The organism is Paludibacter sp. 221 (genome assembly GCF_010501035.1).
In the GTDB taxonomy this organism is placed as follows: Bacteria; Bacteroidota; Bacteroidia; order Bacteroidales; family Paludibacteraceae; genus QVMH01.
In genome coordinates, this window is the sequence record NZ_QVMH01000003.1 from 1 (window position 1) to 57,671 (window position 57,671).

The 57,671-nt window shown below is 39.8% G+C and carries 38 protein-coding genes, 2 tRNA genes and 3 rRNA genes (1 of these 43 running past the window's edge); 19 read left to right on the forward strand and 24 right to left on the reverse strand.

Annotated elements, in window-relative coordinates:
• Positions 1-21 precede the first annotated feature (21 nt).
• The 5 genes from rrf to D0T49_RS01025 all read right to left on the reverse strand — a co-directional run bounded on the left by rrf (position 22) and on the right by D0T49_RS01025 (position 5,508).
• Positions 22-132 (reverse strand): 5S ribosomal RNA (rrf, locus tag D0T49_RS01005).
• A 181-nt stretch (positions 133-313) separates the two neighbouring features.
• Positions 314-3,206, reverse strand: a 23S ribosomal RNA gene (locus D0T49_RS01010).
• Between the two features lie 345 nt (positions 3,207-3,551).
• Positions 3,552-3,629 (reverse strand) — tRNA-Ala (locus D0T49_RS01015).
• A gap of 47 nt (positions 3,630-3,676) precedes the next feature.
• Positions 3,677-3,750, reverse strand: a tRNA-Ile gene (locus D0T49_RS01020).
• 231 nt (positions 3,751-3,981) lie between these two features.
• A 16S ribosomal RNA gene (locus D0T49_RS01025) occupies positions 3,982-5,508 on the reverse strand.
• The 16S, 23S and 5S rRNA genes sit together here with 2 tRNA genes alongside, the layout of an rRNA operon.
• A gap of 894 nt (positions 5,509-6,402) precedes the next feature.
• Between D0T49_RS01025 and D0T49_RS01030 the strand changes: the two genes are divergently transcribed.
• On the forward strand, positions 6,403-7,164 hold the full coding sequence (locus D0T49_RS01030; protein WP_163628731.1) for a DUF3108 domain-containing protein: 762 nt from the start codon (positions 6,403-6,405) through the stop codon (positions 7,162-7,164).
• Positions 7,165-7,554: 390 nt separating this feature from the next.
• Entirely contained in the window at positions 7,555-8,973 is a 1,419-nt protein-coding gene (gene ahcY, locus D0T49_RS01035; RefSeq protein ID WP_163628732.1) for an adenosylhomocysteinase, read from the forward strand.
• Between the two features lie 122 nt (positions 8,974-9,095).
• On the opposite strand, the gene D0T49_RS01040 is transcribed toward ahcY, so the two are convergent.
• The 11 genes from D0T49_RS01040 to D0T49_RS01090 all read right to left on the reverse strand — a co-directional run bounded on the left by D0T49_RS01040 (position 9,096) and on the right by D0T49_RS01090 (position 18,995).
• Positions 9,096-9,752 (reverse strand): carbohydrate-binding family 9-like protein, encoded by a 657-nt coding sequence (locus D0T49_RS01040; protein WP_163628733.1) that lies wholly within the window; start codon positions 9,750-9,752, stop codon positions 9,096-9,098.
• A 156-nt stretch (positions 9,753-9,908) separates the two neighbouring features.
• Positions 9,909-10,934 carry a glycosyltransferase family 2 protein gene (locus D0T49_RS01045; protein ID WP_163628734.1) on the reverse strand — a complete coding sequence of 342 codons (1,026 nt, stop codon included), beginning with the start codon at positions 10,932-10,934 and terminating at the stop codon, positions 9,909-9,911.
• Between the two features lie 33 nt (positions 10,935-10,967).
• A complete protein-coding gene (locus D0T49_RS01050; RefSeq protein WP_163628735.1) occupies positions 10,968-11,831 on the reverse strand; it encodes a lysophospholipid acyltransferase family protein in 864 nt (287 codons plus the stop codon).
• Positions 11,832-12,029: 198 nt separating this feature from the next.
• Positions 12,030-12,233, reverse strand: coding sequence for a hypothetical protein (locus tag D0T49_RS01055; RefSeq protein WP_163628736.1), 204 nt, complete (start codon positions 12,231-12,233; stop codon positions 12,030-12,032).
• 91 nt (positions 12,234-12,324) lie between these two features.
• Positions 12,325-13,593: an NADH:ubiquinone reductase (Na(+)-transporting) subunit F gene (gene nqrF, locus D0T49_RS01060; protein WP_370519556.1), complete on the reverse strand. Its 1,269-nt coding sequence runs from the start codon at positions 13,591-13,593 to the stop codon at positions 12,325-12,327.
• 129 nt (positions 13,594-13,722) lie between these two features.
• A complete protein-coding gene (nqrE, locus tag D0T49_RS01065; protein WP_163628737.1) occupies positions 13,723-14,349 on the reverse strand; it encodes an NADH:ubiquinone reductase (Na(+)-transporting) subunit E in 627 nt (208 codons plus the stop codon).
• Between the two features lie 106 nt (positions 14,350-14,455).
• Complete coding sequence (locus D0T49_RS01070) at positions 14,456-15,088, reverse strand: NADH:ubiquinone reductase (Na(+)-transporting) subunit D (RefSeq protein ID WP_163628738.1); 633 nt, start codon at positions 15,086-15,088, stop codon at positions 14,456-14,458.
• Entirely contained in the window at positions 15,088-15,807 is a 720-nt protein-coding gene (nqrC, locus tag D0T49_RS01075; protein WP_163628739.1) for an NADH:ubiquinone reductase (Na(+)-transporting) subunit C, read from the reverse strand. Before nqrC ends, D0T49_RS01070 begins: the two co-directional genes overlap by 1 nt.
• An 80-nt stretch (positions 15,808-15,887) precedes the next feature.
• A complete protein-coding gene (locus tag D0T49_RS01080) occupies positions 15,888-17,120 on the reverse strand; it encodes an NADH:ubiquinone reductase (Na(+)-transporting) subunit B (RefSeq protein ID WP_163628740.1) in 1,233 nt (410 codons plus the stop codon).
• 55 nt (positions 17,121-17,175) lie between these two features.
• Positions 17,176-17,526, reverse strand: coding sequence for a four helix bundle protein (locus tag D0T49_RS01085; RefSeq protein ID WP_163628741.1), 351 nt, complete (start codon positions 17,524-17,526; stop codon positions 17,176-17,178).
• 86 nt (positions 17,527-17,612) lie between these two features.
• On the reverse strand, positions 17,613-18,995 hold the full coding sequence (locus D0T49_RS01090) for a Na(+)-translocating NADH-quinone reductase subunit A (RefSeq protein WP_163628742.1): 1,383 nt from the start codon (positions 18,993-18,995) through the stop codon (positions 17,613-17,615).
• 644 nt (positions 18,996-19,639) lie between these two features.
• Between D0T49_RS01090 and D0T49_RS01095 the strand changes: the two genes are divergently transcribed.
• Positions 19,640-20,860 carry an MFS transporter gene (locus D0T49_RS01095; protein WP_163628743.1) on the forward strand — a complete coding sequence of 407 codons (1,221 nt, stop codon included), beginning with the start codon at positions 19,640-19,642 and terminating at the stop codon, positions 20,858-20,860.
• Positions 20,861-20,932: 72 nt separating this feature from the next.
• Here the strand turns inward: D0T49_RS01095 and D0T49_RS01100 are convergent, their stop codons facing one another.
• From D0T49_RS01100 to D0T49_RS01110, 3 genes are all read right to left on the reverse strand, one after another.
• Positions 20,933-21,664 (reverse strand): acyl-[acyl-carrier-protein] thioesterase, encoded by a 732-nt coding sequence (locus D0T49_RS01100; RefSeq protein ID WP_163628744.1) that lies wholly within the window; start codon positions 21,662-21,664, stop codon positions 20,933-20,935.
• A gap of 86 nt (positions 21,665-21,750) precedes the next feature.
• Positions 21,751-22,764, reverse strand: coding sequence for a 2-oxoacid:ferredoxin oxidoreductase subunit beta (locus D0T49_RS01105; RefSeq protein WP_163628745.1), 1,014 nt, complete (start codon positions 22,762-22,764; stop codon positions 21,751-21,753).
• A 4-nt stretch (positions 22,765-22,768) separates the two neighbouring features.
• The gene (locus D0T49_RS01110; RefSeq protein ID WP_163628746.1) at positions 22,769-24,613 is read right to left on the reverse strand and encodes a 2-oxoacid:acceptor oxidoreductase subunit alpha; all 1,845 of its coding nucleotides are present in this window, start codon (positions 24,611-24,613) and stop codon (positions 22,769-22,771) included.
• Between the two features lie 346 nt (positions 24,614-24,959).
• On the opposite strand from D0T49_RS01110, the gene D0T49_RS01115 reads away from it, so the two are divergent.
• Positions 24,960-25,487 (forward strand): hypothetical protein, encoded by a 528-nt coding sequence (locus D0T49_RS01115; protein ID WP_163628747.1) that lies wholly within the window; start codon positions 24,960-24,962, stop codon positions 25,485-25,487.
• 68 nt (positions 25,488-25,555) lie between these two features.
• On the opposite strand, the gene D0T49_RS01120 is transcribed toward D0T49_RS01115, so the two are convergent.
• The 5 genes from D0T49_RS01120 to folP form a co-directional block, all read right to left on the reverse strand.
• Complete coding sequence (locus tag D0T49_RS01120; RefSeq protein ID WP_163628748.1) at positions 25,556-26,134, reverse strand: DNA-3-methyladenine glycosylase I; 579 nt, start codon at positions 26,132-26,134, stop codon at positions 25,556-25,558.
• Positions 26,135-26,188: 54 nt separating this feature from the next.
• Positions 26,189-27,292 (reverse strand): methylmalonyl Co-A mutase-associated GTPase MeaB, encoded by a 1,104-nt coding sequence (meaB, locus tag D0T49_RS01125; RefSeq protein ID WP_163628749.1) that lies wholly within the window; start codon positions 27,290-27,292, stop codon positions 26,189-26,191.
• Positions 27,293-27,392: 100 nt separating this feature from the next.
• Entirely contained in the window at positions 27,393-27,899 is a 507-nt protein-coding gene (locus D0T49_RS01130) for a DUF1573 domain-containing protein (RefSeq protein ID WP_163628750.1), read from the reverse strand.
• A gap of 216 nt (positions 27,900-28,115) precedes the next feature.
• Complete coding sequence (gene cdaA / locus D0T49_RS01135) at positions 28,116-28,901, reverse strand: diadenylate cyclase CdaA (RefSeq protein ID WP_163628751.1); 786 nt, start codon at positions 28,899-28,901, stop codon at positions 28,116-28,118.
• Positions 28,902-29,023: 122 nt separating this feature from the next.
• On the reverse strand, positions 29,024-29,857 hold the full coding sequence (gene folP / locus D0T49_RS01140) for a dihydropteroate synthase (protein WP_163628752.1): 834 nt from the start codon (positions 29,855-29,857) through the stop codon (positions 29,024-29,026).
• 525 nt (positions 29,858-30,382) lie between these two features.
• On the opposite strand from folP, the gene D0T49_RS01145 reads away from it, so the two are divergent.
• From D0T49_RS01145 to D0T49_RS01215, 15 genes are all read left to right on the forward strand, one after another.
• Positions 30,383-31,723, forward strand: a complete 1,341-nt coding sequence (locus tag D0T49_RS01145) for an SUMF1/EgtB/PvdO family nonheme iron enzyme (protein ID WP_370519559.1) — start codon at positions 30,383-30,385, stop codon at positions 31,721-31,723.
• Between the two features lie 137 nt (positions 31,724-31,860).
• Positions 31,861-33,258, forward strand: a complete 1,398-nt coding sequence (asnS, locus tag D0T49_RS01150; protein WP_163628754.1) for an asparagine--tRNA ligase — start codon at positions 31,861-31,863, stop codon at positions 33,256-33,258.
• Between the two features lie 172 nt (positions 33,259-33,430).
• Positions 33,431-33,961 carry a hypothetical protein gene (locus D0T49_RS01155; RefSeq protein WP_163628755.1) on the forward strand — a complete coding sequence of 177 codons (531 nt, stop codon included), beginning with the start codon at positions 33,431-33,433 and terminating at the stop codon, positions 33,959-33,961.
• A gap of 17 nt (positions 33,962-33,978) precedes the next feature.
• The gene (locus tag D0T49_RS01160) at positions 33,979-34,941 is read left to right on the forward strand and encodes a hypothetical protein (protein WP_163628756.1); all 963 of its coding nucleotides are present in this window, start codon (positions 33,979-33,981) and stop codon (positions 34,939-34,941) included.
• 493 nt (positions 34,942-35,434) lie between these two features.
• Positions 35,435-39,931 carry a hypothetical protein gene (locus D0T49_RS01165; protein WP_163628757.1) on the forward strand — a complete coding sequence of 1,499 codons (4,497 nt, stop codon included), beginning with the start codon at positions 35,435-35,437 and terminating at the stop codon, positions 39,929-39,931.
• Positions 39,932-40,137: 206 nt separating this feature from the next.
• A complete protein-coding gene (locus tag D0T49_RS01170; RefSeq protein ID WP_163628758.1) occupies positions 40,138-46,893 on the forward strand; it encodes a T9SS type A sorting domain-containing protein in 6,756 nt (2,251 codons plus the stop codon).
• Between the two features lie 80 nt (positions 46,894-46,973).
• A complete protein-coding gene (locus D0T49_RS01175; RefSeq protein ID WP_163628759.1) occupies positions 46,974-49,823 on the forward strand; it encodes a fibronectin type III domain-containing protein in 2,850 nt (949 codons plus the stop codon).
• Between the two features lie 24 nt (positions 49,824-49,847).
• Entirely contained in the window at positions 49,848-51,029 is a 1,182-nt protein-coding gene (locus tag D0T49_RS01180; protein ID WP_163628760.1) for a hypothetical protein, read from the forward strand.
• Positions 51,030-51,330: 301 nt separating this feature from the next.
• Positions 51,331-51,609, forward strand: coding sequence for a hypothetical protein (locus tag D0T49_RS01185; protein ID WP_163628761.1), 279 nt, complete (start codon positions 51,331-51,333; stop codon positions 51,607-51,609).
• 22 nt (positions 51,610-51,631) lie between these two features.
• The gene (locus D0T49_RS01190; protein WP_163628762.1) at positions 51,632-52,615 is read left to right on the forward strand and encodes a hypothetical protein; all 984 of its coding nucleotides are present in this window, start codon (positions 51,632-51,634) and stop codon (positions 52,613-52,615) included.
• A gap of 11 nt (positions 52,616-52,626) precedes the next feature.
• On the forward strand, positions 52,627-54,924 hold the full coding sequence (locus D0T49_RS01195) for a hypothetical protein (RefSeq protein WP_163628763.1): 2,298 nt from the start codon (positions 52,627-52,629) through the stop codon (positions 54,922-54,924).
• Positions 54,921-55,460, forward strand: a complete 540-nt coding sequence (locus tag D0T49_RS01200; RefSeq protein ID WP_163628764.1) for a hypothetical protein — start codon at positions 54,921-54,923, stop codon at positions 55,458-55,460. Before D0T49_RS01195 ends, D0T49_RS01200 begins: the two co-directional genes overlap by 4 nt.
• A 19-nt stretch (positions 55,461-55,479) precedes the next feature.
• Positions 55,480-56,112 carry a hypothetical protein gene (locus D0T49_RS01205; protein ID WP_163628765.1) on the forward strand — a complete coding sequence of 211 codons (633 nt, stop codon included), beginning with the start codon at positions 55,480-55,482 and terminating at the stop codon, positions 56,110-56,112.
• Between the two features lie 166 nt (positions 56,113-56,278).
• A complete protein-coding gene (locus D0T49_RS01210; protein ID WP_163628766.1) occupies positions 56,279-57,229 on the forward strand; it encodes an FISUMP domain-containing protein in 951 nt (316 codons plus the stop codon).
• Between the two features lie 69 nt (positions 57,230-57,298).
• A protein-coding gene (locus D0T49_RS01215; protein WP_163628767.1) for a hypothetical protein crosses the window boundary here: on the forward strand, positions 57,299-57,671 show its 5' portion. The gene runs 536 nt beyond the window's last position; only the first 373 of its 909 coding nucleotides appear in the window; it begins with the start codon at positions 57,299-57,301; its stop codon lies beyond the right edge, outside the window.

Below are 57,671 nucleotides of genomic sequence, written 5' to 3' on the forward strand. Positions count from 1 at the left end.
TCTGAAGGAGTTTTCATTTAAAAATGGCGGCGACCTACTCTCCCACATAATTGCAGTACCATCGGCGCTGTCAGGCTTAACTTCTCTGTTCGGAATGGGAAGAGGTGGAACCCTGACGCTATAACCACCTAAAATAAGTTATTAGTTACAAGTTACAAGTTACAAGTTACAAGTAATTATATTTTATCTTTACTTGTAGCTGGCAGCTAGTCACTACTAACTGGTTATGACTATCGGCAAAAAGAGAAAAAGCTGTGAAGAAACTACTAACTATTAGCTATTAACTACTAGCCCTATCAAATACAATAAGGCACTAAAAAAGCATTTCGGGCGATTAGTATTACTCGGCTCTACATCTCTGTTGTACACCTGTAACCTATCAACGTTGTCATCTACAACGACCCTCATGGATATCTTATCTTGAAGATGGCTTCGTGCTTAGATGCTTTCAGCACTTATCCAAACCGAACGTGGCTACCGGGCAATGCTCCTGGCGAAACAACCCGTCGACCAGAGGTTCGTCCAACACGGTCCTCTCGTACTAGTGTCAGACCTCCGCAAATATCCTACGCCCACAATAGATAGAGACCGAACTGTCTCACGACGTTCTGAACCCAGCTCGCGTGCCACTTTAATGGGCGAACAGCCCAACCCTTGGGACCTTCTCCAGCCCCAGGATGTGACGAGCCGACATCGAGGTGCCAAACCATTCCGTCGATATGAGCTCTTGGGAATGATCAGCCTGTTATCCCCGGAGTACCTTTTATCCTTTGAGCGATGGCCCTTCCATACGGAACCACCGGATCACTATGCCCTAGTTTCCTACCTGATCGACTTGTTGGTCTCTCAGTCAAGCGCGCTTATACCATTATACTCTACGACCGGTTACCAATCGGCCTGAGCGCACCTTTGGAAGCCTCCGTTACACTTTTGGAGGCGACCACCCCAGTCAAACTACCCACCATACAGTGTCCTCGCATCCGCGAGTTAGGACCCAAACAACAGAAGGGCCGTATTTCAAGGATGGCTCCACGAACACTGGCGTGCCCGCTTCAAAGCCTCCGGCCTATCCTACACATCTGTTGCCCAGATACAATGTAAAGTTGCAGTAAAGGTTCACGGGGTCTTTTCGTCCCATTGCGGGTAATCGGCATCTTCACCGATACTACAATTTCACCGAGCTCACAGCTGAGACAGTGAGAAGATCGTTACACCATTCGTGCAGGTCGGAACTTACCCGACAAGGAATTTCGCTACCTTAGGACCGTTATAGTTACGGCCGCCGTTTACTGGGGCTTCAATTCAATGCTTCGAGTTACCTCTAACATCTCCTCTTAACCTTCCAGCACCGGGCAGGTGTCAGGCCTTATACTTCTTCTTACGAATTTGCAAAGCCCTATGTTTTTGATAAACAGTCGCCTTCTCCATTTCTCTGCGGCCTCCCACTCAACATGGGTAGGCGTCCCTTCTCCCTAAGTTACGGGACTATTTTGCCTAATTCCTTAGCTGTGAATCACTCGAGCGCCTTAGTATTCTCTACGCGACCACCTGTGTCGGTTTATGGTACGGGTACTCATAAGATTAAGTTTAGCGGATTTTCTTGGGAGTCTGATTACATCCATATCCGATTGTACAAGTACTCTCGGTACTATCAGGTTCGACTCTAAAAGCGGATTTGCCTACTTTTATCAACGTCTACACCCTTCAACGTGCTATTCCGTCAGCACGCAGGACTTTCACTACTCCGTCCCCACATCACTCTTATAAGTAGTACCGGAATATTAACCGGTTCTTCCATCGGCTTCGCCTGTCGGCTATACCTTAGGCCCCGACTAACCCTGATCCGATTAGCGTTGATCAGGAATCCTTAGTCTTTCGGCGGAGGTGTTTCTCGCACCTCTTATCGTTACTTATACCTACATTTGCTTTTCCAGACGCTCCAGAGTAAGTTATCTTACGCCTTCGACGCCGACTGGAATGCTCCCCTACCGATATATACATATCCCATAGCTTCGGTAATACGCTTAATGCCCGATTATTATCCATGCCAAACCGCTCGACTAGTGAGCTGTTACGCACTCTTTAAATGAATGGCTGCTTCCAAGCCAACATCCTAGCTGTCGCTGCAGTTCGACTTCGTTAATTCAACTTAGCGTATATTTGGGGACCTTAGCTGATGGTCTGGGTTCTTTCCCTCTCGGACATGGACCTTAGCACCCATGCCCTCACTGCGTGTAAGCATTTATAAGCATTCGGAGTTTATCAGGACTTGATAGGCGGTGAAACCCTCGCATCCAATCAGTCGCTCTACCTCTTATAAACTCAATACACACGCTGCACCTAAATGCATTTCGGGGAGTACGAGCTATCTCCAAGTTTGATTAGCCTTTCACCCCTACCCTCAAGTCATCCGAAGACTTTTCAACGTCAACCGGTTCGGTCCTTCAGTTGGTGTTACCCAACCTTCAACCTGCTCAAGGGTAGATCACTTGGTTTCGCGTCTACTCCTACTAACTATGGCGCCCTGTTAAGACTCGCTTTCGCTTCGGCTGCGCACCTGAAGTGCTTAACCTTGCTAGTAAGAGTAACTCGTAGGTTCATTATGCAAAAGGCACGCCGTCACAGCACGAAGCTGCTCCGACCGCTTGTAGGCAGACGGGTTCAGGGTCTATTTCACTCCTCTGTTCGAGGTTCTTTTCACCTTTCCCTCACGGTACTGGTTCACTATCGGTCTTCGGGGAGTATTTAGCCTTACCGGATGGTCCCGGCAGATTCACACAGGATTTCTCGTGTCCCGCGCTACTCAGGATACTGCTATCAATATAAAATCGTACTTATACGGGGCTATCACCCTCTTTGGCATTACTTTCCAGAAAGCTTCTAATTGAATTTTATATCGAATGTCGCAGTCCTACAACCCCATATGTGCATTGCTACAGATATGGTTTGGGCTAATCCGCGTTCGCTCGCCACTACTTGCGGAATCACTTTTGTTTTCTCTTCCTCCTGGTACTTAGATGTTTCAGTTCCCAGGGTTTGCTCACTACATGGTAGTGTGACTGGCCTTCAGCCAGCCGGGTTGCCCCATTCGGAAATCCAGGGATTAAGGGATATTTGCTCCTACTCCTGGCTTATCGCAGCTTGTCACGTCCTTCATCGCCTCCCGAAGCCAAGGCATCCACCGTCTGCCCTTCTCTTGCTTCTTTATTTTTTTTGAAGTTGAAAGGTCAAAGTGTAAAGGTTAAAGTATTGCTACTTTTCACTTGCTACTTTTTACTTTCTACTTGTTGTCTTGCTCTATTGTATTTAATATTGCAGTTGCTTTACTACTTTTTTCTCTTTTTCCAATATGTCAAAGATCTTCTTTCCAATTGTTAATTTCTAATGTTCAATTATTATTGGAACCGTGATTTTTCCGGGGTTCAATCCGTCAAATCGTCTTTTCAGTGTTTTTTGTTCTTCTTTTTACTGCACCTACTCGTTTGTAAGTGTGTTTTTCTCCGTCTTGTAATCTTGTTTGCTTGTATACTGCAAACTTGTTTACTTACTTTTGGTGGAGAATAAGGGACTCGAACCCTTGACCCCCTGCGTGCAAGGCAGGTGCTCTAAGCCAACTGAGCTAATCCCCCGTGGTTTTAATTATTAATTTATAATTATTAATTAATAATTGTTGTTGTAGTCCCAGGCAGAGTTGAACTGCCGACCTCTACATTATCAGTGTAGCGCTCTAACCAACTGAGCTATAGGACTGGCTGTTGTCAATGACAATTATTAATGATTAATGTTTAATGATTAATTATTATTTTCATTGAGTTCTACCCTCTTTTCGCTTACTAACTAATAATTAATCATTAATAATTAGCATTTGATGCTGGGCTTTGTATCATTTTTTTAATCAAACAACGTGGCAGTATAAAGAAAGGAGCTCTTTTTGGACATAATACCTTTACTTATAATCAAGGTTATAATCTATCGCTCCAGAAAGGAGGTGTTCCAGCCGCACCTTCCGGTACGGCTACCTTGTTACGACTTAGCCCCAGTCACCAGTTTTACCCTAGGACGCTCCTTGCGGTTACGTACTTTAGGTACCCCCGGCTTCCATGGCTTGACGGGCGGTGTGTACAAGGCCCGGGAACGTATTCACCGCGCCGTGGCTGATGCGCGATTACTAGCGAATCCAGCTTCATGGAGTCGAGTTGCAGACTCCAATCCGAACTGAGAAGGGTTTTTAGAGATTAGCATCCTGTCGCCAGGTAGCTGCCCGTTGTACCCTCCATTGTAACACGTGTGTCGCCCCGGACGTAAGGGCCGTGCTGATTTGACGTCATCCCCACCTTCCTCACACCTTACGGTGGCAGTCTCACTAGAGTCCTCAGCATCACCTGTTAGCAACTAATGATAGGGGTTGCGCTCGTTATGGCACTTAAGCCGACACCTCACGGCACGAGCTGACGACAACCATGCAGCACCTACACTATCGCCATTGCTGGAAGTCTAATCTCTTAGACGGTCGATAGCATTTCAAGCCCGGGTAAGGTTCCTCGCGTATCATCGAATTAAACCACATGTTCCTCCGCTTGTGCGGGCCCCCGTCAATTCCTTTGAGTTTCATTCTTGCGAACGTACTCCCCAGGTGGAATACTTAACGCTTTCGCTGTACCGCTTACTGTGTATCGCAAACAGTTAGTATTCATCGTTTACTGCGTGGACTACCAGGGTATCTAATCCTGTTTGATACCCACGCTTTCGTGCCTCAGCGTCAGTTACAGTCCAGCAGGCTGCCTTCGCAATTGGGGTTCTGTGTAATATCTAAGCATTTCACCGCTACACTACACATTCCGCCTGCCTCTACTGCACTCAAGAACACCAGTTTCAACGGCAATTTTACAGTTAAGCTGCAAACTTTCACCACTGACTTGATATCCCGCCTACGCACCCTTTAAACCCAATAAATCCGGATAACGCTTGCATCCTCCGTATTACCGCGGCTGCTGGCACGGAGTTAGCCGATGCTTATTCGTAAAGTACATACAAAATCTTACACGTAAGACGTTTTATTCCTTCACAAAAGAAGTTTACAACCCATAGGGCAGTCATCCTTCACGCGACTTGGCTGGTTCAGACTTGCGTCCATTGACCAATATTCCTCACTGCTGCCTCCCGTAGGAGTCTGGTCCGTGTCTCAGTACCAGTGTGGGGGACCTTCCTCTCAGAACCCCTAATGATCGTTGCCTTGGTGGGCCGTTACCCCGCCAACTAGCTAATCATGCGCATGCTCATCTGTAAGCCATAAATGTTTAACTGTTCTTCCATGCGAAAAAACAGTGTTATGCGGTATTAGTCCGGATTTCTCCGGGTTATTCCCCACTTACAGGTAGATTGCATACGTGTTACGCACCCGTGCGCCGGTCGCCGGCGGTCTATTGCTAAACCCCGCTGCCCCTCGACTTGCATGTGTTAGGCCTGTCGCTAGCGTTCATCCTGAGCCAGGATCAAACTCTTCGTTGTATCTTTTTATTTTTTTAGCTCAAGATTATATCGTAATTATAGGTTTTTTGACGGTATTATAAAAAAAACTTTTACCTTTCCTTATACTACATTTGTTGTTCAATTTTATTCAAAGATCTTCTTGTGCAGTGGGAAAAATTCCCGGACTTGCTCGCGCAAATACTCTGCTTTATATGTGATACATAAAGCGGCTAAACTTTATATGTCGTGTTGTGCTTGTTTGCCAAACCGGTGCTACCGGCTGCTTTTTCTCGGAAGGAACGCGCTTGTCCTAACCGCTTTTGGCGTGTGCTATTTTTTATTTAGCGAAACGGATTGCAAAGGTAAACCTTTTTTTTATCCTACCAAAATTTTTTGAAACTTTTTTTGAACTTTCTTAAAACTCGTTTGTTTTAAACTATTCGGCTGTTTAAACTGAACAACCCTTCGTTCTCTAAGCGGGTGCAAAAATAGAAACTCTTTTTTTATTATACAAATTATTTTTACCCTTTTTTGTGCTGTAAAACACTTTTTTTTCAAAACAACTGAAAACAAGAGAGTTATAATCCGGTTCTTTTCATCACCCGTGCTTTAACGTCCTAAAGCGGGTGCAAAGATAGAAAATGTTTGGTTATAAAAAAATGATTTCTTTAAAATAATTCAGGGGTAAAAAACGGAATAAGTAAGAAACTGCTGATTGACAAACAATTATTGTACAAATATTTTTTTAAGAATATCCTAAACTTTTAAAAGTTTTGTTTGTTTGTAATGAAAGCTATCTTAATTTGTGATATAAAACTCCTGCAATTCCGGTAATAATTGATTGCATACATAAGGTTTAAATAAATTAAATGTTTATTATTGTGGTCTAACTTTTGTATTATTGCAGGGATTTTATTGTTTTTATTTGTTCTTATGACGAGAAAGAGAAATACATTATTGCTTATAATAGTACTTATAACTACTACTGTGTTTGCAAACGAGCCTGTTTTTAAACAGGGAGAAACGCTTAAGTATAAAATAAGGTATGGTTTTATTAATGCCGGTTATGCTAATTTTGAAACAAAAAAGGGTGAAATCGATAGCACTCCGGTATTTCACTCGATAGTGACTGCCAAAACTACCGGATTTATCGACCAACTGTATAAGCTCCATGATATATACGAAAGTTATCATGATATTGATAGCGGACTACCGTATTTATCGGTAATGAACCTCAGCGAAGGGAAATACAGATATTATAATGAAACAAGGTTTTTCCAGAACGAGCTATATGCATCCAGCAACAAGACTGATACGCTGATAAATTTAGAAAAAGAAACTTTCGATATCGTTTCTGTTGTTTACTATTTCAGAAGGATGAATTGGGATAACTTGTCGCCCGACGAGGTGATAGAACTTCCCGTCCTGTATCGCAACACACACTTCCCCATGTATGTGGTATATAAAGGAAAGGAAGATATTACGATTAACAAAAACACGTATCGCTGCCACAAGTTTTCTCCAATCATGGATACGGAAAGTATTTTTCAGAAAAAGGAAGACATGATAATATGGTTTAGCGACGATAAAAATAAAATTCCTGTTGGCATCAAATTCAATTTATTAGTAGGTGCCTACCGTGTGGAACTGGAAGAATATGAAAACCTGCTTCATCCGTTTGACGCAAAGCTATAAATCCTCCCCATATAATCTCCCCCCATGTAAGCGAGGGCTATAAATTCTAATTAAATTATTCAAATACATACGTGCCGCAGGCACGCTACTTTATTTATAATTGTAGCGTACCTACGAATGCTAATAATAAGCAAGCTCAAAAAAAGAGTTTAACTGCCGGAAGATTTTAAAATCATCTTACTCTCGGTTGTTTACTAAACGAACAAGGTGGAGCTTTGCTGAATGATATTACTAAAGTTTAAAAAGAGACGAATATTCAGAGATTTTTGTCCTTTATATATATAAGGTAAAAATCCACAACTCGCAACATGGTTTTGCCTTAGTCGAAAAACTTTTTCGGCTTAGGATAAAAAGTTATACTTTTGCACTTCATATTCAAATAAAAAATTCATGAATTCAAATGTATTTAGTAATCTGCCATACAAAGTGGCTGATATGTCGCTTGCGGAGTTCGGGCGTAAAGAGATAGAACTTGCCGAAAAAGAGATGCCCGGCTTAATGGCATTAAGAGAAAAATACGGAAAAGAGAAGCCTCTTAAAGGCGCACGCATCATGGGCTCGCTGCATATGACCATACAAACGGCTGTACTTATTGAAACGTTAGTGGAACTGGGGGCACAAGTGCGTTGGTGTAGTTGTAATATTTATTCGACCCAAGACCATGCTGCTGCGGCTATTGCTGCAACTGGTGTTCCGGTTTTTGCTTGGAAAGGCGAAACATTAGAGGAATATTGGTGGTGTACGCTTCAGGCATTGACTTTTGACGGGCATAAAGGACCAACTGTAATTGTAGATGATGGCGGTGATGCTACCATGATGATACACGTGGGTGTTGAAGCCGAAAAAGATTCCTCGGTATTGAACAAAGCTACGGATGGCGAAGATGAACAAGAGTTATATAATATATTGAAGAAGGTACTTAAAGAAGATAATGGCATCTGGACAAGAATGGCTACTGAAATAAAAGGTGTTTCGGAAGAAACTACAACAGGTGTTCACCGCTTGTACCAAATGATGGAGCAAGGTAAACTTCTATTTCCTGCATTCAATGTGAACGATTCGGTTACTAAATCGAAATTCGACAATCTTTATGGTTGCCGCGAGTCTCTTGCCGATGGTATTAAGCGCGCTACCGACATTATGCTGGCAGGAAAAGTGGTGGTTGTGTGCGGTTATGGCGACGTAGGAAAAGGGTGTGCAAGGTCGATGCGTGCATATGGGGCACGGGTGTTGGTTACCGAGATTGACCCTATCTGTGCACTTCAAGCAGCAATGGAGGGATTTGAAGTGTGTACTGTAGAGGATGCGCTACCCGAAGGAAACCTGTATGTTACCACCACCGGAAACCGTGACATTATCCGTATCGAACATATGGAAAAAATGAAAGACGGAGCTATTGTATGCAACATCGGGCATTTTGACAATGAGATACAGGTGGACAAATTAAAACGATTCCCCGCTATACAACACGTTAATATAAAATCGCAGGTTGATAAATACATTTTCCCTGATGGACACAGTATTTTACTGTTGGCCGACGGCCGATTGGTAAACTTGGGCTGTGCCACCGGGCACCCTTCATTCGTGATGAGCAATTCTTTTACCAACCAGACTTTAGCTCAAATCGAACTTTATACAAAAGCATATGAAGTGGGTGTATATCGTTTGCCCAAACATCTGGACGAAGAAGTTGCCCGTTTACACTTGGAACAACTGGGGGTTAAACTCACAAAGTTAACACCGGAACAAGCCGCTTATATCGGTGTAACTCAAGATGGGCCATATAAACCGGAACATTACAGATACTAAACAGCAGTTACAAGAAATTAGTTACGAGTTACAAGTATTGTTCGCTGAAATTAAATTCTTATCAAATACTTACCAAAACAAAAAAACTTTCGATTTTACTCGAAAGTTTTTTTGTTTTATACTTATTTCTTTAAAATCAGTTTTCCAAAAAATTCAGGTCTGTGAAAATCGGGCGATTCCGTGTTTATAGGAGACCAACTGAGATAGTGAGGTGATTCTGTACCGTCGGCACATTTATAAAAGTTACCCATGAAATAGTCCGACATGTTTCCTTCTTCAACACCCAGCAATGAAAATGGAATTTTAACCACCAAGTCCCATGTAAACATCCCTTCCATTTCTTTAAAAGCACGACGTCCTAAAGAGGAATGTCTTTTAATCAGTTGCATTTCTTCCGCCGACAATGGACGGACATCAGCATCCCTACCCTTACGCCTTGTTGCCAAACAAGTTCCGATACAATTAAATTCAAAATTCATATAGTAATCATCTCCCGGCTTCATGCAGAAAAATTCTACACAGCTATCCTCGTACACAGGCTCTTGGTCTTCTGTATATATTGCCCTAAGCATGCTGCCATGTACATTAAATTTAATGTACAAAGCGGTTTGCGAATAAGCTACGGAAAAAGTTGTTATCGGCCGGTAACTGAATAACTTTGGCCAATTCAGTATATCAACGGCTTCCCGCTTTCCTTCATTGTCCAAAACTTCTCCAACCCCACCTTCTATGCTAACACTGTCGAGAGAGGGAATATATGGAATTTCAACCTGTTTCATGTAAATAACCTTCCTTTGCTTAATTCTATTAATATGCAATATTACCTATTTTATTTGATAAAATAAAGATAAAGGCTCTTAATAATAAAAAATCTTTACTTATCTTCCGGTTTTAGCTTGATTATATAACTAAAACCCAAGAAAACCGCCTCTACTTTATTTTCGCCACAGTTTATTATAAGTATTCTTACCCTTGAAGTAATACTGCAACACTATGCTTCGGGGCAAAATTTCAGGGATATTCAGCACTGCCGAGTGTTGAATATTCTCCCTTCTTTTATCATCATATTTTCCACGCAGCTTTTTATAATGCCTCCGAGCCACAAAAATCTTAAAGGCATTTGCAATACGCCCTGTCAGAAACAAGTGAAGTGCTGCCAGATAATCAAAAAAATAACGGATAAACATTGTTTTCCTCAGCGAGTTCTCCGGCAGGTTTTTATACAGCATCAACAGGTTGTTCCGGTAATTCAAATAAGTTTTATAAGGGCTTTCGGTGCTTAGCGTCCCCCCGCCTACATGATATACTTTACTTTGAGGAATACAAACGATACGTTGTCCACGGCTTCGCAAACGCCAGCAAAGGTCTATTTCCTCCATGTGTGCGAAAAAACTGCCATCAAAACCATCCGTATCCCAAAATTTTCCCGCACGAATCATAAAACAAGCTCCTGTAGCCCAAAATATATCTATTATATCATCGTATTGCCCCTCGTCCTTTTCGATGGTACGCAAAACGCGCCCACGACAAAAAGGCATCCCTAAAGAATCTATAAACCCACCTGCAGCACCGGCATATTCAAAATTTTCTTTATCCTGATACGAGCAAATTTTAGGCTGGCAAGCCGCCACGTCCTCGTTTTTATCCATATACTCGACCAAAGGATGCAACCAGCCTTTGGCAACCTCAACATCCGAGTTCAACAACAAGAAATATTCTGCATCTTCTACACGGAATAATGCTTTGTTGTACCCTTCGGCATAACCATAGTTCTGATCCAAGGTAATGACATTCACTGTAGGAAAATCTTTTTCCAATACGGATAAAGAATCATCTGTCGATCCATTATCGGCAACAAAAATTTCAACACCCTCTATCTTGGTATTCTTTATCAAAACCGGCAAAAACTGCTTCAAATACTGAGCACCATTCCAGTTTAATATAACTATGGCTACTTTCATCTGATAAAAACTTTTAATTCAATTCTTTTTTCTTTACTTTCTTTTGTGTTTCCAGCGCTTATGAGTCCACAACCAATATTCAGGAGCTTTTCTTATCGCATCCTCCAGCATCCGGGTATATATTTCGGTTATCTCAAACTCTTTCATTTTCGTAGGCTCTACAGCTATGGGAACAACCTCGCACTTATAATAGCCCCGTTTCACTCGCGTTACCGACACATACACTACCGGATAATCAAATTTTTTAGCCAGTTGCTCCGTTCCTGTAATCACAGGTGTATCCTGATTCAGGAAATTCACCCGGTGATGAATGTTGTTGGGAGAAGGGGTTTGGTCCGAAAGCATCCCGAACATGCACAGCTTCGATTCATTTCGCAGCCGTACCATTGCACGCAAAGTTTCATTTTTTTCTATGTTTTTTGCCCCGAAGCGTACCCGAAGCGAATACATAAAACGGTCGAAATTCTTGCTTTTCAGCCTGCGGTACACCTGATACACCGGCTTATCCGGATAAAACATCGAAAAACTCGATGTCCATTCCCAATTACCATAGTGCGAGGTCATCAGCATTACACTCTTCCCTTTGGCATACTGCTCTGCCATAAACTCTCCGTTAATATACACCATGCGCCGGTTCATCTGCTTCTTGCTCATGTGCATAAGTTTGAGAGTCTCTACAAACAAATCGCAAAAATAACGGTAAAAACGACGTTCGATTTTGCGCCTTTCTTTCTCACTTTTCTCCGGAAACGAATTTCTCAAATTCGTACGGGTAACCTTTTTGCGGTAGCCAACTATATAATATAGTATCAAAAAACAAAAATCGGACAACAGGTACAACACACGCAACGGAAACAATGTGATGACCCAAGCAAAAGCATAAAATATATAGTACATATTTTTATTTCTTTGTGCAAAATTTAGACAAGCTATAAGCTACAAAGTTACTAAAATAGTTTATTCTAAGGTTTCGATATTCAATTTACTTCAAATATTTATAATCATTATCATTCAGTCTCTCCCCCCTGAATAAAAAAATCGGCGGGTGACTTTGAGTTACCCGCCGATTCTTATTAATAAAATCACGCTATAATCTTATTTCGTAGCTTTCTTTGCATCTTTCTCAGCCTTTTTTGCGGCTTTTTCCATTTCTTTTCCGGTTTTTTTAATTCCTTTTTCCAAATCCTTGCCAGTTTGTTCTATAGCATCTTTGGCCTTTTCGGCCGATGTTTTTTGTTTGCACGACCCGAATGACACCAACATTCCGCCAACGAGCAACACTAAAAATACTTTTTTCATATCCGTTATCATTTAAAATTGTTAAACAAATCAGGATGCGTTGTAAAACCCCGCATCCTGAAATATATTTTATAATATCTACTTTTTCAGTTTATGCTCCGAAATCGTCGAACATCAACATTTCGCGTGGAACACCCAAATCGTATAACATTTTTTCTACAGCAGCAGCCATAGGTCCCGGTCCACACATGTAGTATTCAATATCTTCCGGCGCATCGTGGTCTTTCAGATAATTATTCAGGATTACCTGATGAACAAACCCTGCTGTATATTTCACACCCGCTTTGTCAGCCTCAGGGTCTTCACGGTCGAGAGCCAGATTGAATGTAAAGTTAGGGAATTTCTTTTCAAGCTCAAGGAAATCTTCCATATAGAACACTTCGTTCAAAGCACGTGCTCCGTACCAGTATGATATTTTACGGTCGCTTATTTCCAGCGTTTTCAGCAAGTGCAGCAAGTGCGAACGCAATGGAGCCATACCGGCACCACCACCTACATACAACATTTCGCGTTTCGAATCCAAAAGAGGATGGAACTCACCAAACGGACCGGATACCATTACTTTGTCGCCCGGTTTCAGGTTGAAAATATAAGAAGACGCTATACCCGGCGAAACATTCATAAAACCTCCCTTTTCGCGGTCGAAAGGAGGAGTAGCAATCCGCACATTCAGCATTACAATGTCACCCTCGGCCGGATAGTTAGCCATAGAGTATGCACGTGTAGTTTCTTCAGTATTTTTACAAGTAAGATCCCACATCTTGAACTTATCCCAGTCGCCACGGAAACGTTCTTCTACAGCAAAGTCAGAGAATTTAATATCATACTTCGGAATATCTATCTGGATATACCCTCCCGATATGAAATTCAGGTGCTCGCCTTCCGGCAGTTTTACCACAAATTCTTTAATATAGGTTGCTACATTATTATTGGAAACAACTTCGCACTCCCATTTTTTCACACCAAGTATCGACTCGTCCATCTTGATGGACATATCGTTTTTCACCTTCACCTGACAGCTCAAACGCCAGTGGTCTTTTACCTCCTTGCGCGAAAAGTGTACAGTTTCGGTAGGGAGAATCTCGCCCCCACCTTCCAATACCTGACAACGGCATTGTGCACAAGTACCGCCTCCACCACAAGCCGAAGACAAATATATATTCTGATTGGCTAATGTGCTCAACAGCGTTCCTCCCGACTCGGCTACTACTTCTTTATCACCATTGATGGTAATTTTAACATCGCCCGAAGGTATCAGATAACGTTTTGCTACAAGCAAAACAATTACTAAAAGCAGGATTAACACTAAAAATACAATTATAGTGGTAATCATTGAAGTTGCGTCTATCATATTGTTCATTTACTATTTTAGCATTTACTATTTGTAAGAAAGTAAATTGACAAAACAGTTTATTTTTAATGTTTATATTCTAAATTCTTTATTTTTCTATATTACAGATTTTTCTTAAAACAATAAATCTGTAAATCGTTAGATTTTCAATCCTGAGAAACACATAAATGCGATACCCATAAGCGCCACAGTAATAAAGGTAATACCCAAACCACGCAGAGGCTTTGGCACATCAGAATACTCCATCTTCTCGCGGATAGCAGCCAGCCCTACAATGGCAAGCAACCAACCAATACCCGAACCTAAAGCGTAAGCAAGTACATCGCCCATGCCATTAAGCTGGCTTCCGATGCGCTGTTGCATAAACAACGAGCCACCCATGATAGCGCAGTTTACAGCAATAAGAGGAAGAAATATCCCTAAAGAATTGTATAATGACGGACTGAAACGCTCAATAACCATTTCTACCAATTGTGTTATCGCCGCAATAACGGCAATGAACAGGATTAGCGACAAGAAACTCAGGTCGAGCGTAGCAAATTTAGGTCCCAGCCAGCTCAGCGCACCTTCTCTCAATACATACATTTCGAGCAGGTAGTTTACAGGCAGAGTAACGAACAGCACAAATACAACGGCTATCCCCAGACCTAAAGATGTTTTTACATTCTTTGAAACTGCCAGATAAGAACACATTCCCAAGAAGTAAGCAAAAATCATATTGTCGACAAATATCGACTTGACTAATATACTAGCAAAGTTTTCCATATATCTTATTTAGTTACGAGTTACGAGTCACGAGTTACAAGATTTTTTTATTGTAAACACAGTGAGCAATCACCCGTCTACTTGTAACTTGTAATTTGTAACTATTTTATTTTTCTTGTAATTCTTTATTTCTGGCACGTTGCACCCAAATAATACATGCTACCAATATCAAAGCCATCGGAGGAAGAATCATCAATCCGTTGTTTGAGTAGCCTGCATCATAAAAGGCCTGTGGTATAACCTTGTATCCTAATAAAGTACCCGAGCCTAAAAGCTCACGGAAAAACCCGACTACAATCAGTATCCAAGCGTAACCAATACCGTTGCCCAATCCATCTATAAACGATTCCCAAGGTTTGTTCGACATGGCAAACGCCTCTAAACGTCCCATCAGGATACAGTTTGTAATAATCAACCCGATATAAACAGACAGCTGCACGCTTACATCATATGCAAATGCTTTCAGCACCTCGCTTACCACTGTTACCAAAGCTGCAACTACAACCAACTGAACAATAATACGGATACGTCCCGGAATAGTATTGCGAAGCAGCGAAATTATCACATTGGCAAAAGCTACAATAATAGTTACCGATAGCCCCATCACAAGTGCCGGCTCCAGTTTTGCTGTAACAGCCAATGCCGAACAAATACCCAACACCTGAATTGTAACAGGGTTATTTTTGTTCAAAGGTCCTACAAAAACCTCTTTTGTTTTATTTGAAAATAATTTTCCCATTAGTTGTTTCCTCCTTCCGTTGTTTGCTGAAAGAATTTATCGTATTGAACCAAACTATTGTATAACATAGTTTCTACACCCTTACTGGTGATAGTTCCCCCCGAAATACCGTCTACCTGCTCCATACCATCGGCACGGGTTCCGGCTTTCATCACTGCAACCGAAACAAACTCGTTTGCACTGTTCAAAATATGTTTTCCTTTAAATTGCTCCTGAAAAGGCTTTTCGGCTATATTTGCACCTAAACCCGGAGTTTCGCTGGCGTGCGAGAAGTATGCTCCATAAATAGTATTTCTGTCGCTATCAAGTGCAAGGTAGCCCCAAAGCGCTCCCCACAATCCCGAACCGGCAAGGTTTACAATATATTTTGTTTCACCATCTACATCGGCAACGAAAACAGGTAATTCACGCTGTTCCAATGGTTTCGACATTTCTTTGGTAATCTCTATATTAAAGGTCGCATCTTTCGATTCTTTCAACACTTTGGCATCCGAATTAATTACCAAACCATTTACAATATACTTATCGAACAACGCTCCGGCATCCTGTCCTGCCCAGTCTATTTGCAAAGCATTCAGGATTTGCTTCTTTTTATCAAGCTCCACGTTGGCTGTCTGTCTCTCCTTCAGTGCGCTCGAAACGAACGAAAGCAGAAAAGCAACTACAACTACCATCACTATGGAGTATATCAGTGTATAACTGTTTTTATTTGTATTCATAAGCCCCTCTAAATCTCCCCCAAGGGGAGAATTTTTATTAGTTTTTACTTAATTTTATTTATTATTCAAAAAAATCATTTTTAGCTTCTCTCTAAAGCCTCCCCTTGGGGGAGGTTGGAGGGGCTTTTTCTTTTCAAACGACGCTTAATATTGGCATCCACCACATAGAAGTCGATAAGCGGCGCAAATGCATTCATCAACAAGATAGCTAACATCATACCTTCAGCATATCCCGGATTCAACACACGGATTGTAATAGCCATAGCTCCCACAAGGAAACCGTAAATCCATTTTCCGGTTTCAGTACGCGACGAAGTTACAGGGTCGGTTGCCATGAAAACAGCCCCGAAAGCAAATCCGCCAAATACCAAATGCTCGTACCAAGGGAAATGTGCAACAGCAGTGTCAGGCCCTATCCAATTGAAGATAGCACCTACAATAGCACCTCCTGCAAATACAGAAAGCATTGTTTTCCAACTTGCTACTTTAGTTACCAACAAAAGTATAGCTCCTAAAGCAATAGCAATAACCGAAGTTTCGCCAATAGAGCCCGGAATCAATCCGATAACCCCATCCCAAAAATTAAGCGGCTCGCCCAGCGTGCCTACAATATCGGCAGTAGGTCCGGTTGCAGTTCCAACCTGCCCAAGAGGGGTAGCACCCGAAAATGCGTCAATAACCTCGCCTTTGCCAAATCCGAAAGCACCTTTTGTACGTACCCAAACGGTATCGCCCGACATAGCAGTAGGATAAGCAAAAAACAAGAATGCCCGTGTTACCAAAGCCACGTTGAAGATATTCATACCTGTTCCGCCAAAAACCTCTTTTGCAAAAATCACAGCAAAAGCAGTGGCTACGGCAATCATCCAAAGCGGAGTGTCTACCGGAACAATCAGCGGAATGAGGAATCCGGTTACAAGATAACCTTCCTGAATTTCATGTCCTTTAATTTGGGCTACAATAAATTCGATACCCAGCCCTACGATGTACGATACAAGGATAATAGGCAACACAGCTAAAAAGCCAAAAAAGAAAGTACCCCAAAATCCCATATCCTGCCCAATGGCAAGGAAGTGCTGATATCCAACGTTGTACATACCAAACAATAGTGCCGGAACTAACGCCAGTACTACAATAATCATTGTACGCTTCGAATCTGTAGCATCATGTATGTGAGAGCCTTTTTTCGAAGTAGTATTCGGAACAAACAAAAATGTTTCGAAACCATCAAAAACAGAATGAAGCTTCGCAAATTTACCTCCCTCCTCGAAGTTCGGTTTTATTTTATCTAAAAATTTTCTTAATCCACTCATAATTTTTAATTAGAAACAAGAGCCAAGAAACAAGAATCAAGACTCTTTGTTTGTTTTAATTTAATTTCTGTTTAAAGCCATATATCATTTTTTCTATTTCATTTATTTTAAATTGAATTTCTTCAGAGGTTTGAAAATCAAGGTAATTCAAATTTGCCGATAAAACAATCAACGTTTCCAACTCAAACAAAGAGCCTGTTGATATTTCTAAAAAACGACAAAAATCTTTATTACTGCTTTTCGCAGAACCTTCAGCAATATTAGCCGGAACAGACACAGCAGCACGTTGCATTTGCGAAATCAATCCGAACTTTTCCAATCCGGGAAAAGATTCTGTAAGCTGATAAACATCTTTTACCAACTCCATTGATTTAATCCATATCTGCATTTGCTTAAAGTTGTGCATTTTCTATTGTCTTGGTTCTTGGCTCTTGAATCTTGGTTCTAAAATCTAAAATCTTGAATCTTGGTTCTTGGCTCTTGGCTCTTGAATCACTCCACCTCACTCTTCATGTAATCTAATGCTTCACGAACAATCGCTTGGAGCGGTAATTTGGAAGTATCAACAAACTCGCATAACGCAAAATCCTCTGGAGCTACCTCATAAGCACCCAGATTTTCCATTTTATCTATATTTTGCGCCATCATTGCCTTAATAAGAAACTCCGGCAAAATATCCATTGGCAACACCTTATCGTATTCGTTCGACATGATAATACCACGGCGTCCGCCCATCAGGCGCGAATCCCATTTGAAATTTACTTTTCCAAATGCTTTTTCTACAAGTGGATTTTTCAGTATTTTGCTGAAATACAAATTAGTATTGCTGAAACGGTCGAAGCGTGGCATAGCCCAACCCACAAGCTCGTGCGTTTCGCTACCTTCGTCCAACACGGTAATTTGTGTTGCATAAGGGTCGATAGCTCCGTCGGCAGCAATCTGTAAGCCCGAAAGCACATTTCCGCTAATATAACGCAAAGGAATACCAGTTTGTACATTTCCTCTTACTATAGGCTCAATGCTTGCTCCGGGCAATGTGCGGTAATATTGTGTTTCAACAACTTCGGGACCTGTCAACGCAACTAAGCGCGACAAGTCAACAATGCCTTTGTTAAAGAAACGCCCTAAAAACAGCACATCCTGCGCCCCGATAATCCATACCACTTCGCCTTTATTCACAGGGTCAATATGGTTAATCTGCACCCCTACATTTCCTATAGGATGAGCCCCTTGATATTCGGTTATCTCTACACCGTGAACCATCCTGAAATCGGTAGATTTACTTCCGGCTCTGATGCCTAAGTGGATCTTTCCTTCAGTCAGTTTTGATAAAGCATTGATACCAGCTTGAAAATCGTCGAACTGACCACGCATCACAAACTCGTTGTTCGGAGCCAATGGAGCCGAATCGAACGAAGAAATAAAAATAGCTTTCGGAGCGTGGTTAGGGTTGGCAATCACGTCGTACGGCCGCTGTTTAATGTAGGGCCAAAGTCCGGCTTGCAGCAACAAAGTTTTCACTTCTTCGCCTGAGAGTTGGTCGGCCGGCTTTACATCAAATTTTTCATACTCAATTTTATCCTCCCGAGCAATAGTTATGCTCAACACCTTACGTCTGTCACCACGGTTCACGGCAATAATCTCTCCGCTTACGGGCGATGCAAAATTCATGTTCTCGAACGTTTTGTCATGAAAAACAGGAGTTCCGGCCTTTACTTTGTCGCCCGGTTTCACCATCACCTTCGGGATAACACCGTGATAATGATCGGGAACCATCGCAATTACTTCCGAAGGCATTGCACTTCCGACAGCATCCTTTGCTTTCCCGCTGATTTCAATATCCAAACCACGTTTAGTTTTAATCAGGTTCGCCATATTAATATTTATATAGTATTGAAAGTTTGTTTGTTTTAAGAGAAAATTAAGAACCAATACTCAAATTTCAGGGCTTTCGAGCAGCTATTTTACTTTTATCACCTGTAAATCAGCAGAATATAGTTCTTCAAAAAAAACAACGCAAAATTACGTATTTTTTTAGTGATAATAAAGGATAATTAAAGAAATTTTTCAGTAATTTATAAACATCAGGTAATAAACAATATAACAAGACAAACTCGCTGTTTAAAGAAATAATTTCAGCACCCTTGTAAAATCAAAAATTCAGATTAACTTTGCAGCCTACTAATATAGTCAAGAAAAAATGTGTGCTAATCGTTCTACAGCTAAAGCACTGGTTTACAGAGACCGCGCTTAAAACAACAACCAGACTTCCTCTCATTGGTTATTGTTTGTTTTCAATAGTGAATTATTGAAAACTAAATTTCATTATTTTTTTTATTTGTTAAATCAAAAAGGATGGGTTGTGTTTATAATCATTGAACACAAAACTTTCGGCTAAGCATTTTTGTTAATCACACAAAAACGAGGCGAGTGGCTCAACTTCTTTTTATGTAGACCAAACATAACTAAAAACAGCTCTGCAGGCCGTCAAATCCCCCATTCAGAAAAACTAAGATTTTATGGAAAATTGGAAAAAAACATTTGCTATAATATGGTCGGGGCAATTCTTCTCAATTCTGAGTAGCTCTGTCGTTAACTTTGCAATCATACTGTGGCTGAGTCTGGAAACCGGCTCGGCAAGCGTACTGGCAACAGCCTCGATATTCGCCCTAATGCCGCAAGCCATTTTAGGCTTTTTTACAGGCGTATTTATCGACCGCTGGAACCGTAAGCGCATAATGATTGCCGCCGATAGCTTTATTGCCGTATGCTCATTACTGTTGGCTATTCTCTTTTACACAGGTAAAGTAGAAACATGGAATATCTATATGCTTTTGGCCATGCGCTCAATAGGGTCAGCATTTCACTCGCCTGCCATGCAAGCCTCCATTCCGTTGCTTGCTCCGCAGTCGGAATTAATGCGCATTGCGGGTATTAACCAAACTATCAATTCGGTTTCGAATATTGCAGGCCCGGCCATCGGTGCGCTGCTAATATCATTCATGGATATGTCGTATGTACTTATGCTTGATGTATTGGGCGCACTGATTGCGTGTACCTCATTATTGTTCGTATTCATCCCCAACCCCGAAGCGAAAGGGGAAGCACAAGCACCTCATGTTTTTCGCGAGATGAAAGAAGGAATACAAGAGATAACTAAAACCGAAGGGCTGCCTTGGTTATTTCTATTCTCAATCATCTGTACATTCTTTATGATGCCTGTAAGCGTAATGTTTCCTCTTATGACCTTGCAGCATTTTGATGGAAATGCGTTTCAGATGAGTATAATAGAAGCCGCATGGGGAGTTGGGATGTTGCTCGGCGGAGCACTACTTGGGATAAAAACATTTAAGACAAACAATGTCACCTTGATAAACGCGATGTATATACTGTTGGGATTAACATTCTTATTCTCCGGTATTCTTCCCGTGTGGGGATTCGCACTATTTGCTATACTAACTGTAATCGGTGGAATATCCGGTTCTATTTACTATTCAGCATTTACAGTAGTAGTTCAACGAAAGGTAGAGCCTTCTGCACTGGGGCGGGTATTTTCAATGTTTGGCAGCGTGAGTCTGTTACCCTCTGTCATCGGGCTTACGGCCACAGGCTTGATAGCCGATGTTATAGGAGTGTCCAACGCCTTTGTTTTAGGAGGGGGCATTATTATTATCATCGGAATAGTCGCATTCCTGAACCCATCGTTAAAGAAACTAAGCAACAGCCTAAAAGAGCAATAACGCAATAGACACAAACAAAAAACAGTTGGCAGAATTGATTTGCCAACTGTTTTCGTTTTTATATAAATACTATTACTCCCATATTACTCTGGAGGAACTGATTACCACATCTTCGTTCTTCATTTCCAGAATATAAGTACTATCTGTTTCTTCCTTTTTATATAGGTGCAGACGTGTTCCAAAATAGGCCTCATTGGTATAGTTTATCTCAAAACGCCTAATATCTTTAATCTTGAACATCTCCATATCAAACATATCAATGAAATGCTCGATATACTTCATACTGTTCAAATGACCATTAATATCAATATCGCTATAGCGGATTGTAAATTTACCTACAGGTTCTTGGTCTTTTATTGCCGGAATTTTCCTTGCCCCTATTATTGGCAACTCCTGCTCTACTTTATAATCAGACAAGCCTTCTAATTCAAGCACATTGGTCGGACGGCGGGTTTCAATATCAATGGCAGCCCAAACCGTACGGGCAAAACCTATTTGCTTACCATCAAGCGTCTCGAACGATACGCAACGCTCGGTAAAGAGCTTGTTCGCATCAGCTACCCATGTTTTCACATTAAGCTGGTCGTCGTTTTTCGGGTATTCAAACATTTCTATCACCATACGCGACAAAACCCACGCTTTGTTCTGAGCCGTCATTACCGAATATCCAAATCCGCGTTCTTCGGCATGCTTCGTTGCCACCTGCAGAATAAAGCTACTCATAAGGGGCAAAGTCGCTTTCCCCCGAAAGTCGGTAGTATAAGCGTCTATATTAAACCTGTAAGTTCCAATTAATGAATGCATCTATTTATAAATTTGCTATTAATAAATTTACCATTTACAGCTAATATTAATTGTAAATGGTAAATGAGTAAATGGTTAATATAATATTACATATCCCACTGTTCGAGGCTATCAATCAAGTCGTCGAATTTCTTGATAGATGATTTTTGCTGAATCTCCTTTATCTGGTTTTCAACTGCGGCATCATATGTTTCGGCTTCCACATCGCGAATCACACCCATAGCAATAGGCATATCAGGCCCTTCCATCATTGCCAGCTTCATATGCAGGGTAGTATCTTCGGTAGTTGCATCATGCACAAGGATATCATCCCTTGTCACTCCGTTTTCGCCTATAGTTACCACTTTCAGGTTAAATCCATCAAGCGCCAATCCTTTATTCTCGTCCTTACCAAAAACCATTGGCTTACCATGCTCCAGCACAATAGTCCTGTCGGGACGGTTTTCTTTTTCGGCCAACCAGCCATGTGCGCCATTATTGAAAATAATACAGTTTACCAAACATTCTACAATCGAAGTGCCTTTGTGTTTAGCTGCTGCTGTCATTACCGTTTGTGCTGTTTTCAAATCGACATCCAATGTACGGGCAAAGAACGTACCCCTTGCGCCAAAGGTCAACTCGGCAGGACGGAAAGGACGCTCAACTGTACCGAAAGGAGAAGATTTTGTAATCTGCCCTTTTTTCGATGTAGGCGAAAACTGCCCCTTAGTCAAACCGTATATCTGATTGTTGAACAATAATACGTTCAAATCCACATTGCGGCGTACGCTATGTATAAAGTGGTTACCACCTATCGCCAAGCAGTCGCCATCGCCGGTAATTTGCCATACAGTAAGGTTAGGATTAGCTACTTTAACGCCTGTTGCTACAGCCGCACCACGCCCGTGAATGGTATGAAAACCATAACTGTTGATATAATAAGGCAAGCGCGAAGAACAGCCGATACCCGATATAACGGCAACTTCGTGCGGAGCAACTCCAAGCTCTGCCATTGACTTCTGTAATACGTTCACAATAGCGTGGTCTCCGCAACCGGGACACCAACGGACGTACTGGTCGCTTTTAAAATCTTTTGCTGTATATTGTTTTGTTGTTTCCATAGGATTATGCCAATGTTGTAAAATGTTCGACTAATTCTGTAACTGTAAATGGTTGGCCCTGCACTTTGTTGTATTGCAGGTATTCAACTCCCGACACTTTGGAGCGCAAATAGGTAGCAAACTGCCCGCTGTTCAACTCACACACCACTACCTTTTTGTACTTACGTATCACATCGGCCGTATTCTTTGGTAATGGATTGATATAAGTGAATTGTGCTAAAGCAGCTTTTTTACCACTCTTGTTCAATTTCTCTACCGCACTGGTCAAATGTCCTTGAGTACTTCCCCACCCTATTACCAACAAATCGGCATCCTTGTCGCCTACCACTTCCACATCTGGAATACTGTTTGCAACATAATCTACCTTTTCGGCACGGGTATTTACCATTTTTTCATGGTTCGCTGCATCAGTAGAGATACTTCCTTTCTCATAGTCTTTTTCCAATCCTCCATTACGGTGTTGGAAGCCCTCCATACTCGGAAAACTCCAGAAACGCACTTTCGATTCCTCGTCACGGCAGGTTACTTTGCAGCCTTGCATTCCTTCCTGTACGTAATGAGGCTTAATCTCAGGAAGCTCTGCCAACTTGGGCAACTTCCAAAGAGAGGTTCCGTTCCCGATAAAAGCATCGGTCAACAGAATTACCGGAGTCATATGCTCCAGTGCAATCTTACTTGCCATATAAGCATAATGGAAACAATTAGCAGGCGTACTTGCCGCCAACACCACTACCGGACTCTCGCCATTACGCCCGTAAAGCGCCTGTAACAAGTCGGTTTGTTCTGTCTTTGTGGGCATACCGGTAGAAGGCCCGCTTCGCTGAACATCTATAATCACCAAAGGCAACTCAGCCATTACAGCCAATCCGATTGCCTCCGACTTCAGAGCCAACCCGGGACCTGATGTATTGGTAGCTGCCAAACTTCCGGCAAATGCCGCACCTATGGCAGTAGTAATGCCGGCAATTTCATCCTCGGCCTGCACCACCTTTACTCCCAAATCTTTGCGATATGCAAGCTCGTGCATAACATCGGTAGCAGGGGTAATAGGATAACTTCCTAAAAACAACTGCATGCCTGCTTTTTCGGCTGCTGCTATCAAGCCGAAGGCAGCCGATGTATTTCCGCAAATGCTTGTATAACGTCCTTTTTTTACATCGTGAGATTTGTCGATAACAAATGTTGAAATCGACAAATGAAGATTATTACCATAATTAAAGCCATCGGTCAAGACCTTGATATTAGCCTCTAATATAGCGGGTTTCTTTTTAAATTTATCTTCGAGAAAATGGATAGCCTGATCCATCGGACGGTTGAACAACCAACAAACCAACCCTAAAGCAAACATATTCTTGCTACGGACAATTGACTTATTATCCAAGCCCGAATCCTTCAAACTCTCTTGTGTCAGCGAAGTTAACTGCACGGGCACCAACTGAATCGTATCCGAAAGCCCCAGCTCCTCAAATGGATTTTCGGTAACGAACAAGGCCTTTTCCAAGTCCGATTTCTCAAACGAATCAACGTCATAGATAATGACTCCGCCTTTTTTCACTCCTTTTGCATTTACTTTCAGTGCAGCGGGATTCATTGCCACCAATACATCAGCTTCGTCGCCGGGAGTATAGATTTTTCCCGAGCCTAAATGTACCTGAAAACCGGATACACCACCGATTGTTCCCTGAGGCGCGCGAATTTCGGCCGGATAATCAGGAAAGGTCGAAATTTCGTTTCCTAATATTGCCGATATGTTTGAGAACAAAGTTCCTGTCAACTGCATCCCATCCCCGGAATCTCCCGAAAAGCGGATAACCACTTGTTCTAATTCAGTTGAATTTTCTTTTTCCATGTCTGTTTATAACTGGATTTTTATTTTAGTAATTTGATTATATTTTTCAAGATGCAAAAGTACAAAATAATATTCAGCCTGTTTTACAATAATGAGATTTATTTCACCTTCCGATTAAAATAAGTGCAATAAGAATCATTCAGGAAGTCAACTAATTCGCCTGAATAGCTTGCTTTTATAAAACCTGATGCAAACTTGTACCAATACGTACCGATTTTTTAAGAAATCAGACAGTATTTTTGACATCAAAATAAGTTCAGTGTAGAAGTTGTTTAGTAGAAGCCTTTTGAACGAAATCCGACAGATGATTTAGTAAATAACATTTATAAAAAACACATCAATTATTATGAAATTCTCTCTAAATTTTTTAGACCGTTGGGAAAACAAAATTTTCTGTAAGTATAATGACACACACACTCCTATGAGCAAGTTTGCGGCAATATGTACTTTAATTGCAGCTTGTATAGGCGTTGTTATAGTATTTGTGATGCAAATGGTAGGTACAAGTAGTAGTTCGCAAGAAATTGTATTGTGGATAGTTATGGGATGTGCTTTTCTGGTTGTTATTTATAATATGTACAGCAGAATAAAGCAGCTGCCAAGCATCGGTAATAAAATAGGCTATATCGCCTATATTTCCGTACTATTTTACTTTTGCGCAGGCATTTCTGCCGCATTGGCATCCTTTGCCTTGATATTGGTTTTAATATTATTAGCATTATGGATTTGGGCAAAAGTTTCGGGAGGAAGCTCGGGAGACACGCATAAGGTGAGTTGCGATAACCTTACTCACGATGTAATAAACGGCACTAATTTATGTCGGCATACTAACAGCAAATGCCCGATGACAAGAGGTGGCAAATGCCCATATTAAAATGCAATTCAAATAATTCATTAATTAAACAACACTAACAATGAAAACAATTAAATTCTTATTTGTAATTATTGTTGTCCGATAAAAACATATCTGAAACAGGCTGTAGTGTGGTCATTAACCAATCCTACAGCCTGCATATATGCATAAATAATAGTAGAGCCAACAAATGACATTCCCCGTTTTTTCAAATCTTTGGAAATTTTGTCGCTAAGTTCGGTTTTTGCTGGAATCTGCGTAATGGAAGAAATATTATTTATTATTGGCTTGTTGTCAACGAATTTCCATATATAGTTCGAGAAACTGCCAAACTCTTTTTGTATGTTTATAAAAACCAAGGCATTTTTCCGTACCGAAAATATTTTCAGCCTGTTTCGGATTATTTCAGGGTTTTGTATTAATTTTTCAAGTTCCTCATCGCTCATTTCAGCACATTTCCTGACATTGAAGTAATTGAAGGCTTTCCGGTATCCTTCTCTTTTTTTGAGTATGGTTTCCCAACTCAGCCCTGCCTGTGCACCTTCTAAAATAAGCATTTCGAAAAGTTTTGTGTCATCATACACAGGTACTCCCCACTCTTCATCATGATACCTTTGATATTCAGGATTATTATCGGGAGCCCAAGCGCAACGTTTAAGTTTATCCATAAGTATATTCTGTTTTTTGCTTTCAAATTTAGCAAAATATCCAGTTCATTTCAGTTATTTGCCAAAATAAAAATCAAGTAGTTTTTTGGCTGCTATGAAGGAGCTTTCTTCGTTTGTGAGTACTCTTTTCTCCTCTTCCTGCAACATTTTTTGCACGTCGGCATTCTGATAAAAGTTTGATTTCAATTGCTCGTTTATCGTTTCGTACATCCAGTATTTCGACTGCGTGTTTCTTTTCCTGTCGAAATAGCTGTTCTCTTTTACAAATTTGATATACCGCTCTACCATATCCCATATTTCGGCTATGCCGCTGTTTTCTATTGCAGAGCAGGTCAACACTTCGGGCGACCATCCCGATTCGGGTGGTGGAAACAGATGGAGTGCGTTCTGAAACTGAGTACGGGCAACCTGAGCTTTCTCAATGTTATTGCCGTCGCTTTTATTAATAGCGATGCCGTCTGCCATTTCCATTATTCCCCGTTTTATTCCTTGCAGCTCGTCGCCGGTTCCGGCAAGCTGAATAAGCAGGAAGAAATCGACCATCGAATGAACTGAAGTTTCGGATTGTCCTACACCCACAGTTTCCACAAATATGGTGTCGAATCCGGCTGCTTCGCAAAGTATGATGCTTTCGCGTGTTTTACGTGCCACGCCTCCTAACGAGCCCGCAGACGGCGAGGGACGTATAAAGGCATTTTTGGCAACAGAAAGCTCCTCCATACGCGTTTTGTCGCCAAGTATACTCCCTTTGGAGCGTTCACTGCTTGGGTCGATGGCTAATACAGCCAGTTTATGGTTGTTGCGAACAAGGTGCATCCCTAAGGCTTCGATAAACGTGCTTTTTCCTGCTCCCGGCACGCCTGTTATGCCTAAGCGAATTGATTTGCCTGCATGTGGAAGGCATTTTACAATTACCTCCTGAGCTATTTCCTGATGTTCGGGCAATGAGCTTTCTACCAGCGTTACAGCTTGCCCCAACATAGAAATGCTCCCCGCGATGATACCATCAAAGTATTCATCTGCAGAGTAAAGTTTACGTTTCTGCTTTGATTGCCTGTATGGATTTATGATAGGAGCATCTTCAACTCCACGATTGACGTTCAGCCCTTTGTAGTTTGGGTCGTTCTCAGGATGTTGATTATCGTGTTTGTAATGCATTGTGTTTAAAAAATTAAAATCTTAAAGTGAACATTATACTGGACACTTTAAGACTTTATATGTTATTAACCGACAAATGAGTGCCTCTCTCTGATTTTGGCTATTTTTCTTTTGTCGCTGGTTTTGATTTATTATTCCCTTTGTTTGCTTTTTTCCCTTTGTCGTTTTCTTGTTCGAAAGCTGCACTTGAAGTTTTATCTTCTTGCGCTTTTTCTACAAAGTCTTTGTTTTCTACTTTGTCAACCACTTCTCCTCTTATAATCAAGCGAAGAGGTTGTGGAGTAGCGTTGGAGAAAACAGATATGCTTTTTCCGAATGCTCCGGGTCTTCCTTTAGGATTGTAACTCACCTGTATGATTCCTTTCGAGTTTGGCTCAATGGGAGTTTGTGTCCACGAAGGAGTTGTACATCCGCATGACGCTTTTACATTTGTTATATACAGAGTAGAATCTCCATTGTTAGTGAATGTAAAAGTATATGTTGCATTTCCACCGTTTTCTTCTATTTTTCCGAAATCATGTTCGCTTTTTTCAAATTTGATAGATGCTTGCGACATTGCAGCCAGCGAAAAACATATACTTAGTAATAAAAGGCTAAATTTTTTCATAATTCTTGTTTTAATTTTTGATTGTTTTGCTTCGTTATTTAACGAATGTACAAAAGTACGAAAAATACAAAAGAAACTCCAACTCTACTCTAATAATTTAATATCGTTTAATAGTTGTTTTTGGGTTTAAGACATTGCTTTTAGTTTATTACTCTTTACCTTTCAGGTGGCGGATGTAGGTCTCGTTTTTGAGTTTCTTATGCGGCTTACCCCGACTTATTGGTTGGCCAATGCCGCAGTCAGAAACTGTTCAAGCTGTTCGGGTTTTACATTTACTGATATTTCGCCGTTTACAGCCCATGACATTTTTCCGGTTTCTTCCGACACTATAATGGCTATTGCATCGGTGGTTTCGGTGATTCCGAGCGCGGCACGGTGACGTAAACCAAGTCTTTTGGGAATACTTTGGCTTTTGGATACGGGTAATATACATCCGGCTGCTTTTATTTGTCTTCCGTAAATAATCATGGCACCATCGTGCAACGGGCTATTCTTGAAAAATATATTTTCTATCAGGCGCGCGTTGATGTTTGCATCGATTATGTCGCCCGATTGTATGTACAAATTCAAGTCCGAATCGCGTTTAATTACAATGAGCGCCCCCATGCTGTTTTTCGACAGGTTTTTACATGCCGTAATGATTTGGGCTAAATCTAAATTATATTCTTTTTGCTCTGTTTTTTTAGTTCCGAAAAGACGTTTGAATATATTGATGAATTTCCAGTTACGGCGTGCGCCCAAGCGCGAAAAGAATCTCTTGATTTCATCCTGAAACAGAACTATCAACCCAAATGCTCCCACGCTCATCAGCCTGTCGAGGATACCGCCCAAAAGCTCCATTTTGAAAACAAATGAAACCATGAACCATATAATAATGAATGTAAGGATACCGATAAACACGTTGCCGGCACCCGTTTTTTTCAGAATTTTATAGGCTTGATATAACAAAAAAGCAACGAGGAAAATATCTATAATGTCCTTGAATCCGATATTAAATCCCATAAATTAAGTAGTTACAAGAAATTAGTTACAAGTTACAAGTCTTATTCTCCAAAATTTAACAACAAGAAATATAACATTAATTCTTATCAGTTTCTAAAAAACTGTTTTTCAGCAAACTGTGCTTATTTCGAGTTTTTAAACAGTTCGTATATTCTAACCGCCTCTACAGCTTCTTTCACATCGTGTACACGCAGCATGGAGGCTCCCTCTGATAGTGCCAGCATATTCACTGCTGTTGTTCCATTTAATGCCTCTTGTGGAGTAATATCCAATAGGTTGTAAATCATGGATTTTCTTGAAACCCCTGCAAGTATAGGCGCATCCAGAACCGAAAGATAAGACATCTCCCGCAATAATGTATAATTTTGCTCCAAAGTTTTAGAAAAACCAAATCCGGGGTCAATAATAACATCATTCACTCCTAATAACCGGAGTTGGCTTAAGCGTTGTTGCAGAAAAGCAAGTACCTCTGCCGTTAGGTTATCATATTGTGTATATTGTTGCATGGTAGCCGGAGTTCCGCGCATATGCATAAGTACATAAGCAACATTGAGTTCTGCTATTGTGCCGAACATATTTTCGTCCAATGTACCGCCACTAATATCGTTTATAATGGCTACCTGATAATTATCGACTGTATGTTTGGCTACCTCGCTACGGAATGTATCAATCGAAATCAATGTATCCGGAAATTCTTTCAGTATAACATCCAAGGCAAAGGACAAACGGCGTATTTCTTCATCTGTAGTGACGTTTGCAGCCGAAGGGCGCGAAGAATATCCGCCTATATCCACAATCCGGCCTCCATCTGCCAGTATTTTTTCTACCGATTGTAATATATGCTTTTCGGTAGAATGTCTGCTCTCCGAATAAAATGAATCGGGAGTAATATTTACAATCCCCATCACTACAGGGGTTGATAAGTCTATTATCTTGTCGTTTAATTTAATTTGCATTATTTTCTTAATTTTAAAATCTAATATGATAATAAAGATATTAAAAAACAACGAATACATTTTAAAAAGTGTGCTGACTTGAAAAGTCAGATTTTCATAACCGCAGGCATGAGCATACTTTTTAAAACACATCCAAAAAACAACCTTATATGGGGTTTTATGAATTGCAAAAATATAAAAATAAAGTGTATTGGGATATAGCAACCCGAGTGAAAAGAAAAATAAATAATTGACATACATACTTTTTTATCAAAAAATGAGTTATTATATTGATTAAATCAATTTGATGTGCAAAAAAATTGTATTTTTGCAGAACTTTTGTTTAAAAAAAAGTCATTCTTATCTATTATAATATCTATGGAAATAAAGAATTGGAATAAACTTGTATTGTTTGCTTTGCTAATGGTTTTAGTGGGCTGTGGTAGTAAAAATGACACTTCGCGTCTGACTGGGTGGAAATATAACGACCCCGAAGGAACTGGTTTTGAAGTGCAAAAAAACTATAAAACTACCGTTCCCAGCGGAATGGTACGTGTGGATGGAGGAACATTTACGATTGGAGAAAAAACAGAATTTGTTACTGCTCCACGTAATAGCCAGCGTCGCAGGGTTACCGTCAGCTCATTCTATATGGACCAATATGAAGTTACTAATCTTGAGTGGAGAGATTATGCCCATTGGATGGAAGTGGTTTTTGGTAAAACTGCTCCGAAACTGGTAGAAAAGGCTCAGCCCAATAAAGAAACATGGCGCGAAGAACTTGCTTATAACGAACCGTATCTGAATTACTATTTTACTCATCCGGCATACGACAACTATCCAATTGTGGGAATTACGTGGGAACAGGCTATGGACTTTTGCACATGGCGTACCGACCGTGTAAATGAACAGGCACTTGTTGATGCCGGAGTTATTTTAAGTTCGGATTTCAAATCACTTGCGAATCTTAGCTACGAAGAAGTACGTGATAACTTCGTTTTTAACACTCAAAAGTATCTGCTTCAAAGTTCGTATCAACCGGCACAAGGTTCAAGACCCAAAAACGACCTGTATGGCAATGCACGTAAAGTAACAATGAGCGATGGCATATTGATGCCCGATTTTCGTTTGCCTACAGAGGCCGAGTGGGAATATGCAGCATACGCCATAAAAGCAAGTAGCGACGGTTTTGTAGAAGAAGGTCGGATGTACCCTTGGGGCGGTTCGCAGATGCGTTCTTCAAATAAGAAAAACATGGGGCAAATGCAAGCCAACTTTGTACGCGGACGTGGCGATATGATGGGTACTGCCGGAAGCCTGAACGATAAAGCTACTATCCCTGCTCCCGTAAACTCATATTATCCTAACGATTTAGGATTGTTCAATATGGCAGGGAATGTAAATGAGTGGGTGCTGGATGTATATCGTTCTACTTCGTTTGAAGACGTTGCCGAGTACAATTCTTTCCGTGGCAATGTATATGTTGAGCCGGTAGTAGCAAGCCGTGATGCACTTGGCAATCCTACTTACCAATTAGATTCTTTGGGAAGAATAAAAAATCAGCCTACCGCAGGTGGAGATGTTCGTAATGTGAAAGATGGTGATGCACCATCTCAGATATTTACCGACTACTCTTTGCAAGCCTATTTCGAGGGTGCTGAAAATCTTGGAGAAAGAAGCGACGTAGCAATGGATATAACCGATATTTTAGCACCAAAGATTACTGATAAAACACGGGTATATAAAGGCGGCTCGTGGAAAGACCGTGCTTATTGGCTGAATCCTTCTACCAGAAGATATTTAGACCAAGACCAGTCGGCCAATGATATTGGTTTCCGTTGTGCTATGAGTATGATAGGTGATAGTGAGCCTCCTGTAAAAAAATAAAAAAAATAGCACAATCTACAGATATAAGATGGAGACAGGAAAATTCACCTGTCTCCATTTGTTTTATATATTCATAGGAGTTATCTCAGCGAAAATTATTAATTTTGCAATTCGAAAAAACATAATAATTAAGAAAAATGAAAAGAACAGTTATTATCGACGCGCTGAAACGTACTGATTTTGGCACAGATGTGAATATTAAAGGCTGGGTTCGTACCCGCAGAGGAAACAAGAGTGTGAGTTTCATAGCTTTGAATGATGGCTCTACCATTAATAATATTCAAATCGTAGTTGATAATGAAAAATTTGGCGATGAATATCTCAAACCTATTACTACAGGTGCTTGTATAAGCGTTGTAGGTAAACTTGTAGAGTCGATGGGGAAAGGACAGACAGTAGAAGTGCAGGCCGATGAAATAGAAATATACGGCACAGCCGATCCCGATACTTATCCGTTGCAGAAAAAAGGACATACATTAGAATTTTTACGCGAAATAGCCCACCTGCGTCCCCGTACAAATACTTTCGGAGCTGTTTACCGTGTTCGCCATCATATGGCAATGGCTATTCACCGTTTTTTTCACGAGCGCGGATTCTTTTATGTACATACTCCGATTATTACAGGCTCGGACTGCGAGGGTGCAGGACAAATGTTTCAGGTAACTACCTTGAACCTGAAAAACCCTCCTAAAGATGATTTGGGATGTATCGATTACAGTGAAGATTTCTTTGGGAAAGAAACAAGTTTAACCGTATCAGGGCAGCTCGAAGGTGAGTTGGCAGCTATGGCTTTGGGTGCGATATATACTTTCGGGCCTACTTTCCGTGCCGAAAACTCAAATACGCCACGTCACTTGGCCGAGTTTTGGATGATAGAGCCCGAAGTTGCATTTAACGAGATAGAAGAAAACATGCAGCTTGCTCAGGATTTTATCCAATACTGTATCCGCTGGGCATTGGATAACTGTAAAGATGATTTGGAGTTTCTTTCAAAAATGTATGACGAAGAACTGCTTGAGCGTCTCAACTTTGTTATCGCAAACGATTTTGTAAGGCTGACCTATACCGAAGGAATCAAGATATTGGAAGAGGCAATTGCTAAAGGACAGAAGTTTGAATTTCCGGTTTCGTGGGGAACCGATTTACAGTCGGAACACGAGCGTTATCTGGTTGAGAAACACTTTAAAAAGCCTGTTATTCTTACAGATTATCCAAAGGAAATCAAGTCGTTCTACATGAAGCAAAACGACGACGGGAAAACCGTGCGTGCTATGGATGTGCTTTTCCCTAAAATCGGCGAAATTATTGGAGGTTCGCAGCGTGAAGAAAATCTGGAAAAATTACAGCAACGTGCCGAGGAAATGGGAGTACCACACAAAGATATATGGTGGTATTTGGATACCCGCCGTTTCGGAACAGCTCCTCACTCTGGTTTTGGTCTTGGTTTCGAACGATTGTTGTTGTTCGTTACAGGAATGACTAATATCCGTGATGTGATTCCATTTCCACGTACCCCGAATAACGCAGATTTTTAATATCAATTTGCAAAAATACTACAGTTCCCTTTTGGCTTCGAAACCAAAAGGGAACTGTGTATTTATCAAGGTTATTGATTTTTTAAAATTGTATAAAGAATGAATATATAAAGATAGTTTCTGTTCTTATTTTGTATTTTTGCAAAATCAAACTTAAATTATTTATTGAACAATGAATAAGCTGTTTTTTATTCTATTATTCCTTTCGGGAATGAGTATTGCATTTACATCGTGTAATCTGCAAGGAGAGTCCGAAGCTACTCCCGATTTCAGATGTTATGCATTTTTGGTAAACGAAGGAGATACTACGCTTTTAAACTTTTCGCAAGGTAATGTACTCGACAGTATTGCAGTGGGAGACACGGTTACATTTCTCACTTCGTTTTCGAGCTTATATAATAAACTGTTGGAGTATAACATAACATCTTCGAGAAAGAAATCTGTTGATTTTATTTGGCCTGCTAAAGAAAATTTAGAGTCTATCTTCACCACAGGCTCTGATTATGACAACGGTAAATTTGCTATGCCCGGAACGTACCAAGTGCTTTCTTTTCCTTTCAAGTATGTGGTGAAAGAAGAAGAGGAGAATTTAAAATTGACATTCAGCGGGACAACCGACGGAAGTGAAAAATACAATAGTTTTTCGGTAACAATTATAACTCCGACTAAAAAAACTAAAGACACCGAAGAAGGAGAAGAATAATTTATATTCCTGTTTTTATGAGAATACGTCGATTCATATTGTTTAGCACATTAATCTTATTGTTTTTTTCTTGCAACAAAAGAGAAAAAACAGGGGCTAATCCTCAATTCTATTTCCCTACCGACAGTATTCCAACTGCGTATCAGGATACATTACTTATAAAACATATCAATACAATAGGATATCGGTTAGATACAATAACCGCCGGCGATACTGCATTTTTTTGGATTGAGGTTGACGGCGTATTCAATCGTATAACAAACCTGAATATGACCCTGTCAGATAATGTAGCAGGTGAACTGCTATATCCGGATAAGGAGGCTCTGGATAGTGTATTCCTAAATTCTTCTGATTATGAAAACGGAACGCTTTATTTGGACGGGAGTAAATCGCGTGTCCGTTTCCCATTCCAATATTTTGCAAAGAAACCAAGTAGAAATATCAGCCTCACGATGACAGCGGTTTCTGACGCAGAGGAAGAATATAACACCGGAGTATTTGTTTTGAAAGCCCCGATAAGGAGGCCTAAATCTCCGCAAATCAGCTTTCCTAAAGACACATTATTTACAGCTCAAAACGACACATTACGTATTAGTCGTGTTTCGGCAGGCAACTATATCCTTGATAAAGCCAATTTGGGCGATACGATTATTTTCGAGATAGATATGAATGGCGTAAGACATAATCTGAAGGAACTGTACCTATCTGTATCAAATAAAGAATTAGCTGAAATCATACTGCCGGATAAAGAACATCTTGACGCTTTATTCCTGTCTTCTTCAGACTACGGGAATGGAGTGTTTTATATGGATGGTAGTTTCTCTAAATTAAAACTTCCATTTAAATACTATGTAAAAGGAGAAAGCGAGGAACTTGCTTTAACTTTTAAAGCTGTATCTACCGTGGATGAAGAATATAATACAAGCACACTCACTATCAGAACTCCGGTGAAACCAGCAGCTGTTGCCGAAGAGCAATAATAATCAGGAGAATGGATAACGTAAATTCGGGAAAGATCTAAATATCAACACACAGATAATCATCACATTACCTATCCCATTCATAAATTGATAAAAAATCAGGTTCCAACTCCATGTAAGTTGATACCATTTTTCTCTATTTTTGTTATAGTCAGACAAACAGATTTTTTCAACACATCATCGTTAGGAGAACTCTTTCTTCTTTTTCCATACCACATCGCGACACGAGTTTCTGATTTGATGAACCCCACACAGATTTGTGTCTGTATACTCAAAAAACTAATTTTAGTTTAAAGTTTTATTTAAAAACAGGTTGTTTTTAAGCATTGTTTATCGGTTCGTTTTAATTTTCAAATCGAAATATTGATTTTTTGTTGTTTTTTTATTTCGAGACAACATAATTTGATGTATTTTTACAAAAAATCACATTTAGCATCTATTCGTACGCGAATGTCTGTTAAGTTTTTTCAATTCATTTTAATCTAACAGTAGTATGAAAAAAATATTCACTATTACTTTTTTGTTTTTTATACTTACTCACATCTCTGCGCAGTCCTCCTTCGAGGGTGGTATTGATATTGACTTATCGAAATTAGAGCAACTTCAAACAACACAGAACGACAAAATAAATGCTGCTTTCGCAGCTATGGAAGCGGTACAAAAAGCAAGTGCCTATATCGAATCGCTAACCGATTTGTTCAGCAACCAAAAGTTAACGTTACCCGTTGGAATAAAACAAGGTGACTATGAACTAATCGTTCACCGGATAATCAATGACCGGCAGACCGGAAAGGCAATGCTGTATGCGACCTGTGCTTTCAAATTTAAAGACACAGGCCAGCGGATTGCTTTCGAGGGTCAGGTTGCCATAAAAGGGCGTAATGGTTTCGGAACTTCCGGACAATTAGCCCTTATCGCTCCTGTTCAACGAAAAATAGGCAACCAAGCAACGCTTGTTGTACGCGAGGGAACGGTAGTAAGATTCGGTTGCGAAGGCATAGAATCTTTCGATGCTAAAATGACATGGTTGGTTACCTCTGACAAGATAATCCCGACAGATGAAAAAGGGATACCCACTAATCGGAAACTGGGTGTTGCTTTCGATGCTACATTTAAGAATTTTGACAGTTATCTTGTATCTTTAAATGTCAACCAGTCTTTTATGGTAAAAGGCTTGAATGATATTGTCTTTACACTGAAAGGTGCAACGCTGGACCAAAGTGACACGGAGACTTCGTCCATGACTCGGTTCCCTGCACAATATTTTGCCCAACAAAGCGACGAACAGGTGAAACTGTGGAAAGGTTTAGCTGTTACGGAGGCTTCAGTTAGCCTTCCTGCTGTGTTTAAAAAACCGGAGTCAGCCGGAGACGAGCGCATAACCCTATCTCTTTATGATGTGCTGTTTGACGAGAATGGTTTTACTGCAAATGCTGAGGTTAAGGACATTATTTCCAGTGATGCGTTAAATAAAGAGGATTGGAGTATGTCATTGACAGACTTTTCGCTTGGATTTCTCAAAAATCAAGTGGTTGCATTCGGATTTGGCGGTGACATTAATATGCCCCCCTTTGGAAAAAACTCCCTGTTTCCATACATGGCTACATTCAATCCCACGATTGAAGAATATGAATTTAAAGTGGGGTTGACCGGTGAATACGAATTCCCTGCACTATACAGTACACTTACCCTGAATGAACTGTCTACAATAGATATTTTACTTAAAGATGCTAATTTCTATCCTAAAATTCAGGCATCGGGATTTATGACGGTAAATGCTCCCTTAGGTGAAGACAGCACGGAGTTTTTTTCTGTTCCGGAAATCGCTTTTGAAAATATGGTAATCAGTCGTGAAGCTCCTTATTTTGAACTCGGCGCAATAGGTGTATCCGGTGAACTGAGCACCCCTTCCATTGCCGGATTTGAGTTATCTATCTCCGACATCAGGCCTTTTCGTAACGACAAAGGAAGCGGTCTTGGCTTTCAGGCTGGCATATCCCTGAATAAGATGTTTTCCGGAACTGCCGGGATGCAGTTGTATGGAGATTACCAAAAATGGAAATTCCGGGAAGTTGCCGTTGACAAGGTACATATTGATTTTAGCTCCCCTGCATTTAGCCTGAAAGGTGGAGTATGGTTTAAGAACGGGGATGCTCTCTTTGGGAGTGGTTTCCGTGGCGATGTAAAACTCGGACTACTCGATGGACAATTCAATTTTGATGCTATCGGTGTGTTTGGCAAGGTGGATAATTACCATTATTTCCTGACAGATGTATTTTTCGATGCAGGAGGAATGGGTGGTATTCCGGTGCCTCCGGTCTTATCTTTCAATGGTTTTGGCGGGGGGCTGTACCACCGTATGCAGCAAAGCAGCAAGTTACCGGGTAATGTAGAGCCTTCAGACCTTGCGTTCGGCCAGGCCTTATCCGGCATCAGTTACCTTCCGGATAAAAATGTCGGGATGGGTGTAATGGCCAGTACCTCCTTCGGGTTGCTTTCATCTCCCGATGCTTTTAACGCCAAAGTAGGATTTGAAATGCAGTTCAACAATTCGGGTGGGGTTAACTTTGTCCAGCTGCGAGGCGAGGCATCTTTCATGGCTGCTGCGGACAAGCTGGGAACTCTCTCGGATAACATTGTAGCCGACATGGCTAAAAGAGAAGCTATCGGTAAAGCACAACCGGAAAAAGCGAATAAAGAAGAGCTGGCAAATAAAGTACCCGATATCAAAACCAAAGGTTCACTTACGGCAGGTATTAATATTGAATATGACTTTATAAATAAGGTATTCTCGGCCGACCTGAATACTTACCTCAATGCAGGTATTATTCGGGGTATTGGTGCTAATGACCGTATGGGTTGGGCTTCGGCTCATTTTTCTCCCGAAAAATGGTATGTGTATATGGGAACTCCCACCGACAGGCTTGGGGTTGAGATATTGAAACTGGCTAAAACAACCGGTTATTTTATGCTGGGTGACGACATCCCTGCATTACCGCCACCGCCACAAAAAGTATTGGACAATCTTAGTCAGGATAAAATAGCTAAACTGGCACGTAGTAGCAACGTGAACATGGCTATGGGAAAAGGGATTGCATTTGGAACCTCATTTGAAACTAATTTCAATGCTACGCTTACTCCGTTCTATGCCCGAATGGGTGTTGGTCTGGGGGTCGAGTTTATGCTGACTAACTTAAATGGAAGTAGCTGTGCAAATTATTTAGATATACCGGGAATTAATGGGTGGTTTGCCAATGCACAGGCATGGGCTTACGTACAGGCTGCTATTGGTATGGAAGCCAAAGTATTCGGTAAAACAAGAGGCTTTAATATACTAGACATATCAGCAGGAACGCTACTACAAGGATCAGGACCAAATCCTTTGTATCTTGCCGGGGCAGTTGGTGGTCGGTTCAGTGTGTTGGGAGGACTTGTATCGGGTAATTGTAAATTTGATTTTGAGATAGGTGAAAAATGTATCCTGTCGGAAGGTTCTCCTTTCGGAGAAGATATTATTGCACAATTGACCCCTAATCCGAATGCTAAAGATGTAAATGTATTTGCAGCCCCACAGGTTATTTTTAATGTGCCCGTAGATCTGGAAATGATTATTGACGAAGAGGATACAAAGGGAACGTATAAAGTAACACTGGAAGAGCTCAGCGTAAAATACAAAGACGGACGGAATGTCAGTGGAGACAAAGAATTTAGTGATGACGGCAATATATGTATGTTTACCCCATCCGAACCTTTTGAAAGTAAAAAAGACATGGAAGTATACGCCAAAGTCGGATTTATGAAGAAACTCAATGGCAAATGGGAACACGTGAAAGGCGGTGACGGGAAACCCGTTTTCGAAGATAAGAAAACGACATTTGTAACAGGCGACCGCCCGAAAGAAATCATGCCGGAGCATGTAAAGTACAGTTATCCTATAGACCGTCAGTACAACTTTTATGTAGACGAATATAAACAGGGCTATATTCTGGTTTCGCAGAACTATTCTTACCTGTTCTCCACCGAAAAACCCGAAGGCTTTAACCAGATACTGCGGGTTACCGACAGTAATGGTAATAAACACGAGACTGCTTTTTCATACAGGTCAAGTTCTTCTATCGATGGTGTGCGTATGGAGATAGATTTTTCATTGGAGCAGGTTCCGTTACAAAAAGAAGAGATCTATCAACTTGCCATTGTGAATGTCCCTAAAGAAACAAATGCTTCCATCAGTAGTAATATAAGTACACAGAGTTCAGCTATCGAGGGTAATCAGGATATAAGCGTTACCCGCAGGCAAGCTACAGAAACTATTACTCTGTTGAATGAAAAAGAGATATATGCGTTGCATTTCCGAACCAGCAAATACAATACATTTTCCGAAAAAATAAAAGTATTCGATAAAAAGGAAAATGGGTGGCGCTACCAGATAGAACCTTATGTGCACGACATCGGCTTAAATTTATCATTGGGACATGAATTATTTGATAAATATGAGATACAAGGTATTAATGAGAGAACAAAATTGATACACTTATCAGCACAGTTAGATAAAACCAGTTGGTTTGAACAGTCTTTATATCCTCACATGTACAGCAATCAGAACATATCTAAAACAGGACAAAATACGAATCACGACTATGGTGTTCCTCCTGCAAAAGCTATGAAAATAATCACAAGCGACGTCGAAAAAAGATTAACTGATGACGAAATAAATTTAGGAATAAGTGTCGGATTCGACTTTAGAGGTAATATATATTATTCAATACCATTTTGGTGTTCCCGTGATTTTTACAATGCAAAAAACAATATTGCAAAAAAAATAACTCAGGGAAAATCAGCTTCAATTTATGAATTGGAATTGATGAATACAAACGCACCGGCATCAGTATTGCCCGGTAATTATCCTGTCAATGTAAGCTACATTCTGCCCGGAAGAGAAATAGTAACCACAAAAACAAATATTACTGTTTTTAATCCTGTAGGACTTTAAAATAAAAATACGATATGAATTTAAAATTTGTTTTTACATTATTGATACTATTATTTATTAAGATTTCTACATATAGTCAAGTTTATGAAAATAAATATTGTATAGCTTATAAAAAAAAGAATTATAGTTTTGGTATTAGCTGCTCTAGTTTTTCATACTTAATGTTCAAATCTTTTCTTGAACTACCCTCTAGTAGCCAATATCAGATGAGAGATATTAATACTTCTGCAGATATTATTTATGTTGTAACAAACACACAACCCCTAAAAATCGGTATATTGGGGGATATAACGGAATCAGGTGGAAGTGGTGTTAATCATACTAATTTTCAGACATATCAAAAAGCAAGCTCTCCTTGGCAATGTGAAATTGATATCGAATATAAAGAACCTTCATATGCTACTTTTCCCGATTGTAGAGATTTCATAACTGCTAGTTATACTATCACGGTCGATGATCCTGCCGAAATACTATCAATATCAATGAATGGTGGTAGCACCAATGCGTGTGCTGATACTCCTATAACAATAACAACAGGCCCTTATTATAACGCAAGTGGAATTGCAGAACTTGAGATATATTGCAAAGACGGCGTTTGGAGACCTCTAAACTTTGTTGGTCCCGCTGAAACCTCTTATACTTTTACTTACTTTGATTTGATAGATCCTGATTATAACCGTGAAGGATATATCGAGTTAGGCGTTCCTTTCCGATTCAGGACAATTAAAAATGTCTTGGACGGAAGTCGTACTACTTATACACATCCCATTTCTTTTACCTACAATGAGGGTATAAAACTATCAGAAGGTAAAAAAATAAAAACTGTTCCCGATAGTGATGGAAGCGTAAAAATCCTCATACCATATGAAGGGAACGAAAACTATACAATAAGTTATAAAAGCAAATCAGGAGATCATATAGGAAGTAACATTTCCCTAAAATCTTTACCTACAGAAGAAAGTGGACGTATTCTTAAGTCTGATTTTAAAAAGAATACGATATACGACATACAAATAGAAGACATTGATGCTAGCAGTGGCAAATGTCCATACACAACAGAAATAACCATTCCCAGTTACCCGGTATTTTCTGTAGTAGAATCATACCCTGCCAAAACAAGCGACTATCATATTCCTGTAAATGGAGGAAAAGCAACGATGTCCTTTGATATAAAAAGTGCTATATCGCAAAATGCGAAACTAGAGATTTTTGATAAGGTAAGGAATGTTCGTTTATCGGATGTAAACAGGAGCCTCAGTAAAGACAGTACAGTTGGCAATTATGATTTTTATTCGGGAACGGTTTCTTGTTCCCTTTCTGCCGGTACTTACCGAATAAAAGTAATATGTGGAGATTGGTCTAAAGTATTTGAATCAGTAACTTTAACGCAACCAAATCCAATTAGTTTCAAATTATCAACCACCCCACCATCCTGTAATGCGGCTTCGGAAGGCTGGGTAAGCGGACAGACATCTAATGGGACAATAGTTACTCAAAGTATCAGTGGTGGTATTGGTACTAAAACAACCCGTGTTTACAACAAAAGCACATCGACTCTAATAGACAATACCAAATTAATTCCGGGAGAATACAGGATTGAAGTATCAGATGCATACGGAAACAAAACATCAAGAGACACGCTACTCCTTGCTCCACCCATAATACAGGTTACAACCGAAAATCCGGTACTACCTTCTTTCTCTTGTACTGCCGATGGGCAGATAACCGTAAATGCTACAGGTGGTAAAACGCCATTCCGATACAGTAAAACAAACGGCGGTTATACTACATCAAGTACAGTATCGGGTTATGCTAAAGGCGAAAATAAGGTTTACATAAAAGATGATTGCGGATGTATTGTCGAAAAAACCTTTAACCTGAACCTGACCGATACACTTGCCGTGAAGTCGATAACGCCGATTCTTCCTACATGCAATGGTGATAGCGACGGAGAATGTATAATAGTAATGAAAAATGTGAAAGGCACTTTATCGCTTGCTCAAAAACCGGTAAACAGCACTTCGCGTATATCGGGCGACACCATTTTCATTTCGGGGCTTACCGGATACAATGATTACGATTATAATATCCAGCTTAAAGAAACCTACAACGGTATATCGTGTTATTTAGATGTTTCTTTTCAAGTACGCGAAAAACCGCTTATAAGTATTAATACCGGAGTTGTAGAAGTAGCAAACAAAGGAACTAAAAGCGGAAAAATAGATATAACTATTTCGGGAGGAAACACAGACGGAGGATATAACGTTTTTCTGTACGAAGACGTCGACCGGAACATTCCGGTAGATAACAAAATGGGCATTTCGACCAACTGTACATTCGAGGGTCTGAGTGGGGAATACGAAGGTAAAGCATATTACCTTTACGTGGAGGACACGAAAGGCTGTAGTGCTGAGAAAACAATTTACCTGTACGAACCACAAGACATCTTACAATTAAGTGCACAGATCACAAAACCCGTTTCATGCTACGGAAATTCAGATGCTTCGATAAAACTTACAGCCGAAGGCGGTTGGGATACATATCAATACAGTCCCGATAGTATAAACTGGATTACCGATGTTGTATTTCAAAACTATGCGGCAGGTAGCCATACATTTTATGTAAAAGACAAGTGGAATGGTACAGCATTGGTAACAATATCGGTACAAGAGCCACAGGAACTTATTATTACGACCGACAGCATATTCCATGTACCGTGTCAGGGCGAGTCAAATGGCTGGCTTCGCTACAAGGTTTCGGGTGGTACTTATCCTTACTCATTGATATCAGACAAGGGTACTGTAACCGAAACTATTGTAGGACAGGATACCTTATTTACGATACACAACTTGCCTATAGGAAAGTACCAATTTACAGTAACCGATTCGCACAATTGTTCGGCTACAACACAACAAGATGAGGTAAAAGAGCCGGCTAAATTACAACTATCATCGTCAGAAAAGACAAACACTACCTGCGAATTGGATAACGGTGTGATAACAGCTCTTGCCACAGGCGGGATACCTCCTTACACTTATGTGTTGAATGATGTCGGCAGTTCATATTCGCAACGCTTTGTTTTGAATAGTGGCGAAACAGTACGGTTTGAAAACCTGCCCCCTGCATCGTATCGTATAATGGTAACCGACAATAACGAGTGTTTTACAGCGAGTTCAATTGTAATAATTGAAGACTATAAAAATCCGTCGGTAGGTAGTATTATAGTTCGCGATGTGGATTGTTTTGGCGAAATGAATGGCAGTATCAAAATAACTCCCGTGCAAGGAACCAAAGCAATAGAGACTTTCAGTTTATACTACAACGACACTCACATCGGAGACAATACCACCGGAGAATTCGAAAACCTGTATGCAGGAAAATACAACGTATATGTATCGGATGAGAATGGTTGCCGGTCGAACTACCCTTACCCTGTAGAGGTAAAAGAGCCTGAAAAACTAATTATTGTTATTGATACTATTTTCCCGTCGGTACAAAAGGGAAAGAAAGAAGGTGAAATTTATTTCCGTGTACAAGGAGGTAATCAAGGTAGAAAAACTGTTCGACTTATTGACGAAAATGGCGTAAAGCTGGATAGCCTATCGGCGGTAGGCGCTTTTCAACAGAGTTTCACAGCATTTACCGGAAATTACACATTAGAGGTAGAAGATAACAAACATTGTATCTATTCAACCGAGGTATTACAAGTTGACGAGCCCAAAGAAGCCCTTCGTTTTATCATTACCGAAAAAGAGGATGCCAGTTGTAAATCGCAGCCAGGGCGTATTGTAGTAGAAGGTGCCGGTGGTTGGGGCGATTACCGTTTCAAACGTATTTCGGAAGGACTGTTTTCGACTCTGAACCGTTTTGATAATCTGTATCCGGGCGACTACCTGATTGAAGTTACCGACAAAATGGGTGCGGTGTACCGTGAATCGGTGGTTATATACGAGCCACTGGACAGCCTGCGTGCGGAAGTTACCGGCCTGCAACCGCCTACCTGCGGAGGAAATGGCGGTGTTTCTATTAAGATATCGGGAGGAGCAGCCCCTTATACCTTGCGTAATAATCAGGATGCGGAAACATATCCCGCAGCGGGTATAGTGCAATGGCAGGGTTATGAGAGCGGTCAGCAGTCTTTTTACCTGACGGATGCCAACGGTTGCCATTTTGAACTGGAAACCTATATTCCGGAAACGACCTTGTTGAAGATAGAACGTTTTGAATTGAAGCACCCCAGCATTACGGGTGAGTTTGATGGTTCAATCAAAGCTTTTGTGAGCGGTGGTATCGAACCCTATACTTACGAATGGGAGCGGAGTTTTGGGGAACCATTGGATGATGATACCAATATATTGGAAGATATAGGATATGGTTATTACACTTTGCTTGTTAGCGATGCGGGGGGATGTAGCGTTGAAGAGACGGTTTACCTGGCTGAACCGGATGACCTGCCTTTTGAGATAATTGACATAACACACGAAACCTCTCACAATGCTGCTAACGGGCAGGCTATATTATATGCGGATGCTAATCTGAACGAAATTGCGCTTATCAGTCCACGAAAGGCGATATATGAGTTTGTAAGTACGGATGTAACGGCTCATTTCAAAATAGAGAACGATACTATTTACCTGAGTAAACTGGAAAGTGGTAAATGGCATATTATCGGAGCATCGAATGATGGAAAACAATACATAGGCGAGCTTATTATCGATGCTTACCCTGAATTTATTTTCAATAACGCTACTGTCACCCATGTGGCCGCTAAAGGCGATGCTACCGGAAGTATCAAAGTAGAGATAAAAGGCGGTGGCGGTGAAAACAGCTTCACATGGAAAAATTCTTCCAATAAAACAATCGCTTCGACCAATGACAGACACAGCAGTTGGATTGAGAGCCTGACTGCCGGAATGTACACTATTACGGTAACTGACAAATATGGAAATCAGATAACAAAAACCGTTGAAGTAGAAGAACCTGCTGAGAAGCTAACTATCAGCCTAGTAGACAAAAAAGATCAAGATTGTAAGGATTATGAAGATGCTTGGGTAGCGGTAACGGCTGCCGGTGGTTGGGGCGATTACCAATTCCGACATGATCAGGATACTTATTACAACAACGGCTCGACGTTTACCAGCCTACCTACACGCGATAACTATTTCTTCCTGATTGATAAGATGGGAGCGGTAGACAGTATCAAAGTAGAAATTACCGAGCCGAAATACCTACGTGCATCGGTTGTGTCAGTGGATAGTGTAAAATGTAATGGTAATTCGGATGGAAGCATATTGTTCAACATAACAGGTGGTACCCCACCCTACCGCTTCAAAGAACTTGACGGCGCTTACTGGATAGACGGTAACCACGCGCTGAACCGTAGCGAAGGCTGGTACACCTATATCTTTACCGACAGTCATAATTGTATCGGGCAGGATACGTTGAAAGTGTATGTGCCCGAACCGGACGAACTATTATTTAAGGACATTCAGGTTACACATACTACCTGCGAACTGGATAACGGAAAAATCGTTGTGAGCCTGCAAGGTGGTACACGGCCTTACTCTTATAGCTGGCTAGATTATCTGAATGTAGAAATTGGAACGGACTCGGTTATCACCGATCTGAAACAAAACGGAGTGTATACGCTGAATGTTACTGATGCCAATGGCTGTACACAATATCTCAGCCAACTTATCAATCCCTCTACCCTACCACGGGTGCTGGAGGTGGAAACTACCGAAGTATTGTGTTATGGCGAAACCAACGGCACGGCACGGATAGCTGACTTTGTTGCGGGCGTACCCTTTGCTCCTTATACCTTTACGTGGTCCAACGGGGATACGGGCGATTATTCGGCTCGTTTCGAGAAAGGGACACATTATGTAACTATTGCAGACGAGAACGGCTGTTCCACTACTTATTACTTTGAAATAACCGAGCCGGATTCGCTTTATCTGAATTTTATAGATGTAACAGAACCGCAATGCCACGGATATGGTAACGGCTATATCGGAACAGAGACTTTCGGAGGCAAGGGGGCATACAGCTACCTGTGGTCAACCGGGGCAACGACATCCTATATTGAACATTTATTCAGAGGTGATTACTGGGTAGAGGTTACGGACGAAAACGGCTGTTATTTCCGCAAAGAAATGACTCTGTACGAGCCTGAGTACAAAACTCTGGATTTGGGCGAAGATATCTCCATGTGTCCGGGCAATACGGTTACGATTGACGGGCAGGATTTCGTTTCGCACCGTTGGTTCACATCTGCCGGCGATGTTTCATCGCAACGTTACCTGCACATAAACCGCGAAGGGCATTATTTTCTTGAAGCAACGGACGAAAACGGTTGTTCGGTATGGGGCGATATTTATGTATCTGTTGGTAATCATGCATTGGTGGCTGATATGCTTCTGCCCTCAATAGCTGCAATAGGCGATACGCTGGATGTGATCGAATTGTCGAATATGGCTTTAGACAGTATTGTGTGGATGTATGATGTTGCTGTGTTTGAACGGGTGTATATAGACAATGATGAATATAACCATGCTTATATGGCACAATTTAAGTGTTTACAGGCAGGAGTATTTAATATAGGTCTTTATGCTTATGCGGGTGGATGCTATTCTCCGGTGTACAAGCAGATCGAAATCGTATCCGAGAAGGAGGATATTCGGGATGAATGGGGAGTGAAAGAACCGCTTATCATTTCGTTATCAATCTATCCAAACCCGACTGATGGGGTGTTTACCGTAGATCTTGTATTACGCGAGGATACGCAGGCAACCCTGACTTTGTTTGAGGTAGCTTCGGGAATTTGCATCAACCAGCGTACCGAAAACTGTATAAAGGAAAATAAAATAGAATATAATCTTCCGGTGCTGAATACGGGTACATACGCCCTGATTGTAACGACAGGGAATGAACGTAAGCAGGTGAAGATAATCATTAAATAAAAGCCCCTCTAAACCTCCCCAAAGGGAGAGGTTTTGGAAAGTAAAGTATATAATAAACAATGATTTTGTCTGATAAAAAAATGATAAAGAAAACAAAACTAATTTCACATCCCTTCCTTCGGAGGGGCTTGGGGAGGCTGTTGTTTGGAATTTTATTATGTTTGCCGTTTTCGGGGATGGCGCAGGTTTCCCCGGTTTCGGTGACAACGATGCTTACACCGCCGTACTCGCTTACTTTGTCGGATTATACGAGGATGGGGGCGCAGAACATGGTGGTGACTATTATGGTAAATGATGTAAGCATTACCAACCTGCCGGTACGCCTGCACCTGAAAATTGAGACAACTGCCGGCATCACAATTGAGAATACTCCGATGATGACTACTACACCTATCTATCTGAGTGGTGGGCAGGTAAGTGTGTTGTTTGGGGAGGATCTGGCCGATTATTTTAATGTCAACAACCTACAGTTCAAAGGGTATAGCCGCGAGGAATACCGCCGTACGGGACAGTTGCCCGAAGGGTTTTATCGCTTCTCGGTAGAGGTTCGCCACTTCGACACGGGAAGGGTTATTTCCCGTCAGGGAACGGCAATGGCATGGATAGCACTGGGTAAACCTCCCTTATTGAAAAGTCCGATGGAGGGCGCTGAAATGGGACAGATAAACGGAATGCCGCTTACCTTCTCGTGGCAACCGTCAGCACTGGGTGTACCCAACGCCGGACTGCAATATACGTTCGAAATGTGGGAGATGCGCATGCCGGGTATTTCTCCATACGTGGTAGCAGCTTCGATGCCTGTATTTCATAGTGTAAGCCAACAGGGTACTACTTTGACGATACTGCCTGCCTCGCTATTTCTTGAGCCCGGTATGCAATATGCATGGCGCGTTACGGCAAGCGACCCGGCCGGATTGATTCCTTTTGCGGAAAAGGGACAGAGTGAGATACGTACTTTCGTGTACCAGAGTAAATGCGATTGTGTAACGGATTTCACTATCGACCGCCGCGGACGCGATGCTACTGTGAGCTGGCGAGGAGCAAGTAACCAGACTTCGTTTTATGTGGAAGTGGAGAATCCCGACACGGATTACAGTAATCGCCAGCAGGTATTTAATAACAGTTTCGACCTGCACGGGCTGCAAACGGGAAGCACCTACAACATACGCGTACAGGCTGTATGTAACAGCAACGAGGACAACAGCAGCGACTATACGGCATGGAGCAGCCTGAACATACTTGAAGCGAAACCGTTGGAGACGGATTGTCCGGATTGTGGATGCGATGTACAATTTACCGAGAGCAAGATTACCAACTTTAAGTTGCGGAAAGACCTGCAACCGGGCGACACGATTGTTACAGCCGACGGCGGCACCCGTTTTATACTGGAAACGGTGGAACAGCAGAGCGACGGTGTTTACAAGGGGATTTTCCTGTACTGGTGGGAGTATTACCGGGTGAAAATACTTTGCGAGTATTGGGATTTGTCGGTCAATACCGATAATGTGATTGTCGATTTCGATTTTGAGAGCGTGTACGATCCGCAGTTTTTGCTGGATGTGGATAATACGCAGGAGTATATCGGCAATCTGGCTGATGCTATAGCTACTCTTACGCCTGAAACTACGATTAAAGATTCAATTAAAATAGATGAGCCAATTGCGGATATTTATGTGGATGAAAATGGAAATGTAGTGGTCGAAACTCTACAGATTGAAAGTGAAACTGAAAAAGAAGCTATTGTTAATGATATAGAAGAAAAATCTGTAATTATTGCTTTCGATTCAATACAAGCAAATGAATCTTTTGTTGAAAACGTAAATTCGGAACAATCTAATGATACAATCATAAATACTCCAATTATTCCAAAAGTAGAAGAAGTTATAGAAGAAAAAAACTTATTAAATGATAGTGATTTTGAATTACAATTATTTAAAAACAACAAAATTATTAAAAAAGATTCTATTATATTCATTTCTCAAGAGCCTAAAATGCCTGAAATTACTGTAAAAGTAGTTTCTTTAAATGAGCAGATCACTAATGATTCTAAAATAGAAGTTCGTTTAGATATCGAATATCAAAGAGATGGTATTGATGCTAAAGGTAATACTATTGTGAATGTAAGACAAGATAGGTGGTCTACTTATGCATTAGAATGGAAATCATTATCAATGAATGAAGAGTGGATAATTGATTTTGGAGAAGATATCAGGGGTGGAAGTGCCTATCTTCAGTATAAACATAATGAAAAAATAGATACTATTCGATTTTACATAAGAGGTGTAAATCCAACAGAGGCTCAAATAAAACAATATATGAATCAGCGAGGATATATTTCATCATATTGGTTTCTTGTAAAAATGACAAGGCAAGAATCTTCATTTCGTCAATATGGTTCGGGTACAAAATATCAGAAAACAAAATTAACAGGAAATTCAAATGCATCAGGAGAACCTTTATATGGATATCCTCGTGGTTTTGGATTAAAACAACTAGATAATTGGGGAAATGGTCAATATGCAACCGCACAGCATCTTTGGAATTGGAAAGCAAATATCGATGGAGGAATAGAAGTTATTAAAGAAAAGAAAGAACTAGTAGATAAAGCAAAAGAAAACCATATTCGAGTTATTGAAGATTGGAATAGTGCCAATCCAGATAATTTAGTAAGCGATACTTTAAAAATTATTGCTGGAGAAGGAAGTGGGACATATGTTTTGACAATTACAGAAGGAAGTGAAACTTTTTCAGTATCTCCAACTATAAATGAACGTGATATATATGATGCGCGATGGATTAAATTATTTAATGGTGGGAGTCCTTATTATCAAGTAAATGGAGGCGTGGGCACAAAGCCTCGTAGAGAATTAAATAGGAGTAATAATGTAAATAAAAATTATGTAAAAGATGTCTGTGGGAGAGCAGAATAATATTAATAATATACTTTAATGAATATGAAAAGAAGAATGATTTTTTTGACAATAATTGGATTTTTGTTCTGTGGGTATTCTAATTCAGAGCAATTGTATTTTATAAGAACAGCAATAGGTGAATATGAGTATTATAAGTTGCCTCCAACACAAATCATTAGTTATACTCCCAATCAAGACACACTTCTACACATTTACAAAGATTTCACAAAAGAGCTTTACCAAAATTACAACAGAGTCAACTCATTAGTTTACTATCCTAAAGTTGAAACTTTTTGTTTTACAGTATCCGGGTTTAAAACTTATATGCTAAGTATAGATAATCCTGATTCTATCATGGAGGTATGTACACAATGTCCTAAAAATTATTTTATAAATTCGTTCTGTTCAATAGAAATCATTAATAATGATTGGATATATGGTTGTAGTAATCATAAGGCTTTACGAAAAGAGGATGTTTTTATATATAAAACCATTGATGATTTAGATATTTCTCCAAATGCATTTAAAGATATATATCTTACTGGAACAAAGAGACAGCGTGTAGAACTAAGACCTCATGACCCAAAAATGTATCTCCCTATTGTTGCTGATGTGGAAAACAGGCCTCCTTTCTCTGTTGAATTACCCTCTAAGTATCAAGTGGATGAAAAAACATATAGAGTAATTTTGGTAAATGATGAACAAAAAATGATATTATCAATTAAAAGTGTAAATCCCATAGCTCAAGATGCTTATGGAACATTTCAAGTTGTATTGTATAATAAATTAAAGAAAGAATGGAAAGATATTGAGCTAAAAGGAAATTCTCCTTTTATAATGACATATGGAAATTGGTTAGCAGGATTAGTACAAGATGGCAGGGAGTGGGATGAACATTTTTTTAACCAAAAGACGAGTCCTGGAAAGCAAGTAAGAGATAGCCTGTATATGGAAAACTCATTTGATGAACAAGCGGAAAATTATGGCTTTTATCGTCCTGGCATTTTGTATCTACTTAATACAGAGACAGGTAATTACATTGAATGGGAGACAAAACAAGGAGATAGTGAAATCTTATTAGTGCAGAATGAGAGTGTCTATTTTCGAATATTTGATAGTATTTATAAAGCCTCAATAATAGACGGTAAGAAACTTGGAAATGCAGAATTACTCATAAAAGATAATGAAATTATACCATATGTACATTGGGCTTTTATAAAATAATAAGATTAGAAGGATCGGAAGTTTTTGCAAAACAAAGACAACGCTACCCCTCGTTTACAATGAAGGGGCGGTTGGTTTAACGTTCCTGTAAAAATTAGGAAAAATGTTATGTGAGTAATTATTATTTCGGATTATAAATCCTAATAGTAGATGAGAGGTCGGATTACAAATCCGACTCGACGGGGACAAAAAGGATATAACTTTACTTCCTGATTTAAATAAGGTTCACTATGACATAATAGAATCAGATAATTTAGATAAATGAGTTCTGTTCCATACAGGAAATACCATTGATATAACGATGAACTTATTAAATAATAGTGTATCAAATCCTCAAACAATCGATGAGAATGAGTTTACTTATCGTTTGGCACATGAATTATTACATAATTGGTGGAAATATTTTAAGAAATACGAAAGTTTGAAGTGGAAGATAATAAGGGATAAGCAAAATTCGTTTGGATATTATTTAGGAGATGGGAAAGATGGCAAATCAAATAATAATTGCAGTGAAGGTGAATCGCATGAACGCAACAATCCGGAACACACAAAAGTATGTAACAACGAAAACAAATATTAATAATAAAATACATAAATTACAAATGAAACGTATTATTTTATACAGTATAAGTTTATTCTTTTTTGTTCAAAACTTCTATTCTCAAGAGACGGAATATCCGGCAGATATAACTTATTATAATTTTGAAAGTCGTTTTTTTTCAAGTTGGGTGAATTTTAGAGCAAAAAAAAATCCTTTTATACCTAAAGAAAAACATAACATGTATTCATCGGAATATACGAATCCATTTGATTTAATAATACCCGAAGTTTATTATACCGAACGCTATTCACCGCCCAATATTAAGATAACAAAATGGGGAGAAACTAAGTATCGGAATAAAACAGGCTTCGGTGATTTTGATTTTTATTTAATAGAAAAAGAAGATGATTATATTGCATTGAGAAGAAACTGGCGAACAGGTGAAGTTTTAGACAGTATGTATATTAATGCGTATGACAGTATTTTCCCTTACGATAATCGTTCTCTTGCCTATATTGATTATCTTGATAAACAGATAAAATTTTTTAGTGGGAATGTAATGTGGGATTATTGGGAAACTACCGGCTTACATAGTATTGAGAGATTAAATTCAGTAGCTTATATCCGTGGTGTTCAATTTGCAGTAGATGGGGTAAGTTGGATTAATTCTGCTTTTTCAGACAGTGTTCGTTCGCTTCGCCCCGAATACCCTGATTATGAATATACGGATGCTATAGAATCGCTATTAAGCTATGGAAAATTACTAATAGCTTCTCCTAAAGGAAAAGCTACAGAATATCTTGAATTTATTTTTTATTCCGGCATTGGAAAGCGAACCGGTGATGAAGATGGTATTTATTATGAGTTTCGATACATTTTGCCTACCGAAATAAAAGAGATAACCGAACGGCGTCTTGAAAAACGAAAATTAACAGAAGAAGAATTTGAAGTACTTAAACATAGCATACTTAGAAATTATGTTGAGCCAAATTATTTTCAAGAAGATGAAGATGTGACGGAGACTGATACAACGACTCAAAATTGATAAAGTTAAACATGAAAAATAAATTACTCATACTCACTTGTTTATTATTACGAGTTGTTTTTTTCTATGCTCAAACTATGGAAAAGCCGGATAGTTTGGAAGTAACAGAAAAAACTTTGGGTAATAATTTAGACCGCACTTTAATAACAGATTCAGAAGGTAATCAGTATGTTGTTTTCAACGATAGGATTATACGAAAAAAAGAGTTTTTAATAACCAAAGGTAACAGAGATTCACTAAAAACATATAATCAGAAGAAAGAAAGCAAATCTGAGCCATCGGTGAAGTTTGCTGCTGCGGCAGACCAGCAGTACGGTTTTGATGCTTATACAGAGCAGAAAACGGCTTTGCAAAACGATTATCCGGAACTTAAAGCGGGTTATCGTCCGGCATTCAAAAGCGTAGCCAGTTACCGGACGGATAAGGTTACGGTAAATGGTGCTAACGAGGATATTACGTATCGTACCGAATGGGGTGTGCCTGCGGTAGCATCGGGCAATGAGTTGACTATACGGGGTGGCGGTAATGCAGATGAGACCATTTTGTATGCTTACAGCAAGCAGGACTCTACTGAAACGGTAGTAGGTAAGCTGAATATAATGAGCTTCGATGAGCAATCGAAGAAGGTGTATTTGGTAAGTGTAAATGGTGCCCAGTTGCCTTCTGAAACTGATTTACAAAAGGAACTGAATAGAATCTATGCGCCTGCTGTTACGAAATGGCAAGTACAAAAGGTCAATACAATAAAGGACATACAATTTGTAAATGAGCATTTTACACATGGGGGAAGCAGTGCAATAGCGGTGTACAACCGTGATCAGAAAACGGTAATAAAAGCATTTGAGGCAACGGGCAAAATGGAGAAGGATGCGCTTTACCTGTTCTTTGTGGACAATGTGAAGGGGCGTGACGATTCGGGTGATTATATGGGTTATATGCCCTTAGGGTATCAGGCAGGGTTTATCTATGGCAATCCGGATGCCGTAGCCATAGCACACGAATTGGGGCATGGAGCTTTTAATCTTTACCATACATTTGCCGATAACAAATTTATTGCAGCTAAAGGTACTACCGATAACCTGATGGATTACAGGTTTGAGGAAAATAGCATCGAACTGTGGGCACACCAGTGGAAATTGGTGCATGATCCGCAGAATGTTTTTTTGAAGTTTTTGCAGGATGAGGAAGAGGGGGAAGCGAAGAAAAGAGGAGTATCTACTTTTTCAATTGGAGATAATATTGTTGAAGAAAAAAAAACATATATTTATGAAAAATATGGAAATGAAGTAAAATTTAAGTACGAAACAAAAGATACAACTAATATAACCTATAGTTTGGAAATCAAAATAGAAACCACAGATAGTATTATTAAATATCCAAAAGAGAACGAAAATGGTAACATATTACCTAATGAAGAAAAAAAATTATTATTAGATTCTATATATCAAGGAAAATATACTCTGTCATTTTTCGTAGGTACCACAGAATATAAATCAGTATATTATATTCGTAGAAAAAAAATGGAGATAACACAAGAACAATTAAAATCTGTTTTTACAAGTACTGATTCGACAACACTAGCTATTATTGCTCAAACAGTAAATACTTATAGTGAGGTATTTGATATAACAACAGCAGATAGAATGGCTCATTTTTTAGCACAAACAGGTTATGAAAGTAATGGTTTTAAGGCATCAAAAGGCGAAAGTGGTTGTTATACAAGTACGAATGTAAATGGTTGGAATATTTGGTTCAAATTAACATGGAAAGAACCTCCTTTTGGAACGGATTATGACTCTACCCTAAATGAAGCTATTAAAAATACGAAGAAACTAAAATGGACTGCCTTAAGTTGCGATTCGACTGACCTTACCTGTGTGGTAGTACCCTCTGAATATATTTGTGCTACAAGCAATTCTTTAAAAGGTGAGACTTTAACAAAAAAATTATTTAGCTATGTATACCAATGTGAAGGAGGAAATGGCAATAGCGATAGTGAAGATGGATATAAATATCGTGGACATGGCGCAATACAATTAACATGGAAAAAGACTTATGAGGCTTTTAATACTTGGTTAAAAAATAATTATAATTCAAAGTATAAGGATATTATTGCAAATCCAACAATTATTGATACGGATAAAGAATTATTTATTTTATCAGCAATGTGGTTTTGGAAAGAAAATAATATTAACAATTATGCAGATAATGACGACGCCAATAAAATAACATTAAAAATCAATAATGCTGGAGAAGGGAAAAAAACAAGAAATAATTATAAAAACCAACTAAAAAACCAATTGAAATGAGAAGCAAAATGATAATGATTATTTTTTTCAACTTAAATATATTTGGACAAAATTTTTCTACAAAAAATTTAGAAGGTTATTGGATTCAACTTCAAACAAATGAAGGAAATAGAATAAACAGTAATGATCTTCTTCAAAAAGAAGAAGATGAAACTATTTATTTATACTATTCAAAGAAAACAGTGACGATGATTTGGTTTTATGAATCAACGCAAGAGATAGATACATATACAGCATATTATGGTTTTTTCAACAGCTGTAATCTGCCTGATATTAGAAGTTTAAGAGATAATGGAAACTATTATTTCATGGTGGACTCTTTAGATTTTGAAGACGAAGAACATAGAGAAGTAAATATGCAAAATGCATGCGCTGAACTGAATTCATTAATAATTGAAGGTGATACATTAATAAATATATATTATAGTCATAACCAACAATATGTCATTTACAAAAAAGTAAATAGTTTACCAGAAAAAATTAAAGGCGATCGGAAGTTTTTATTTGAAGAAAACTATATCATTCCTCGTTTGTAACATTGTAATAACATACAATATGAAAAAACAATTTCTATTTTTAATTTTATTATTATCTATTGCTATAAATAATGCGCAGAATGTAGATTGTAATCAATCTGTTTGGATGAATCGATTCAAAAAGCTCTTACCTAAAGATATTTGTATCCCGCAAGGTAATTACCATATAACAAGGATATATGATACGACTGATGTAAATGAAGATGGACTGGATGATTTTATTTTTAAATGGAATAAAAATCCATTAGATGATGGAGATACTACATTTGTATCTGTTTATATTCAAAATGTAGATAGTACATTTTCATTACTTCGAACCTTTTCTCACTTGTATCCCATTTATATTAGAGAATATAGTTCATATTACTATACCCCAAAAGATACAACACTAATTCTATTACAAAAGAAATATGAAGACATGTATCCCTTTAGAAATTTAGAATTTAAGAAAGATGTCATTATTCTTACAATAAGAAGTGAAGCTAAAGAAGACCTTGTTTTAACATATCGATTTAATTTAGAGAAGCAAAATTGGTTATATGAAAATGCTGAACTTCATGATTATGCATTGAATGAAATTACTCCCATTGATTTGCGGGATAAAGTAGGTCCTAGTATTGATAATTTCACTTATTTCTATTGGGAGGAATAGCGTTCCCCCGCTCCCGCAGACTTGTAGTCTGTGGTTTGCTTGGTACAAGCAATTGTTTTATAAATTGATATGAGTAGAAATTACAAGTTTAGAAATCCAATAGTAAAACACGGAACGAGTATAAGAATATATTAATTGAAAGATTTGTATTCGAAATAAATTAAAAATGAAATCAAAACTATTATTTATAACAACCAGCCTGCTATTTTTTTTCTGCGCCTGTACACCGGAAAAAGAGCCGGAAATAATTGAGTTATCTGTATCCGAACGTGCTATTACCGTACAACCCGAAGGAGGAAGCCACAAAATAGCTGTAAGTTGCAATGTAGATTGGCAGGCTGAGTTTGACTATAATGATTACAATTGGTGTGCAGTAGATGCAACTCAGGCAAATGGTGATACGATCTATATCGAAGTATCAAGAACAGAATCAGAGCAACCGAGAGAAACCCGCATAATTGTTCAAAACAGCAATGCAGCCAGCAGAACCATTGTGTCGGATACCATAACGGTAACACAAGCAGGCTGGACTGTTCCGGAAGAGGGAGTGCTGATTAACGGTACTATATGGGCGAGGTATAATGTAGAAACCTTCGGTACTTTTACAGAAAGTCCGCTTGAAGCTGGAAAACTTTACCAGTTCAACAATGCCACAGCATACACCATAACTGATACTGACGGTTTGCTTGCTGTGGAGCCAAACTGGAATCCGGTTTCTTTTACAGATATATGGCTTCCGGAGAATAATCCCTGCCCTGCCGGTTGGCGCATACCGACACAGGAAGAAGTTTTTGCTTTGGTAAAAAGCGGATATAAATATGACAGTACGCCGAACGGCTTCTTCTTTGGCAGAAACAGCCAAACAGCTACTATTGAAGAGCCAAACGGTTGTATATTCCTTCCGGCCGGAGGATTTATAGAAAACGGCGAAGTAGTTGATATACTTCAAACCGGGCGCTACTGGGTTAAGACCGGATGCGCCGTTGGTGATAATTCTGTTTTTTACAGGTATCTGAATTTTTATAACGAAGATTTGGGTAATGACCTGGCAGAATTGGCTTATATAGCTACGCATGATATTAACTATGCATTTAGCATACGGTGTGTGAAGGAGTAAATAGTTACGAGTTATTTTGCTTCGCAAATACAAGTAAATAAAGATAAAAGAAATATCCAAACAAAAGCCATGAGATTATTTTATACGATATTATTATTTCTTTCAATCAGTGCATTGAGTATTCAAGCCAACACGGTTACTGACTATTTCGATAATTGCCGTAAAACAGGTAATGCCGATTACAGTACCGGACAGAAGATTGTAAAAGACTTCGATACTCCCGGCCTGCTCAACGCACTGGATAAATACTATGCCGACACGCTCACTTTTGTACGTCAGCAAGCCTATTACCTGACCTACCGGAAAGGACTGGATACAAAAGAAGATGTGCAGCCAATTGTAGTGCGTTTGGCCAAAGGTATAAACGATGACGATGGCGGTTTGCGTGGACGGATAATCGGTTATCTGAAATCCTTTCCTCTGACTGCCTTCAATGAAGAGT

What these genes read in the sequence shown, in the direction of transcription:
- D0T49_RS01030 (WP_163628731.1), top strand. Translation starts at nt 6,403, where the DNA reads ATGACGAGAAAGAGAAATACATTATTGCTTATAATAGTACTTATAACT.
- ahcY (WP_163628732.1), top strand. Translation starts at nt 7,555, where the DNA reads ATGAATTCAAATGTATTTAGTAATCTGCCATACAAAGTGGCTGATATG.
- D0T49_RS01040 (WP_163628733.1), bottom strand. Translation starts at nt 9,752, where the DNA reads ATGAAACAGGTTGAAATTCCATATATTCCCTCTCTCGACAGTGTTAGC.
- D0T49_RS01045 (WP_163628734.1), bottom strand. Translation starts at nt 10,934, where the DNA reads ATGAAAGTAGCCATAGTTATATTAAACTGGAATGGTGCTCAGTATTTG.
- D0T49_RS01050 (WP_163628735.1), bottom strand. Translation starts at nt 11,831, where the DNA reads ATGTACTATATATTTTATGCTTTTGCTTGGGTCATCACATTGTTTCCG.
- D0T49_RS01055 (WP_163628736.1), bottom strand. Translation starts at nt 12,233, where the DNA reads ATGAAAAAAGTATTTTTAGTGTTGCTCGTTGGCGGAATGTTGGTGTCA.
- nqrF (WP_370519556.1), bottom strand. Translation starts at nt 13,593, where the DNA reads ATGAACAATATGATAGACGCAACTTCAATGATTACCACTATAATTGTA.
- nqrE (WP_163628737.1), bottom strand. Translation starts at nt 14,349, where the DNA reads ATGGAAAACTTTGCTAGTATATTAGTCAAGTCGATATTTGTCGACAAT.
- D0T49_RS01070 (WP_163628738.1), bottom strand. Translation starts at nt 15,088, where the DNA reads ATGGGAAAATTATTTTCAAATAAAACAAAAGAGGTTTTTGTAGGACCT.
- nqrC (WP_163628739.1), bottom strand. Translation starts at nt 15,807, where the DNA reads ATGAATACAAATAAAAACAGTTATACACTGATATACTCCATAGTGATG.
- D0T49_RS01080 (WP_163628740.1), bottom strand. Translation starts at nt 17,120, where the DNA reads ATGAGTGGATTAAGAAAATTTTTAGATAAAATAAAACCGAACTTCGAG.
- D0T49_RS01085 (WP_163628741.1), bottom strand. Translation starts at nt 17,526, where the DNA reads ATGCACAACTTTAAGCAAATGCAGATATGGATTAAATCAATGGAGTTG.
- D0T49_RS01090 (WP_163628742.1), bottom strand. Translation starts at nt 18,995, where the DNA reads ATGGCGAACCTGATTAAAACTAAACGTGGTTTGGATATTGAAATCAGC.
- D0T49_RS01095 (WP_163628743.1), top strand. Translation starts at nt 19,640, where the DNA reads ATGGAAAATTGGAAAAAAACATTTGCTATAATATGGTCGGGGCAATTC.
- D0T49_RS01100 (WP_163628744.1), bottom strand. Translation starts at nt 21,664, where the DNA reads ATGCATTCATTAATTGGAACTTACAGGTTTAATATAGACGCTTATACT.
- D0T49_RS01105 (WP_163628745.1), bottom strand. Translation starts at nt 22,764, where the DNA reads ATGGAAACAACAAAACAATATACAGCAAAAGATTTTAAAAGCGACCAG.
- D0T49_RS01110 (WP_163628746.1), bottom strand. Translation starts at nt 24,613, where the DNA reads ATGGAAAAAGAAAATTCAACTGAATTAGAACAAGTGGTTATCCGCTTT.
- D0T49_RS01115 (WP_163628747.1), top strand. Translation starts at nt 24,960, where the DNA reads ATGAAATTCTCTCTAAATTTTTTAGACCGTTGGGAAAACAAAATTTTC.
- D0T49_RS01120 (WP_163628748.1), bottom strand. Translation starts at nt 26,134, where the DNA reads ATGGATAAACTTAAACGTTGCGCTTGGGCTCCCGATAATAATCCTGAA.
- meaB (WP_163628749.1), bottom strand. Translation starts at nt 27,292, where the DNA reads ATGCATTACAAACACGATAATCAACATCCTGAGAACGACCCAAACTAC.
- D0T49_RS01130 (WP_163628750.1), bottom strand. Translation starts at nt 27,899, where the DNA reads ATGAAAAAATTTAGCCTTTTATTACTAAGTATATGTTTTTCGCTGGCT.
- cdaA (WP_163628751.1), bottom strand. Translation starts at nt 28,901, where the DNA reads ATGGGATTTAATATCGGATTCAAGGACATTATAGATATTTTCCTCGTT.
- folP (WP_163628752.1), bottom strand. Translation starts at nt 29,857, where the DNA reads ATGCAAATTAAATTAAACGACAAGATAATAGACTTATCAACCCCTGTA.
- D0T49_RS01145 (WP_370519559.1), top strand. Translation starts at nt 30,383, where the DNA reads ATGGTACGTGTGGATGGAGGAACATTTACGATTGGAGAAAAAACAGAA.
- asnS (WP_163628754.1), top strand. Translation starts at nt 31,861, where the DNA reads ATGAAAAGAACAGTTATTATCGACGCGCTGAAACGTACTGATTTTGGC.
- D0T49_RS01155 (WP_163628755.1), top strand. Translation starts at nt 33,431, where the DNA reads ATGAATAAGCTGTTTTTTATTCTATTATTCCTTTCGGGAATGAGTATT.
- D0T49_RS01160 (WP_163628756.1), top strand. Translation starts at nt 33,979, where the DNA reads ATGAGAATACGTCGATTCATATTGTTTAGCACATTAATCTTATTGTTT.
- D0T49_RS01165 (WP_163628757.1), top strand. Translation starts at nt 35,435, where the DNA reads ATGAAAAAAATATTCACTATTACTTTTTTGTTTTTTATACTTACTCAC.
- D0T49_RS01170 (WP_163628758.1), top strand. Translation starts at nt 40,138, where the DNA reads ATGAGAGATATTAATACTTCTGCAGATATTATTTATGTTGTAACAAAC.
- D0T49_RS01175 (WP_163628759.1), top strand. Translation starts at nt 46,974, where the DNA reads ATGATAAAGAAAACAAAACTAATTTCACATCCCTTCCTTCGGAGGGGC.
- D0T49_RS01180 (WP_163628760.1), top strand. Translation starts at nt 49,848, where the DNA reads ATGAAAAGAAGAATGATTTTTTTGACAATAATTGGATTTTTGTTCTGT.
- D0T49_RS01185 (WP_163628761.1), top strand. Translation starts at nt 51,331, where the DNA reads ATGAACTTATTAAATAATAGTGTATCAAATCCTCAAACAATCGATGAG.
- D0T49_RS01190 (WP_163628762.1), top strand. Translation starts at nt 51,632, where the DNA reads ATGAAACGTATTATTTTATACAGTATAAGTTTATTCTTTTTTGTTCAA.
- D0T49_RS01195 (WP_163628763.1), top strand. Translation starts at nt 52,627, where the DNA reads ATGAAAAATAAATTACTCATACTCACTTGTTTATTATTACGAGTTGTT.
- D0T49_RS01200 (WP_163628764.1), top strand. Translation starts at nt 54,921, where the DNA reads ATGAGAAGCAAAATGATAATGATTATTTTTTTCAACTTAAATATATTT.
- D0T49_RS01205 (WP_163628765.1), top strand. Translation starts at nt 55,480, where the DNA reads ATGAAAAAACAATTTCTATTTTTAATTTTATTATTATCTATTGCTATA.
- D0T49_RS01210 (WP_163628766.1), top strand. Translation starts at nt 56,279, where the DNA reads ATGAAATCAAAACTATTATTTATAACAACCAGCCTGCTATTTTTTTTC.